This is a genomic window from Leifsonia sp. EB41, from assembly GCF_041262565.1.
In the GTDB taxonomy this organism is placed as follows: Bacteria; Actinomycetota; Actinomycetes; order Actinomycetales; family Microbacteriaceae; genus Leifsonia.
The window spans coordinates 2,078,559-2,132,669 of record NZ_JBGCCJ010000001.1; the positions used below are offsets into that span (position 1 = coordinate 2,078,559).

Below are 54,111 nucleotides of genomic sequence, written 5' to 3' on the forward strand. Positions count from 1 at the left end.
CTGCAACGAGGAGGCGAGGGTGTTCGCGTTGTTGGTGTCGCCAGCGTCCACGTCCGCGAACTGGAGTGTGTTGTACGCGCTGAATCCGATCGACCGGAACACGCCGCTCGCCACCAGCAGCAGGAGCAGCACCGGCAGCGGCGCCGCCGGCCCGATGCCGACGAACGCGGCGAGCACCAGCATCCCGAGCAGGTTGGACCAGATCAGCACGGTGCGGAAACCGAACCGGCGGATGAGCGGTGTCGTGAACGGCTTGATCGCCAGGTTCCCGACGAAGATCGCGATGACGGCCAGCCCGGCGAGGGTGGCGCTCCAGCCGTACGCGAGCTGGAACAGCAGCGTGAACAGGAACGGCGCTCCCGTGATGATCATGCGGTAGACGCCGCCGCTGATGTTCCCCGCGCGGAACGAGTGCAGCCGCAGCACGCTCCAGTCGAACAGCGCGTGCTCACGGCCACGTGACCGCGTGATGGCGGCCCAGCCGACCGCGATGGCCACGAGGATGGCCGCGCCGCCGGCGAGCTGCAGCCGGCCGTCCTCCGCGCTCAGCCCCTCCGCTCCGGCCGTCAGCAGCACCAGCGCGAGGGCGACCGCCGCGTAGCCGCGCCCGTCGAACGGGAGGTCGCGCTGCCGTTCCGTGTGCGGCACGAGCACCAGCCCGGCCACGATCGCCGCGATACCGAACGGGAGGTTGATCAGGAAGATCCAGCGCCAGCCGATCGTGTCGGACAGGATGCCGCCGAGCGCCGGCGCGATCACGGGGGCGATGAGCGCGGGCCAGGTCAGGTAGGCGATGGCGTCGAGGAGGTCGACGGGGTCGATGTCACGCAGCACCGCCAGTCTCCCGACCGGCACCATGAGTGCGCCGCCGATGCCCTGCAGCACGCGCGCGACCGTCAGCAGCGTCAGCGACGGCGCGAACGCGCACAGCAGCGACGCGAGCGTGAACACGACGATCGCGGTCAGCAGCACCGGCCGGATCCCGAGCCGGCGGGACAGCCAGCCGGTCGCCGGGATTCCGGCGGCCACCGCGAGCAGGTAGGCGACCATCGCGACGCTCACATCGGCCGGGGCGACGCCGAACTCGCGCGCCATCGTGGGAGCGGCGGTCTGGATGATCGTGCCGTCCAGGTTCTCCATGAAGAACGTGGCGGCCACGAGGAGTGCGAGGCCGCGGCTGAACGACACGGCCGTGCGGGTCACCGGCGCGGGTCCTCGCTCGCGGGCTTCGTCGCGGCCCCGGGCTCCACCGCGCGCCCGCGGTTCCGTCGCCGGACATCCCGGGGCGCCCGGCCGGCGAGGAACGAGCGGCCGGGGTCGACCACGAAGCCCTGGCGGAGGGCCTCCCGCCCGACGAGCATGCGGAAGCCCATCTGGTCGCGGTTGCTCAGCGTGGTCTCGGCGAGGACGGTCCGTCCGCCGAGCACGAGCTCCAGCAGCACGACGAACCGGTCCTCGGCGTGACCCGACGAACTGCGCACGACGCGGCGGTCGTGGATGGGGACCTCGACCACCGACGCGTCGGTGTCGGCGTCCTGCCACGGGTGCACCGTGAACCGCACCCGGTCGCCGGGGAGCTCCTCCAGATCGAAGGCGTGCAGCGCCGAGCTGCGGGCGCCGGTGTCGATCTTGACTTTGGTCCACGGAATGCCGATGCTGGGCAGGCTCGCCCATTCACGCCACCCCACGACGAGGGTGTTTGAATGGAGATCACCGGCCATCCCCCTATCTTTGCAGGATCCATCGATGAAGCTCGCCATCCTCTCCCGCGCTCCGCACGCGTACTCAACCCAGCGGCTGCGTGCGGCCGCGCGCGACCGCGGCCACACCGTGAAGGTGCTCAACACCCTCCGCTTCGCGATCGACCTCTCCGGCCCCGAGCCCGACCTGCAGTACCGCGGGCGGCTGCTGTCCGACTACGACGCCGTCCTGCCGCGCATCGGCAACTCGATCACCTACTACGGCACGGCCGTCGTGCGGCAGTTCGAGCAGATGGACGTCTACACGCCCAACACGGCGAACGGCATCACCAACTCGCGCGACAAGCTGCGGGCCAACCAGATCCTGTCGCGGCACAACATCGGGATGCCGGCGACCACGTTCGTGAACAGCCGCGCCGACGTGCGCATGGCGATCGAGCAGGTCGGCGGCGCGCCCGTCGTCATCAAGCTGCTGGAGGGCACCCAGGGCATCGGCGTCATCCTCGCCCCGGAGGCGAAGATCGCCGAGTCGATCGTGGAGACGCTGCACTCCACCAAGCAGAACGTGCTCATCCAGAGTTTCATCTCGGAGAGCCGCGGCCGCGACATCCGTGCGCTCGTCGTCGGCGACCGCGTGGTCGCGGCCATGCGGCGGGTGGCGAGCGGCGACGAGTTCCGCTCCAACGTGCACCGCGGCGGCACCGTCGAGAAGGTGGAGCTGACCCCGGAGTACGAGGAGGCCGCCGTGCGGTCGGCGCAGATCATGGGACTCCGCGTGGCCGGCGTCGACATGCTCGAAGGGCACGAGGGTCCGCTGGTGATGGAGGTCAACTCCTCGCCCGGCCTGGAGGGCATCGAGCGCGCGACCGGCCTCGACGTCGCGGGCGCGATCATCGACTTCATCTCCAACCAGGTCGCGTTCCCGGAGATCGACGTGCGCCAGCGGCTGACCGTCTCGCGCGGCTACGGCGTGGCCGAGCTGCTCGTGCACGGCGACGCGGACCTGATCGGCAAGACGATCAAGGGGTCCGGGCTGTGGGACCGCGACATCACGGTGCTCACGCTGCACCGCGGCGCCACCGTCATCCCGAACCCGCGCAGCGGCGTGGAGCTGCAGGCGGGCGACCGGCTGCTGTGCTTCGGCAAGCTGGAGGAGATGCGGTCGATGATCCCGGACCGGAGGAAGCGCCGCACCAAGGTGCGCCGGCTGCCGAAGGACCACATGGCGGAGGCTGCGTCGGCGTAGCCGCTAGGCCGAGCCCGCGTCCCACCAGCGCAGCACGCGCAGCGCCCGCAGGGTGATCCAGCGGCTCGGCATCCCCTCGTTGTCGCCGAAGTCGAACCAGGCCGGGCCCTCGTGCCGGTTCTCCAGGTTCCAGAGGCCGTCGGCGTCGGCCTTGCCCCGCAGCAGCTCCACCGCCTCCGCGAGGCGCGGGTCGCGGCGGTCGACGCCGCGGAAGTGCTCCAGGCCGCGCAGGATGTCGTGGAACCAGCGCACCGGGTTGCTCAGCAGCGTCATCCGCGGGTCGGCGACCTCGCCGGTGCTGAGCCGGCGGAACAGGCCGCGCGCCAGGAGGTACTCCTCACCCGTGCGCTGCGCGTCGGCCGACGCCGCGTCGCCCCGGCCGGTCGCGTTCCAGGCGCCGAGGCCCTCCACCGCGCAGATGGTGGAGTGGAACGACGAGACCCGCGCGCCGTACCCGGCCCAGCAGTTCCAGGCTCCGTCCCCGAGCCGGCCGCCGGCCAGCGTGGCGGCGACGTTCGTGCCGTCCTGGCCGAAGTAGGCGGCGAGCGCAAGCACGACGCCGTTGATACAGGGCTCCGTCTCGCCGTCGAAGTAGGGCTCGCCGGCATGATCCCAGCCGACGTGGTCGCGCACGTGGGAGACGGCCTCCAGCGCACGGGGATGCGCGGGGTCGACGCCGAAGTCGGCGAGCTGCTGCAGCGTGAAGTGGGTGGCGGTCCAGGCGTCGAAGAACGGGCGGTCCTCCTGCGCCCATCCTGGCCGGTAGACGCCGCCGTCCCAGCGGCCGTCCGGCTCTTGGGCGTCGAGGAGCCGGGCTCCCCAGCCCTCGGTCGCGACGCGGTCGCGCTCGGCGGCGACGGTCTCGTCGGACGCGCCGGCGAGGTCGCGGAGCACCTGCCAGCGGATGCTCGGGTCGGAGTCGAGGAGCCACTCGATCGTGTCCATGCCCCGCATGCTACTCAGGGTCCACGATGTTCATCGAGGGGGCGCAACACGCCGCGTCGTCGCGCGGGAGGCGGCGTGTTGCGTCCCTTGGATGCTCAGCGGCGGGAGCGCTCGGCCACGAGGACGAGGACGACGATGGCCAGCAGCGCGCCGATGAGCGCGATGCCAGGCAGCTCGCCCGCCCGCAGCGGCAGCATCCACGCCGCGAGGAGGCCGGCCACGAGCGCTCCGGCTGCTCCGATGAGGCGGTACGCCCACGGACCCAGCCGCAGCTCGCGGCGGTACTCCGCGTCGCCGACCAGGTAGACGGCGACGCCGCCGGAGAGCAGCCAGGCCGCGGCCGGCGTGACCGGCGCGAAGGCGTCCTCCAGCGAGAGGTGGAGGCCGGCGGCCACCCCGACGAGACCGAACAGCATCACGAAGTGGGCGACGTAATACGCGGTGAGGGCCAGCGTCGTGCCTCCCCGGGTGGGCATCGCGCCGAGCGACCGCTCCGCGCGCTCGTCGTCGCCCGAGAAGTAGCACCACCAGAGCGCGGCCACCATCGCGACGGTCGCGACCGCACCGAGCACGACCTGTGGGCTGATCCCCGACGCGGACAGTCCCGCGCCGACCGACACGATCGACTCGCCGAACGCGATGATCATCAGGAGGCCGTGACGTTCGACGAAATGCGCTGCACCGATCGCGAACGGGTCGGCCCTGGTGACGAGCCCGGAGACGAGGAAGAGCACGAGGGGGGCCAGAAACAGCGCCCACTCCAGCCAGCCGGTCGCGAAGCCGGACGCGATCAAGAACAGTGCCGCCACGACGTTCAGCGGCCCGACGCGCAGCATCACGCGCACCGAGCCGCGCCCTCCCCGCGCGATGAACAGGCCGGCGTGGATGACCACGACCGTCAGGTAGGCGACCCCGAACAGCACGCCCGACCCGGTGAACACGTCCGGGATGGCGAGCGACAGCACGAGGAACGCGGCCATCGCGGCGATGAGCAGCAGCCGGACGGGCACGGTGTCGGGCACAGCCTGGTTGGTGAGCCACGCGAACGCGTCGTACATCCACCAGACGACGGCGAGGATGGCGGCGGCCCGCAGCACCGAGTCGACGCCGGGATGCTGCACGATGACCGCGGTGAGCTGGCCGATCGTGAACACGAACACCAGGTCGAACAGCAGCTCGATCGTGGACACGCGCGACGCCACCCGCCCTATCCGGCCTCCGGTCACCCCGCTCACAGGGAGAACGTTAGCGGGGGGCGCGGCCTCTAGGCTGGCCCCATGCCCACTCCTTTCGTCGCCGATCCCGCCCGCTACGACTCGATGCCCTACCGCCGCGCCGGACGCAGCGGCCTCCAGCTCCCACCGCTCTCGCTCGGGCTGTGGCAGAACTTCGGCACCGCGCGGTCGTTCGACACCCAGCGCGCGATCGTGCTGCGCGCCTTCGACCTGGGAGTGACGCACTTCGACCTGGCCAACAACTACGGGCCGCCTCCCGGCGCCGCCGAGGAGTTCTTCGGCCGCATCCTCGCCACCGACCTGCGCGCCTACCGCGACGAGATCGTGGTGTCGACCAAGGCCGGCTACCTGATGTGGCCGGGGCCGTACGGCGACTTCGGCTCGCGCAAGTACCTGCTGTCGTCGCTCGACCAGAGCCTGCGGCGGCTGGGGCTGGAGTACGTGGACGTGTTCTACCACCACCGCCCTGACCAGCAGACCCCACTGGACGAGACGATGGGCGCTCTGACGGCGGCCGTCGCCCACGGCAAGGCGCTTTACACCGGCGTCTCGAACTACGACCCGGCGCAGACCACCGCTGCAGCGGCGCTGCTCGCCGACGCCGGGACCCCGCTGCTCCTGCACCAGCCGCGCTACTCCATGTTCGACCGGCACGTGGAGGACGGCGTCCTGGCCGCTGTGGAGGCCGCGGGCGCCGCCGCGATCGTGTTCTCGCCGCTGGCCCAGGGGATGCTGACCGACCGCTACCTGAACGGCGTGCCGGAGGGCTCGCGCGCGGTCACGAGCGTGTTCCTGCACGAGTCGGACCTGACCGAGGACGTGCTGACGAAGGTGCGCGCGCTCAACGACATCGCGGCCGGGCGCGGGCAGAGCCTGGCTCAGCTCGCGCTGCAGTGGGTGCTGCGGAACCCGGTGGTGGTGTCCGCGATCATCGGGGCGAGCAGCGTTGCGCAGCTGGAGCAGAACCTCGGCGCGGTGCACGCGCCGGCGCTGGAGGCCGGCGAGCTGGCCGCGATCGACGCCGCGCTCGCCTGAGCCCCGCCGAGGGGTCGCGACACGCCGCTGTCCGCGACGCGCGGCGGCGTGTCGCGTCCCCTGTGGACGACTAGGCGAGCGTCGGGAGCGTCGCGAGCGCCTCGTCGACGTGGGAGGTCAGCGTCGCATCGGCGGGGCCGGCGATCCACTGGGCGAAGCCGACATGGAACGCGCCCACCGCGGCCTGCCCGGCGAGGCTGGCCGCGGGCTCGGCGACGCCGCGAGCGCGCAGGGCTGCTCCCGATGCGATGGCGAGGGAGGCCAGCTTGAGCAGCTCGCGCTCCTGCAGACTCGGGTTCGCCGCGATGACCGCCGAGCGACGGCGCGGGAAGTCCGCACCGCGGCTGTCGATCAGCGCCGCGGCCGCACGCATCCCGGCGGCGGCCACCGCGAAGGGCGGAGCATCGGAGGGCGCGTCGGCGATGGCGGCGAGCACGGCCTCCTGCATCACGGTGGATCCGGCGAAGAGCACCTCCCGCTTGTCGGCGTAGTGGCGGAAGAAGGTGCGCTCGGTGACGCCCGCGCGCTCGGCGATGTCGGCGACGGTGGTCCCCTCGAAGCCGCGCTCGGCGTACAGCTCGATGGCCGCCCTCTCCAGGCGGCCGCGCGCGTCCGGTGTCCAGCGTCCCACGGGACGAGTGTAGCCGGTTCCCGGGCGGGTGATGACAGTTGCTGACATCGGTGCTATCGTGATGTCAGTCACTGACGACAGTCACTGACATCACCGACACTCGCAACGATCCCATGACTCGGGAGGTCATCCCCATGCGCGTCTTCGTCACTGGAGCATCCGGCTGGATCGGCTCCGCCGTCGTCCCCGAACTCCTCGCCGCCGGTCACGAGGTGACCGGCCTCGCCCGCTCCGAGGCATCCGCCGAGCGCATCCGCGCCACCGGCGCGACCGCCGTCGCCGGCTCGCTCGACGACCTGGAGAGCATCCGCTCCGGCGCTGCGGCGTCCGACGCGGTCATCCACCTCGGCTTCAAGCACGACTTCTCCGACTACGCCGGCGCCGGCCGCACCGAGCGCGCCGTGGTCGCCACGATCGGCGACGAGCTCGCCGGCTCCGACCGGCCGTTCCTGTTCGCGTCGGGCATCGTGGCGCGCCCAGGCGAGGTGCTGACGGAAGATGTTCCCTCGCCGTATGTCGGCCCCGACGCCCCGCGCGGCGGCGGCGAGGCGTTCGCGTTCGAGTACGCCGACCGCGGCGTGCGGCCGGTCGCGCTGCGGTTCTCGCCGACCGTCCACGGCCGCGGCGACCACGGCTTCAGCGCCGAGCTGGTCCGCATCGCCCGCGAGAAGGGCGTCGCGGGTTACGTGGGCGACGGCTCCAACCGCTGGCCGGCCGTGCACCGGCTCGACGCCGGGCGGCTGGTCCGGCTCGCGCTGGAGCAGGCCACCCCGGCGGCACGCGTGCACGCGGTCGGCGAGGAGGGCATCCAAGCCCGCGACATCGCGACCGCCATCGGCGAGGGGCTCGGCCTGCCCGTGGAGTCCATCGCGCCGGAGGACGTGGACGCGCACTTCGGCTGGATCGGCCGGTTCTTCGGGATGGACATCCCGGCCTCCAGCGCGATCACCCGCGAGCGCTACGGCTGGACGCCGACCGGCCCGACCCTCCTCGAGGACCTCGCCTCCGGCTCCTACTTCGAGGCCGTCGCCGCCCGCTGAGCGGCGGGCGCGGGAAGCAGCCCCAGCACGGCGGCGGCGAGGAAGCATACCGCGCCGCCGACCGTGCCCACCCCCGTCCAGAACGCGCTGAGGAGGGCGTCGGTCCCCGGCAGCTCGAACGCGCCGACGGCGGCGAAGCCGAAAAGCACGGAGCCGAGCAGGTTGAGCACGGCGCCGGCGCCGTCCCGCCGCGACCCGCGTTGCCGGGCGACCGCCACCACGGCGATCAGGCTGGAGACCAGAAAACAGATCGACCCGTAGGCGTCCGGCCGCCAGCCCGTGCCCCCGGCCGAGCCTGCGGGGACCGCCGCGGCGAGCGCGATCGTCGTGCTCACGTTGAAGAACAGCGTCCCGACGAACTGAATGACGGACGAGCTGCGGTTCGGGACGCCGAGGGCCAGTCCCGCGCCAAGCGTGAAGAACACCGAGCCGACCACGAACACCACGTTCGTGACGATCGCGCCGAGCGCGTCCGCGACCGACGGCAACGCGGCGAACGCGAAGCACACCGAGCCGACCGCGAAGGAGGCGTCGGAGAGCAGGAGTCTCCTCCGCTCCCCGCCGCCTCCTCCGTCGCTCACGCCGGCTCGCTAGTGTGCGAAGTGCGTCCGCGTGCGCGCGGACTCCGTCGCCTTCGCCGCCGGGTGCGTCGCGCCGGCCTTCTCCGCCTGCTCCCCCAGCTCGGCGACCACCGCGCGGATGTCGTTCACGAGGTCCTCGGCGAGGTCGGCGTTGAAGCCGTCGCGCACCACGATCCGCAGCACGGCGACGTCGGTCGCGTCGTCCGGCATCGTGTAGGCGGGCACCTGCCAGCCCCGCGCGCGGAGCTCGTGCGACACCTGGAAGACCGTGAACGGCGTGCCGTCCTTCAGCGCGAACGAGATGACCGGGATGGCGGAGCCGTCCGTGATGACCTCGATCGCCGGGTCTTCGGCGAGGCCCTTCGAGATGAGCAGCGCGGTGTCGCGCAGCGCCTCCATGATCGCGGTGAACCCGGCGCGGCCGAGCCGCACGAAGTTGTAGTACTGGCCGACGATCTGGTTGCCGGGGCGGGAGAAGTTCAGCGTGAACGTGGGCATGTCGCCGCCGAGGTAGTTCACCCGGAACACCAGGTCGTCCGGCAGCCACTCCGCCGAGCGCCACACCACGAACCCGATCCCCGGATAGGTGAGACCGTACTTGTGCCCGCTGACGTTGATCGACACCACTCGTGGGAGGCGGAAGTCCCACTCCAGGTGGGGGTGCAGGAACGGGACGACGAAACCTCCGCTCGCCGCGTCCACATGCACCGGCACGTCGGGTCCGCCCGAGGCGGCGAGAGCGTCGAGTGCGTCGCAGATCGCGGCGATGGGCTCCAGCTCACCGGTGTAGGTCGTGCCGAGGATGCCGACGACGCCGATCGTGTTCTCGTCGACCGCCGCGGTGACCTGCTCCGGCGTGATGACGTAACGCCCCTTGGCGACGGGGAGGTAGCGCGGCTCCACCTCGAAGTAACGGCAGAACTTCTCCCAGACGACCTGCACGTTCGAGCCGAGGACCAGGTTGGGCACGCCTCCCGGGTCGGAGCCTCCGGAGACGCCCGCCCGCTTGGCCCGCCAGCGCCACTTGAGCGCCAGGCCCCCGAGCATGACGGCCTCGCTCGACCCGATCGTCGCGGCCCCGGTCGGCTCACCCGGCTCGGCGTGGAACAGGTGCGAGACGATGGACACGCAGCGGCGCTCCATCGCCGCGGTCGCCGGGTACTCGTCCTTGTCGATCATGTTCTTGTCGAACGCCTCGGCCATCAGGATCTCGGCCTCCGGGTCCATCCACGTCGTGACGAAGGTGGCGAGGTTGAGACGCGAGCTGCCGTCGAGGAGCAGCTCGTCGTGGATCAGCCGGTATGTGCTGGCCGGGTCGGTGGCGTCGTCCGGCAAGAGGTCCGGAGGGCTCTTCCGCGACAGGCGGCCGGTGTAGGCGGGGGCGAGCCCGGTGTCACCGCTCGCCGTTTGGATGTCTGACTCGAGCCGCGCCATGCGCCGCCCCTCTCTGCCTCGGCTCCGCCACGGGTCGGCGGCGCCTGCCTATCGGCAGCGGATCAGTTCGACTTGTCGAGCTTTCCGATCTCGTTGCCGCTGATGTCGTAGACGACCAGGGTGCTGCCCTTCGCCGTCCCGCTCGACGCCTTCGCCAGCCACTCGTCGACCCCCTGGCACGCCATCAGGGTGCTGGCGATCGGTCCGAAGGTGATGGTGTCGCCGTCGACGGAGCCCTTGCCGGTCAGGCGGTTGCAGCCGTCCGAGCCGGAGAAGGCGCCGTCGTTCTCGATCGTGAGGTTCGGCTGCGACGCGGCCGTCGAGCCCCAGGTGCCGACGAGCGCCGCGCCGCTCGGGGTGCCGGCGCAGCCGGCGAGGAGGGCGAGAGCAGCCGCGGCGACGAAGCCGCCGCCGAGGCGCCGAGCCGACGCCTGGCGGATCGTTCGCGTCATGTCGTCCTGCCCCTCTGCGGTCCGCCGGGTGCTGCGGACCGCGTCACGAGGCCGAGGATAGCGGCGCGCGACGAGCGCGCACCAGGGTCGTAGCCCGGGATTTCATCCGCTCGTGAGCTCGTCCACGAGCGCCAGCACGGCCGGGCTGCCGAGGATGCGGAAGTGGCCGCCGACCGGCATCCGGAGGTTGCGCGCGCCCGGCAGCGCACAGCCTCCCGGGATGTGCGGGTCGTACCAGCCCCAGATCGACACGACCCGGCCGACGTCCGCGCCGTCGCCCGCCAACTGCACCAGCTCGGGCTGGCCGGGTCGCAGCGCGCGCACGGCGGGGATCGGGACGAACGCCGCGAGCGGCGAGCCGGAGAACGGCGTGGCGATGGCGACCACGCGGCGGATGCGCGCCGACGCGTCCGGCCTCCCAAGCAGCAGGCGGGCGACGAGTCCGCCCTTGCTGTGCGCGACGATCGTCACTCCGCTCAGGTGCTGCTCGCGCAGGTACTGCTCCACCAGGTCGGCGGCCTCCGCGAGCGACATCCCCATGTGGCCGAGGGACGCGACGACGTGCACGGGATGGCCGGCGGCGTGGAGGCGGCGCGCCAGCGGGTGCAGGAAGCGCCAGGTCTCGTAGATGCCGGGCAGCAGCACGATGGGCTCACCCTCTCCGGCCTCGTCGACGAGCGCCTCGGGAGGGTCGTGGTCGAAATTCGCCCGGAGCTGGTGCCGCAGCACGTACTCGTAGTCGGCGAGGAGCACGCCGGCCCGGCGGACGAAGAGCAGCGCGGCGCGGACCGGGCCGGGGCGCGCGTTCTCTTCCACACGGTCAGCATCGCGCCGTCAGACCGCTCTTGCCAACCTCCACCTCTTGCCAACCTCCGGTGCCGGGTGGATAGTTTGCGGCATGGGCGATGTGATCGCATTCATCCTGTGCTTGGCGCTCTTCCTGGTGGGGCTCTTCCTGCTGGGCTTCGCCGTCACGCTCCCCGCCTGGCAGGGGCTGGTGTTCTTCGGCGGGATCGTCTGCGTCGCGCTCTCGTTCGGCATCCCGGTGCACCTGCTGGGGCACTCCGAGCTGTAGCTCCCGCCCTTCGACTACATGTCGGGAGGCGTGCGGACCCCGGCGTCGGCGCGGAAGCCGGCCGTGGCCTCCTCGTAGGTGGTGTGCTTGCGGGCGGGGTGCGACTCGGCGGGCGGCGGGACATCAGCGCGGCTCAGCGCGTGGAGCACGAGCTGCTCGACCAGTTCGGCGGCGGTCGTCTCCCGATGGCGGGCGATGCGGACCAGGGCGGCGAACTCGCGCTCGCCGAGGCGGATCGTCAAGGGGATTCCTGCAGGCGCACGGCCGGGGCCATGAGCGGACGCGGGCTCAGCGACATCTGTAGCGTGAGAATCCTTCATGAATCGATGGTCTCATGTGCGCGCTCTCTTTTGAAGAACCCAAAACCACGAACGATACGCGCAATTCGGATTTCGTCCAGTGGGACCGGCGTTCTGCCGGGATCCGGCCGCCGCCGGCCGCTGTCATCACCAGACCACGTCGTCGGGTGCCATGCTCGCGCGGCGCGGCGGGCGTCCCTGGCGGTACGCCCCGCGTTTCGAGGCCGCGACGGAGCCGATCACCCCCGTTCGGGGCTATCGCCGTGACGGTCTGGTGAACAGCACGTGAAGCACCCTTCGGAGACGCACAGGCGGCTCCTAGGCTCGCTGCTGTCCACTCCCTGGAGGCAACCCGGCTATGACGAAGCGCGCCCGTCTCACGGCGCTCTTCGGCGTACTGGCCGCCTTGGTCGTGGTCGCCGTCGTGGTCTCGGTCGCCGCGCGGCCGGCCGCCGTGCGCGCAGCGTCGTCCTTGGAGGTCGAGGTCACCGCGGGGACGGACGACTGCGGTCACGGCTGGGCCGACGACGGCCGCACGCTGGGCGGCACGGTCGCCTTCGACGTCTCCAACACGACCATCGCCGGTATCGAGGTGTACCTCCAGGCGGTCGACTCGAAGAAGGTCTACCTCGACCTGGAGAGCATCGGCGCCGGCGCGCACGCCCACGCCCGCGTCGCGATCGGCTCGGGACGGTACCGGTTCGTCTGCCTCCCCGCGGACGGCGACCCGGCGAACGGGCCGACGGTGCGGGTCGGTCCTGCTCCGCCGGGGACGGCTCTCACTCCAGGCATGGTCCCGGTGACCCGCGCCGACCTCATCCCGCCGGCCAAGGCGTACGGCGCCTGGGTCGCCTCGCGCCTGCCGGCCCTGCGCCAGCAGGTCGCCGCCGTCGCGGCCGACGCCGAGGAGGGCGACTTACCGGCGGCGAAACGCGACTGGCTGACCGCCCACGTCACCTATGAGACGCTCGGCGCCGCCTACGGCGCGTTCGGCGCGGCCGGCGACGCGATCGACGGACTCCCCGGCCACGGGCTGACCGGCTTCCACGCCGTCGAGTCGCCCCTGTTCTCCGGCGGCGCGGCCGGGGCCGTCGTCGGGCCGGCGCAGCAGCTCGTGTCCGACGTGGACACGCTCCTCGCGCAGTTCCCGAAGGCGCAGATCGACCCGGGCGACATGGGGCTGCGTGCGCACGAGATCGTGGAGGACGCGATCCGCGACGTGCTCGCCGGCGCGGCCGACGCCGGGTCGGGCACCGAGCTGGCCACCATCGACGCCAACCTGAGCGGCGCGGCCCGGGCGCTGGCGCCGCTGCACGACATCCTCGCGGCGCGCTATCCGCAGCTCGCTGCGACGCAGCAGTCGATCGCCGCCACGCAGCAGCTCGTGGAGGGCTTCCGCGGCGCCGACGGGACCTGGACCCGGCTGTCGGCGCTGACCACGGCCCAGCGCGAGCACGTCGACGCCGCGCTGAGCGAGACGGCCGAGCGGCTGGCGCCGGTCGCGGCGATCTGCGACCCGAGGAGGGAACCGTGACGGCACTGGGTCGGAGGGGCTTCCTCACTGCGGGCGCTGGCGTGGCGGCAGGGGCTGCCGTGACGGGAGGTGTCGGCGCGGTGCTGGCGCCGGACGCGGCGAGCGCGCACCCGGCCGCCGCGGTCCCGGCCGCCCGCGCAGCGGTCCCGTTCCACGGCGAGCACCAGCAGGGCATCCTCACGCCGGTGCAGCGCTCGGCCGCGTTCGTCGCGCTCGACGTGACCGCGGCCTCCCGCGCCGAGCTCGCCGACCTGCTCAAGACGATCACCGAGCGCGCCCGCTTCCTGACCACAGGAGGCACGCCTCCCGACCCGGGGCTGACCGCGCCGCCGCGCGACTCCGGCGTCCTCGGCCCCACGGTCGTGCCGGACGGGCTCACCGTCACGCTCTCGGCGGGGGCCTCCCTGTTCGACGGCCGTTACGGCCTGGCCTCCGTGAAGCCCGCGCGGCTGCGGACGATGGACGCGTTCCCCGACGACTCCCTCCGCCGCGAGGTCTGCGACGGCGACCTCTTGCTGCAGGTCTGCGCCGACGACCGGGACGCGGTCACCCACGCGGTCCGCGAGATCGCCAGGGCGACCCGCGGCGGGATGGGCGTGCGCTGGCGGCAGGACGGCTTCGTCTCCCCGCCGCGGCCCAGCGGCACGCCGCGCAACCTGATGGGTTTCAAGGACGGCACCGGCAACCCGGACGTGCACGACGCCGCACTGATGAAGCAGCTCGTGTGGGCGCAGGGGACGGGAGGCGAGCCCTCCTGGACCACCGGCGGCAGCTACCACGTCGTCCGCGTCATCCGGATGCTGGTCGAGTTCTGGGACCGGGTGAACCTGCACGAGCAGGAGAACATGATCGGCCGCCGCCGCGACACCGGGGCGCCGCTCACCGCCTCCGCCGAGTTCGACGACCCGCACTACGAGAACGACCCGACCGGCGACGTCATCCAGCTCGACGCCCACATCCGGCTCGCCAACCCGCGCACGAAGGCGAGCGCAGGCCAGCGGATGCTGCGCCGCGCGTACAACTACGACGGCGGCGTCGACGCCAACGGGACGCTCGACATGGGGCTCGTCTTCGTCGCCTTCAACCAGGACCTCGACCGGCAGTTCGTGGCCGTGCAGAAACGGCTCGCCGGTGAGCCGCTGACGGACTACATCCAGCCGTTCGGCGGCGGCTACTACTTCGCGCTCCCCGGAGCCCGCGACTCCTCCGACTGGCTCGGGCGCAGCATGCTCGCGTGAGCCGGAGGCATCAGGTAACACCCACCGACAGAAGGAAGCAGAAATCGTGTCCAGACTCTCTCGTCTGCGCCGCCACCCGGTCGCCTCGGCCGGCCTGGCGCTGCTCGGCGCGGCGACCCTCGTAGGGGCAGGCGTCCTCGCCATCGCCCCCGCGTCGGCGTTCCCGGCCCATGGGACCCCCGACCACTCCAACCAGACCCAGACCCCGATCAAGCACCTCGTCGTGATCTTCGACGAGAACATCTCCTTCGACCACTACTTCGGCACCTACCCGAAGGCGGCCAACACCGACGGCACGACGTTCACCGCCGCCGCCGGAACCCCCGCGGTGAACACCCTCGCCAGCAGCGGGACGCTCACCAGCAACCCGAACCTCTACGCCCCGCAGCGGCTCACCCCGGCGCAGGCCCTCACCTGCGACCAGAACCACGGCTACGCCGCCGAGCAGGCCGCAGTGGACAACGGCAAGATGGACATGTTCGTCCAGAAGACCGAGACCGACACCTGCACCGGCGCGTTCGGCCAGCCGGGCCTGGTCATGGACTACTACGACGGCAACACCGTCACCGGGCTGTGGAACTACGCGCAGAACTACTCGATGAGCGACAACATGTGGGACACCACGTTCGGCCCGTCGACCCCCGGCGCGCTCAACCTGATCTCGGGCCAGACCCACGGCGGCACCGCCTACGACCCGAAGACCGGGGCGGTCCTCCCGGCCTCCACGTCGGTCCAGTCGAAGAACGCCGCGGGCGTCGGCACGGTGATCGGCGACCCCGACCCCGTGTACGACGACTGCTCGGACGCCGACCACACCTCCACCTCGGCGCTGGTCGGCATGGCCGGCAAGAACGTCGGTGACCTCCTCAACGCCCGCGGCGTGAGCTGGGGCTGGTTCCAGGGCGGCTTCACGCCGACCACCGCGTGGAACGGCCAGGCCGGCAGCTACGCCAAGTGCGACGCGACCACCGCGAACATCGGCGGCGCGACGCCGAAGGACTACTCGCCGCACCACAACCCCTTCTCGTACTACAAGTCCACGTCGAACCCGCACCACCTCCCGCCGACGTCGACCCAGGCCATCGGTCACACCGACCAGGCCAACCACCAGTACGACCTGACCTCGTTCGACAAGGCCGTGGCGGCGAACAACCTCCCTGCCGTCTCGTTCCTCAAGGCCCCGGAGGCCCAGGACGGTCACGCCGCCTACTCCGACCCGCTGGACGAGCAGAAGTTCCTCGTCAACGAGATCAACGCCCTCCAGAAGTCGAAGGACTGGAAGAGCACCGCGGTCGTCGTCACCTACGACGACTCGGACGGCTGGTACGACCACGTCGCGCCGACCGTGGCCAACGGCTCGAACGACGCAGCCGTCGACTCGGCGGTCTGCACCAACCAGACGAAGATCGCCGGTGGCTACGCGGACCGCTGCGGCCCGAGCCAGCGCCTGCCGTTCCTCGTCGTCTCGCCGTGGGCCGCTCAGAACAAGGTCGACCACACCGCGATCGAGCAGACCAGCCCGCTGAAGTTCATCGAGGACAACTGGGGCACGAGCCGGATCGGCGACGCGTCCTTCGACGCCCGCGCCGGCTCGCTGAACGGGCTGTTCGACTGGAAGCACCCGCAGCAGCGCGAGGTGCTGCTCGACCCGGCCTCCGGCGCTGTCACACAGGTCGTGCCCACGCACGGCCGCAGCGGTGACGCGGACGACCAGGGGCAGAACGACAACAGCCAGCACTGACCCCCTCGGGGGTGGGACGCCGGGTGCGCAGGTCGCTGCGCACCCGGCGTTTCTCCTGTGTCAGGCGAAGTGGGACGCGACGAACGCGAGCTGGGCGGGCGCTTCGCGCCGCCAGTAGTCGAGGTCGTGGCCTCCCGGGGTGAAGCCGCCGGCCGGCCGCGGGTGGAGGCCGGCGACGTAGTCCTGGACGTTCGGGCAGAAGCCGTCGCCGGTGCCGCACTCGACGCGCAGCGGGATGCCGGCGAGCGTCGCCTCGTGGCCGAAGGGCGTGTTCGCGGCGAAGTCGGCTGCTCCGTCGAAGGCGCCGTGAGCGGCCTCCTTCGCGGTGTGCCAGATCGCGGGGCTCTCCGCGACCGCCGACGCGACCCGCGCGGCGCCCATCAGGCCCGCGAGGTGGAGGGCGCCGTAACCGCCCATCGACCAGCCGAGGAACGCGACCTTCGTCGTGTCCAGACCGGCCTTCGCCAGGAGCGGGATGAACTCGTCGGTCAGCATCGCGGCCGCGTCCTCCCCGGTGGCGCGGCGATGCCAGTAGGTGTTGCCGCCGTCCGCCGACGCGATGGCGAACGGCCGCGCGCCGTGTTGCACCGCCTGGGCGAGGAAGCGGTCGAGTCCGAGTCCCGAGCCGAACGCCGAGCCGTGGTCGCCGCCGAAACCGGGCAGTGCGATCAGGACCGGGAGGGCGTCGCCCGGCTTCGACCCCGGCGGGTAGCTCACGGTCCAGCCGACGGTCGCGCCGAGCCGCGCGGCGGAGACGAAACGAACCGCTGACGGCCAGGCCTGGAGCGACCGCGGGGATGCGGCCGGGCGTGCCGTTGAGGCCCAGCAGCCGGTGCAGTTCCGAGCGGCCGGGCAGGAGCCGCTCCTCCACGGCGAACGCCGCGCCTCCGCCGAGGACGCCGAGGGCGGCGACACCGATCCCGGCCCCGATCAGGGTGCGACGCGCGACGCTCATGCGCTCACCCTAACGGCGCTTGACCCTCACACCGTGTCAGGCTGGATCGTGGCCTCCAACATGTACACCATCGGAGAATTCGCCGCGATCGGGCGGGTGAGCGTCCGGATGCTGCGGCACTACGACGCCATCGGCCTGCTGCCGCCGGCGCGCGTGGACGAGCACAGCGGCTACCGCTCGTACTCGGACGCGCAGCTGGCGAGCCTGCTGCTGATCGTCGAGCTGCGCCAGCTCGGGATCGGCCTCGACGCGATCGCCGCCGTGCTCGCGTCCGACGACCCGCGGCCCGCCCTCACGGCGGCGCTGCGGCAGCGCCGGGCCGAGCTGGCGGCGGGCATCGCCGACGACCGCAACCGGCTCGACCGCCTGGAGCGGCGCCTCCGCCTACTGGAAGGAACAGAGATCATGACGACTCCCGTCGAATACCGCCCGCTGGAACCCGCCACCGTCTACGCCGTCAGCGGCACCGCGCCCGGGATGGGCCCGGAGCTGGTCGGCCCGATGGTCGGGCCGCTCATCGGCTCGCTCGACCAGGCGCTGGAGGCCGCGGGACGCCCGCTGCTGGCGCCGTCCGTGTTCTGGTACGAGGCCAGGGACGACGAGCGGCTGGAGGTCCACATCTCGTACCCGGCCGAGACCCCGCCGCGACCCGGCGACGGCTACGAGGTGGTCGACCTCCCTGCGGTCCCGCTCGCGGCGACGCTGCTGCACCGCGGCGACATGACCGGCATCGGCGACTCGTGGATGGCCCTGATGGAGCGCCTCGCGGCCGACGGCTACCACGTCACCGGCCCCACCCGCGAGGTCTACCTCGAGGCCACCGGCCACACCCCCGGCCCCGACTGGCTCACCGAACTCCAGGCCCCCGTAGCCCCCACCTCCTGAACGAACGCCGAGGCGGCGCAAACTCGCCCCGAATCCGCCGAGACGGCACACAATTCGCCGCCTCGATGGTGCGGGACCAGCCACCGAGGCGGCGCAAAGTCGCCGGAAAAGCGCCGAGGCGGCGGAGAATGCGCCGTCTCGGGGAGGTGGGACCCGGCCGCCGACGCCGATGACATGCCGGCGGCCGGGGGTCTGGGGGCTAGAGGCCGCGGGCGAGGCGGTAGTAGGCGGCGTTCCAGTCGAGCTCTCGGGAGAAGGCTCGGAGAGTGGTGTCCTCGTCGATGATGAGCAGCTCGGTTCGGGCCATGCGGGCGAAGTCCTCGAACGCCTGGATGCCGACCGCGGTGCTCATCACGGTGTGGTGCGCGGCGCCGGCCTCCAGCCAGGCGGTCGCGGACGTGGTGAAGTCCGGGGCGGGCTTCCACACGGCGCGGCCGACCGGGAGCTTCGGCAGCGGGGCGGTCGGCTCCACGACCTCCACGACGTTCGCCACGAGCCGGAAGCGGTCGCGCATGTCCGACAGCGCCACGACCACGGCCGGACCCGGGTCGGCCGTGAAGACCAGGCGCACCGGGTCGTCCTTGCCGCCGATGCCGAGCGGGTGGACCTCCAGGGTCGGCTTCGCGCTGCTGAGCGACGGTGAGACCTCCAGCATGTGCGCGCCGAGAATGCGCTCGTCGCCGGGCGTCAGGTCGTAGGTGTAGTCCTCCATGAGGGACGCGCCGCCGGGGAGTCCTGCGCCCATGACGTTCGCGGCGCGGACCAGGATGGCCGTCTTCCAATCGCCCTCGGCGCCGAAGCCGTAGCCCTCCGCCATGAGGCGCTGCACGGCGAGGCCCGGGAGCTGCTTCAGCGCACCGAGGTCCTCGAAACTGGTGGTGAAGGCGCCGAAGCCGCCCTCCTCCAGGAAGGAGCGCAGCCCGACCTCGATCGCCGCGCCGTCGCGCAGCGACTGGTGACGCTCGCCCCCGCTGCGCAGCTCGGGAGCCACGTCGTACAGGTCCTCGTACTCGGCGACCAGCGCGTCCACAGAAGCGTCGGAGGCGGCGGCGACCGCGTCGGCCAGCTCGTTCACGCCCCAGGTGTTGACCTGGACGCCGAACCGCAGCTCGGCCTCGGTCTTGTCGCCCTCCGTCACCGCCACGAAGCGCATGTTGTCGCCGAAGCGGGCGAGCTTCAGGGATCGGGTGGCCGCGTGGCCGGCGGCGGCGCGCGTCCAGGTGCCGATGCGCTGCGTGACGGCCGGGTCGCTGACGTGACCGACGACGGTGGTGCGCGGCACCCCGAGTCGGGTCTGGATGTAGCCGAACTCCCGGTCGCCGTGCGCGGCCTGGTTGAGGTTCATGAAGTCGAAGTCGATCTCGCCCCACGGCAGCTCGACGTTCGCCTGGGTGTGGAAGTGCAGCAGCGGCTTCTGGAGGGCGTCCAGGCCGGCGATCCACATCTTGGCGGGGCTGAAGGTGTGCATCCACGCGACAAGACCGATCACGGCGTCGTCGGCGTTTGCCTCCAGGACGATGCGGCGGATGGCGTCGGCGTCGGTCAGCACCGGCTTCCAGACCACGCGCACCGGGACGTCGGCCGAGGCGCCGAGCCGGTCGCTGATCCCGCGGGACTGCTCGGCGACCTGCGCGAGCGTCTCCGGTCCGTAGAGGTGCTGGCTGCCGGTGAGGAACCAGACCTCGTAGTGGTCGAGGGAGGTCGTGAGCTTCGGCATCAGGCGAGGGATCCTTCCGGGTTCTGTCCGTAGACGTTCTGGTAGCGGTCGAAGAGACTGTCGATGGCGTCCTGCGGGAGGGGGACGAGCGGGCCGCCCTGCCGTGCGATATGCACGGTGCGGGCGACGTCCTCGGTCATGACCGCGGCCTTGACGGCGTCGCGTGCGTCGCGGCCGATCGTGAAGACACCGTGGTTCTGCATGAGCACGGCGCGGCTGCGGTGCCCGTCGAGCGTGGCGACGATGCCGCGGCCGATGGAGTCGTCGCCGATGATCGCGAACGGCCCGACCGGGATCTCCCCGCCGAACTCGTCGGCCATCGCGGTGATGACGCACGGGATCGCCTCGGCACGTGCGGCCCATGCGGTGGCGTAGGTGGAGTGGGTGTGCACGACGCCGCCGACCCCGGGCATGCTCCGGTAGACGTAGGCGTGCGCGGCGGTGTCGGAGGAGGGGGACCGGTCACATCCGGCCGAGCCGGGGACGACCTCGCCGTCGAGGGTGCAGAGGATCATGTTCTCCGGCGTGAGGTCGTCGTAGTCGACGCCGCTCGGCTTGATGACGAAGAGGTCCTCGCCGGGGACGCGGCCGGAGACGTTCCCGCCGGTCCAGACGACGAGGCCGTAGCGGACCAGTTCGGCGTGGAGGGCGGCGACCTGCTCGCGGGTGCGGCGGGTGGCGGGGGACTCCGCGGTGGTCATCGGGTGGCTCCCTTCAGGGCAATGGACGCGACCGCGGCGCGCTCGGCGGCCAGGCCGTCGTGGTACCGGGCCAGGTACGCGGCGAAGCCGGCCACGTCGTCCGCGTCCGGCTCCACGGTCTCGACGGTGAAGCCTCCGAACACGTCGCGATCGAGATACACATCGAGTGGCGTGCCGGAGCCGGCTGCGCGGAGGTACGCGGCGAGCACGGCGGCGCCCCACGCCCCGCCCTCCGACGCGGTGTCGGCCACGGACACCGGAGCGTCCAGCGCCCCGGCCAGGAAGCGCTGCGCGACGCCGGCGGTGCGGAACATCCCGCCGTGCGCGAACATCCGGTCGAGGGCCGCGCCCTCCGCGTGCAGCACGCGCATCCCGAGGGCGAGCGTCCCGAAGACGCCGTAGAGCTGGGCGCGGGCGAAGTTGGCGAGGGTGAGGCGGCTGTCGGGCGTGCGGACGACCAGCGGGCGCCCCTCGTCCAGGCCGGTGATCGGCTCGCCGGCCAGGTAGTTGTAGGCGAGGAGGCCTCCCGCATCGGGCTCGCCGTCGAGGGCCTCGCGGAACAGCGTCTCGAAGACCGCGTCGGAGGCGACCGGCACGCCGGCGGCCTCCGCGAACCTCCCGAACAGCCCGGCCCACGCCGACAGCTCGCTCGCGCCGTTGTTGCAGTGCACCATCGCGACGGCGTCGCCGGCGGGCGTCGTGACCAGGTCGAGCTCGTGGTGCGCCTCGGCGAGCGGGCGCTCCAGGACGACCATCGCGAAGATGCTCGTGCCCGCGCTGACGTTGCCGGTGCGCGGGGCGACCGAGGCGGTGGCGACCATCCCGGTGCCGGCGTCGCCCTCCGGCGGGCACAGCGGGATGCCGGGCTGGAGCTCGCCTGACGGGTCGAGGAGGAGCGCGCCCGCCGGTGTGAGATCCCCGGCGGGTCCCCCGGCGACGAGGACCTCGGGAAGGAGGTCGAGCAGGGCAGGAAGCGTCGCCCTGTCCCGCACGAGGCCGTCGTAGCGGGCGACCAGCTCGGCGTCGTAGGTCTTCGTCGCCGAGTCGATCGGGAACATCCCCGACGCGTCCCCGACCCCGAGCACGCGGCGGCCGGTGAGGCGCTCGTGCACGTGGCCGGCGAGCGTGGTGATCGAGTGCAGGCGCGCAAGATGGGGCTCGGCGTCCAGGACGGCCTGGTGGAGGTGCGCGATCGACCAGCGCAGCGGGATGTTGACGGCGAACAGAGCGCTGAGCTCGGCGCTCGCCTGGCCGGTCGTCGTGTTGCGCCAGGTGCGGAACGGCGCCAGCAGTTCCCCCGCGGCGTCGAAGGCGAGGTAGCCGTGCATCATCGCGGAGACGCCGATGGCGCCGAAGGTCTGCGGCCGGACGCCGTGGCGCGCCTCCGCGTCGGCGACGAGCGCGGCGTACGCGGCCTGGAGGCCGGACCAGACGGCGTCGAGCGGGTAGGTCCAGACGCGGTCGGCGAACGCGTTCTCCCAGTCGTGGGAGCCGACGGCCAGGACGGTCGCGGGGTCGTCGGCGTCGACCAGGCAGGCCTTGATCCGGGTGGAGCCGAGCTCGATGCCGAGGGCGGTGCGTCCGGCGACGAGGGCGTCGCGCTGGGTGTTCATGGTTCTCTCACTCCGTTGTGACCGGTCACATCTAATGGAACGAGTGTAGACGATCCTCCGCGGGACGTGTCAAGCCGAGTCGCGGACCACCAGCACCGGCGCCACCGGAGCGTCGAACGCCAGCTCGCGTCCCTCGATCAGCGCCACCAGGCGCGCGACCCCGCGGCGGCCGAGCTCGGCGAAGTCCTGCCGCACGGTCGTCAGCGGCGGCGCGAAGTACGCGGCCTCGGGGATGTCGTCGAAGCCGACGACCGCGAGGTCCTCCGGCACCCGGCGTCCCCGTTCGCGCGCCGCGTGCAGCAGCCCGAGCGCCATCTGGTCGTTCGACGAGAACACGGCGGTCAGCTCGGGGTCGTCGAGGAGCTCCGCGCCGATCGCCGCACCCGACGCGGCCGTCCAGTCGCCATCCCGTGAGACCACAGGGTCCCGCCCGGCATCGCCCAGCTCGGCCAGGTAGCCGTCGCGGCGCGCCCGCGCCTCCGACCAGTCGCCGGGGCCGCTCAGGTGCGCGATCCGAGTGTGGCCGCGCGCGAGCAGGTGGCGGGTGGCCAGGCGGGCGCCCTCCACCTGGTCGACGAACACACCGTCGTCGCCCGCGATCCCCGCTCCGTGCAGAGTGACGGACGGGACCGCCAGCGAGAGCGCAGTCATGGCCTCCTGCACGGCCCGCTGCGGGGCGATGACGATGACGCCCTCCACCGACTGCGCACCGAGATGGTCGACGGCCGCGCCGAGGTCCACCGGGTCGATGGAGGCCGCGTGGGCAACGGTCACGAAGTATCCCGCGTCGCGCGCCGCCTGCTCGACGGCGTCGATGCTGGAGGCCGGCCCGAACAGCGAGGACGCCGACGACGCCAGCACCCCGATGGTGCGCGAGCGCGCGGTGGTGAGCATGCGCGCGGCGCGGTTCGGGCGGAAGTTGAGATCGGCCATCGCCGTGAGCACCCGCTCACGCGTCTCCGGTCGGATACTCGGGTGGTCGTTGAGCACGCGTGACACGGTCTGCCGCGAGACACCCGCCGCGGCCGCGACCTCCCGCACGCCCGGCGCGCGCCCGCTCTCACTCACATCCACACCCTACTGGCCGCCGCTCGCACCCGCCGCCACTCCGCCGAGGGGCACGTTGTGGCCCTTATGCCGGCGTTTTAGGGGCGTTCACGTGCCCCTCGGCGGCGTCAGTCGATGAGGTCGAGGCCGGCGAGGCGCTCGAGGACCGCGTGCCCGGCCGGCGGGCACCGATCGGCGTCGGCGGTCGTCACCCAGTGCACCGCGTCCACCTCGCCGGAGGGCGCCGGCTCGGCGTCCGTCTCGGCGCGGAACACGCGCATGTGCACCTGCCGGCCGTCCGGCTCCCCGTGGGCCTGCGTCCGCACCTCGAACAGCTCGGTCAGCGCGTCGACGTCGAGCGCGAGCGCGACCTCCTCCTCGGCCTCCCGCGCCGCCGCCTCGGCCGCGGTCTCGCCCGGGTCCACCTTGCCGCCCGGCATGTAGTAGACGTCGCGCCCGCGGGAGGTCACCATCAGCACGCGCCGGTCGCGCACCACCGCGACGGCCGACACCAGCAGCGGAGCCAGCGTCATGACTCGACCAGCATCTTGAGCCGGCGGAGTCCCTTCTCGAAGTCGGGGCCGACCAGCTTGTCCAGGTTGAAGAACCGGCTGAAGAACGTCCGCGCGCTCTCCATCCGCCAGATCACGCGCGTGCGGTCGCCCTCCTGCGTGAGCAGGAAGCGCACATGGCTGCTCGACTTGAACGGTCGCGTGAAGTCGAGCGCGACGCCGACGCCGTCCGGCTGCACGGACTCGATCCGCATCTTCCCCGCCCCGGCCTTGCGGTTGCCGCTCCACTCGTAGGTCGAGCCGACCGCGCCTGGCTCGCCGGTGTACTCGCGCTTCAGCGCGGGATCCATGCCCTCCCACGGCGACCAGTCCACCCAGCGCGGCAGCTCCGCGATGTGGGGCAGCAGTGCCTCGGGCGTGGTCTGGATGGTGTCGGTGCGTTCCACGACGATGGTTCCGGCCATGCGCACACCTTAGCGGCATGGCATGATCGGGCTGTGACCGGGCGAACGATGCTCCTCGACAGCGCATCCCTCTACTTCCGCGGCTTCTACGGCGTCCCCGACACGGTGCGCGCACCGGACGGGACTCCCGTGAACGCGATCCGCGGCTTCCTCGACATCATCGCGAAGCTGGTGACCGACTACGGACCTGAGTCGCTGGTGGCCTGCTGGGACGACGACTGGCGGCCGCGCTGGCGGGTCGACCTCATCCCGAGCTACAAGGCGCACCGCGTGGCGCAGGAGGTCCCCGGCGGCGTCGACGTGGAGGAGGTGCCGGCCGAGCTCGTGGTGCAGGTGCCGGTGATCCGGGAAGTGCTGGCCGCCCTCGGCATCGCGATCGTCGGCGCGGCCCAGCACGAGGCGGACGACGTGATCGGCACGCTCGCCACGGTCACGCCGGGGCCGGTGGATGTCGTGACCGGCGACCGCGACCTGTTCCAGCTCGTCGACGACGGCCGGGACGTGCGGGTGGTCTACACGGCGCGCGGGATGAGCAACCTCGAGGTGCTGACGGACGCGACGATCGTGGCCAAGTACGGCATCCACGCGAACCAGTACGCGGACTTCGCGGTCATGCGCGGCGACTCCTCGGACGGACTGCCCGGCGTCGCCGGCGTCGGCGAGAAGACGGCGGGCGCGCTGCTCGCCGAGTACGGCGACCTGAGCGGGATCGAGGCGGCCGCCGCCGACCCGGCGAGCGCGATGAAGCCGGCGCTGCGGACCAAGTTCGCCGCCGCCGTCGACTACCTCTCCGTCGCGCCGACCGTCGTGGAGGTCGTCCGCGACCTCCCGCTCGGCGACGTCGACGCCCGCCTGCGCGCCCCGGGCGACGAGCAGCGCGCGGCCCTCGAGTCCCTCGGCGAGCGCTGGGCCCTCGGCGGCTCCCTCGACCGCTGCCTCGCCGCGCTCACCGCCGCCGCCTCCGCGTAGCCCCACCCCCTCCTCCAAGAGCGCCGAGGGGCACTTTGTTGTCACTTTTCGCGTGCAGAAGTGACAACAACGTGCCCTTCGGCGGAAGGGTGGGCGGGGTCAGGAGGCGTCGGGGTCGAAGCGCCAGAGCTCGCGCTGGGCGAGCAGCGCCAGCTCGCGGAGCACGTCGAGGTCGCTGTCCGACTCGCCCGGCTGCCGGGGCGAGCGGCCGAAGACGCACATCGCGCCGATGCGGGTGCCGTCCGGCGCCTCCACCGGGTACCCGGCGTAGAAGCGGAGGTGGGCGGGACCGGTGACGAGCTCGCTCGCCGCGAACCGCGGGTCGTGCTCGGCGTCGGACACGACCATCCCGTCCGGCGACTGGAGGGTGTGCAGGCACGCGGACTGCTCGATGGGGATCTCGCGCGGCGACGCCCCGACAGCCGCGATCGGCCACTCCGTGCGGTCGTCGAGCACGGTGAACATCGCGATCTCGGTGCCCAGCGTTCGCTGCGCGGTGCCGACCAGCCCCTCCAGCCGGCCGTCCTGCTTGTGCTCGCCGAGCCGCAGCCTGGTGATCGCCGCCATCCGGTCCTCCGCGGTGGAGGTGTGATGCCCGGCCTCGACGGGATGGCCGATCAGGGCCGGGGCGAGCTCGTCGGTGATCCAGCGCGCCCAGAAGAGGTAGTCCGCCGGGCTCCTGTGCCGCCCGCCCTCGGGCTTGGGCGACTCGGGCAGCGGGAGGAAGATCGCGCCCGTGTCGGCACAGGCCTTCTCCGCCACGCGGTTCAGCCGCTCGGCATGCTGCCGCACGAAGTCGCGGAAGTCGTCGTCGAACGGCGGCAGCGACCGGATCGGCTGCGCGCCGAGCCAGGCGACCAGCCCCGCGCCGCTGCCGCGCACCTCCCGCAGCAGCCCGGCGACGTGGGCGCCCCACCGCCGCGGCTCGACCATGCGGACCGTGTCCGCGACGGTGGCGCTCAGGATGACGAGGTCGTACCTGCCGGCGCCCGCGGCACGGACCATGCGGGCCAGTTTGTGCACGCCCGCGGTCTCGTGCGTCACGACATCCACGACGACGCCGCGTCCGGTGGTCGCCGCGATCGCCCGCGCGAGCGCGCCGGGCAGTGCGAGTTCGTGGCTGCCGACGCCCCAGCCGGAGACCGGGCCGGAGCCGGCCAGCAGCACGCGGAGGCTCTGCCGGCCGGCGACGAAAGCCTGCGGGGAATCGGTCGGGCGCACCAGCGTCTGCCGGACTCCGCCGACGCGCAGGAGCCTCAGCCTCGCCGCGAGCCGCCGCGTGGCGCCGAGCCGGACGTCTTCCACTTGGATGACGGTATCCCGCCCGCGCGCTCCGCGGCACCCACGGCTCGCCGGACGCCCGCGAGACGTCGGATTATCCGCCCACTCGGCGGTTTCGAGCGGACTTTGCGCCCACTCGGCGGTTTACGGGAGGGTGTGGCCGGCGAGGCGGAAGAGGCGGTACCACTCCTCGCGGGTCAGCGGCAGGTCGGAGCCGGCGGCGGCCTCCTGCACCCGGCCCGGGTTGGTGGTGCCGAGGACGACCTGCATGTTCGCGGGGTGCCGGGTGATCCACGCGGTAGCGACACCGGTCGGCGTGACGCCGTACTTCGCGGCGAGCTCGCCGAGCGCGTCGTTCAGCTCCGCGTACTCCTCGGTGTCGCCGAGGAAGACGCCGTCGAAGAAGCCCTTCTGGAACGGCGACCACGCCTGCAGCGTGATGTCGTTCAGCCGGGCGTAGTCGAGGATGCCGAGGTCGCGGACGACGGACTGGTCCAGCCCGCCCATGTTGGCGGCGACCCCCTGCGCGATGATCGGCGAGTGCGTGATGCTGAGCTGGAGCTGGTTCACCTTCAGCGGCTGCTTCACCCAGCGACGCAGCAGCTCGATCTGGCCGGGCGTGTGGTTGGACACGCCGAACGCGCGCACCTTGCCCGCGGCCTCCAGCTGGTCGAACGCCGCCGCGACCTCCTCCGGCTCCACCAGGGTGTCCGGTCGGTGCAGCAGCAGCAGGTCGAGGTAGTCGGTGCGCAGCGCGGCGAGCGACTCGTCCACGGTGGTGAGGATGTGCTCCCCCGAGAAGTCGAAGTAACCCTGGCGGATGCCGACCTTCGACTGGATGACGACCTGGTCGCGCTCCGCTGCGGGGATGGCGCCCGCCTCGCCGAACCGGGTCTCGCAGCCGTGGCGCTCACCGCCGTAGATGTCGGCGTGGTCGAACACGGTGACGCCCGCGTCCCTGGCGGTGCCGACGAGGGTGCGGATCTCCTCGTCGGAGAGCGGGCTGATCCGCATGAGGCCGAGGATGATGTTGGAAGCGGGCACAGCGATGTTCGGAAGACTCAGGGTTTTCATGATTCCATCTAACCCCCCGTCAACCCCCTGGCCAGATTCGCTCGACAGACTTACGGTCAAGAGTGCGGGGAGTCGGGGCTCCGCCGCGAGCGGAGGAGGGGACCGATGACGATGACGCCAGCGGCGAGGACGGCGGTCGAGGGGTTCCGGCAGGAGACACGGCTCGAATCACCACAATCCAGCGGTCCCGGTTACATCGTGCACGCGCTCGGACGCGACTTCCATGTCAGCGACGAGATGGCGCGCATCTTCCTCAACCAGGTGGAGCGGGTCGCGGACTCCGACGCGTCCGCCCTGGTGATCCTGCGGCACGCACAGGGCGTCGAGCTGCTGATGATCACGGATGCGAGCTCGTTCTCGATCCGCCCGAGGACGTCGGCCGACCGGAGCGTCGCGCGGGCGGCCTATCCTCGGATGCGTGGATGAGCTGAGCGAGCAGGACTCCCGCGACCGGGAGGCCGTCGCCGGCATCCGCGACGCGCTCGCGGAGGCCGTGCTGCGCTTGACCGAGGCGGGCGCCAGGGACGAGGCGCTCGCGGTCCTGGTGCCGCGGCGCCGCACGTTCGGCATCCCGCGCGAGCCGGTGCTGCGACCGGAGGGGCGGGTCTGGCGGCTGGGCGTGCTCCTGCTCGGCCGCGACGGAACCTTGTTCGCGACCGGCCGGCTCGTCCGGGCGACACCGCCAGGACGGACCCAGTACGTGTCGGTGTCGGCGGAGACCCGGCGGGCGTACCGCGCAGCGGCCGAGCGCGGGCATTTCCGCGACGGCGAGACGGTGGACTTCGATGCACCGGAGATCCAGCTGACGGTGGAGGCGCTACGGGGCGCCACGGGTCCGCTGCTGCTGCGGGACGGCGAGGCGCTCGTGCGGTGGAGCGCGTCGTCGGAGCAGACCGTCGGCTTCCCCGCCTACCTGGCGGAGCGCGTCGACCTGCTGGCGCACCCGCCTCAGGGGGCCTGAGGCGGCCCGAGTTCCTGAGGCGGGTGCGCGCTCACGCCTCGGTCGGCGTCGTGTCCGCCTTCTTGCCGGTGACCTCGTCGAGCTTGTCCGACGCCTTGCCCACGGCTTCGGTGACCTTGTCGCTGAGGTCGGAGGCGGCCTGGCCCGCGAAGTCGCGGACGCCGTCCTTCACCTGCTGCACCTGGTCCGAGCCGGAGAAGCCCTGCCACTTGTTCCGCATGTTCTCGTACGCGCCACGGCCCGCGCGGGTACCGATCACGAACCCGACGGCGACGCCTGCCACAAAGATGATGACCTTCATGGGCTGCACCGTACGCGCGCCGCGACGACGGCACCAGGAGCAGAATGGGCCGGGTGACGGAACCGATGCGGGACGCCGACGACCCCGTGGCACGCTTCGAGCGCGCGGCTGCCGTGTGGTCGGAGCGGGCCGCCGCCGTGCCCGTCCCCGTGCCGCCGGAGCTCTCCGGTGCGCTCCTCGTGGAGGGCGCGAGCGACCGTGCAGCCTGCCGGGAGGCCTCCCGGCTGCTCGGGGTCGACCCGGCCGCCGCGGGGGTGGCGATCCTGCCGATGGGCGGCGCGATGAGCGTGCGCCGGTTCGTCGGGATGCTGCGCCCGGCGCACCTGAAGCTGCACGGACTGTGCGACGCCGGCGAGGCGGGCTTCTTCGAGCGCGCCGGGCTGGACGCGGCCTCCGTGTCGGTGTGCCGGCCGGACCTGGAGGGCGAGCTGCTGCGGGCGCTCGGCGCCGAGCGGGCGGAGGCCGCGCTCGCGCGCGAGGGCGACCTGGGACTGTTCCGCACCTTCCAGCGGCAGCCGGCGCAGCGCGAGCGGCCGGTGCTCGCCCAGCTGCACCGGTTCCTGGGCACGACCTCCGGCCGCAAGGAGCAGTACGGGCGCGTCCTCACCGAGGAGCTGGGACCGTCGGAGCTGCCCACGCCGCTGCGGGAGGCCGTCGAGAGCGTGCTGCGCCCCTAGGCTGGTGCGCATGCCCGCCACCTCCCCCGAGCTGCTCGACCGTCTCGCCCTGCTGTTCGCCGCGCGCGACCGCGAGAACATGGCGCCGACGATCGATGCGTTCCTTGCCGTGCTCGCCGAGCATCCCGACGACCCGCACGTCCTGTACGAGGTCGGCGGCTCCTACGACACCGCGGGCGAGGAGGAGACGGCGGCCGGCTACTACGAGCGCGCGCTCGAGGTGGGGCTGGAGGACGACACCCGCCGCAAGTGCCTGCTGCAGTACGGGAGCACCCTGCGCAACCTGGGGCGCTTCGACGAGTCGCTGGCGGTGCTCGCCCGGGCGCGGGACGCCTTCCCGGAGTCCGAGTCGGTGCGGGTCTGGCACGCGCTCTCGCTGCACGCCGCCGGGCGCAGCGACGCCGCGGTCGCCGAGCTCATGGAGCTCGCGGCCGACCGCATCCGCACCCCCGACCTCCTGCGCTACGAGGCCGGTCTGCGCGGCAACGCCGAGTACCTGCACGAGCTCGACGAATCGCGCCTCTGACATTCGTCACGAATCGCGGCTCTGAGCGCGCCAAACGCGACATTCGGCACGAATCGCGAGTCAGACATTCGTGACGAATCGCGGCTCTGAGCGCGCCGAACGCGACATTCGGCACGAATCGCGAGTGGGTCAGGCCAGGAATGCCGCGATGACCAGCAGCACCGGCACCGCGAAGAGCGTGGTCAGCAGCACGATGTCGCGCGCCACCGGCATCCCGCGCTCGTAGCGGGCGGCGAAGTTGTAGACGTTCTGCGCGGTCGGGAGGGCGGCGAGTGCGACCGCCGCGAACAGCGCGTGACCCTCGAGGCCGAACGCGAACCGCGCCACGGCGAACGCGACCAGCGGCATCCCGACCGACTTGAGGAGCACCGCGGTCGCGATCTCGACCCGCCCGTGCCCCGCCTGGAGCGGCCGCGACCCGTGCAGCGACATCCCGAACGCCATCAGCACGAGCGGCACCGCGGCGCCGCCGAGCAGCTCGAACGGCTGGTAGACCGCGGCCGGGATCGGGATGTGCAGCACGTCCACGAGGATGCCGAGCAGGGAGGCGATGATCATCGGGTTGCGCACCGGCTGCGTCAGGATCGACCACAGCGACACCGTCCCGCGGCTGGTGATATCCAGCACCGTGAGCGCGATCGGCGCGAACACGATGAGCTGCAGCAGCAGCACCGGCGCCACGTACGACGCGCTGCCGAGCACGTAGACCGCGACCGGGAGGCCGATGTTGTTCGCGTTGACGTAGCCAGAGCCGAGCGTCCCGATCGTCGTCTCCGCGGCCGACCGCCGGAAGAACAGCCGCGACAGCAGCAGGAAGAGGCCCGCCGCGGCGATGGCGGCGATGGCGGCGACGACGAGCTGGGTCGAGAACACGACCTTCAGGTCGGCGTGCGCGAGCGTGACGAAGAGGAGCGCCGGGTTCGTGACGAAGAACGCGATCCGGTTGAGCACGTACGGCGCGGTGGGGCCGCCGACCCGGAACCGTCCGGCGAGGTAGCCGACCAGGATGACGAACGCGATGATCCCGAACCCGGTCAGCACTCCAGCCATCGCGTCGGCGTCTCCTCTCGTCTCCCCTGGACGATGGTGTCAGGAAGTTCGCGAAACGCCCGCATCCGCGCGCCGCCGCGCCACCACCAGCACCCCGATCCCCGTGCCGATCAGCGCCCCGAGGGTGTTCGCGATCACGTCGTTCACGGTGCCGAACCTGGCCGGCAGGAGGAAGTGCTGGGTGAGCTCGATCGCGACGCTGCAGAGCAGGCCGGCGAGCGGGGCCACCCACCACCGGCGGAGGCCGACGATCAGCACGATGAGCAGAGCGGGCGGCACGAAGAACGCCACGTTGGCCGTGAACTCGATCACGTCGTAGGCGTCGAGCGGCCGGATCCCGACGACCTCCCCTGCGCCGAGGAGGCGGAACAGCAGCGGATCGAACGGGCGGTCGACGGGCGTCGGCCAGAGCCCGACTGCGGCGACGAACGCGGTGTAGGCCAGGAGCGCGGCAGTCGCGCGGCGGCGGGTGCGGCGGGCGGGCATCTGCTCAGCGTAGGCGCTGAGCATCGGGAAATCCTGTGTGTCAGACCTCAGGTTCCACCCTGGTCAGCTCCGCCGCACCCGCCCGCCGCGTGCCACCCGCACCGCCACCGCCACCATGACCACGAGGATCCCCGCGGCGAGCGCCGTGACCGCCACCACCGCGCTCGGGAGGCCTCCCACCACGCGCGAGACGGCGATCCACACGAGTCCCCACGCCGACGCGAGCGCGGGCGCCAGCCGGCCGCGGTCCCACACCGCGAGCGCGCAGGCCACCACGGCGAGCGCCGTGAGGACCACCATCGCCCAGACCTCCGGCGTCATCCCGAACCCGGTGAAGCCGGCCGCCTGCAGCCACGCCGCCACGTCCGCGGCCGTCGCCACCATCACCCAGCCGAGGGAGAGGCCGACAGTACCGTCGAGGAGGACGGCGTCGGCGGTCGTCCCGCCCGGCTCGTGCCGCAGCCGCGCGAACGCGACGACGAGGACGACGAGCAGGAGGACGATGAGCGGAACGCTCAGCGCGAGCAGCCCCGCCTGCACCGCCAGGATCCAGGCGGCGTTGAGCAGGAGCGAGGCGATCATCCAGTAGCCCACGGCGCGCTGCCGGCGGCGGGCGGCCTGCGAGGGCAGCGCCTGCCAGATCGCGTAGCCGGCCAGTCCCAGGTAGATCACGGACCAGATGGCGAACGCCGGGCCGGCCGGCGCGAGGAGCGTGGCGTCGGGGCCGAGGGCGCCGCCCGCCACGCGCGGGATGGGGCGGCCTCCCGCGAGCCCGGCTCCGTACACCGCGCCGCACAGCGCGACGACGGTCGCGGCGATCACTCCGCTCTGCCGGATGCGGTCGAAGACGGTCGGGTGGGTCACACCGAGCGGCAGCCTTCGGGTAAGGCTGGTCATGGGGTGGAATCTAGACCGAAAACAGGAAAAGCGGTATCCCTTGCGCTGCCGCGGGCTCTAGGGCGTCGGAGGCCGCCGGGAGGCGATCACGACCGTCCCGTCGAGGTCGTCGTCGGTCACCACGCGCGCCGCGAGCCCCTCCGCCTCGAACAGGCCCGCGGTGCGCGCCGCCTGTTCGCCGCTGGTCTCGATGACGATCGCGCCTCCCGGCGCCAGCCAGGCGGGGCCCTCGGCGGCGATCCGGCGGTGGAGGTCGAGGCCGTCCGCCCCGCCGTCCAGCGCCACCGCCGGCTCATAGAGACGCGCCTCCGGCGGCATCAGCCCGATGGCGTCCGTCGGGACGTACGGCGCGTTCACGGCGATCACGGCGAGCGCTCCGTGCAACTCGGGCGGCAGCGGGGCGAACAGGTCGCCCTCGAACACGCGGGCCGGGTCGAGGTTCGCCCGGGCCGCGCGCACGGCGGCCGGCTCGACGTCCGCTGCGTACACCAGCGCCTCGGGCACCCGCGCGGCGATGACGGCGCCGATCGCGCCCGCCCCGCAGCACAGGTCGAGCACCGCGTCGCCCGGCCGGGTCAGCGCCGCCGCCTCCCGCGCGAGCAGCTCGGTGCGGCGGCGCGGGACGAACACACCCGCGTCCACGTGGATGCGCAGCCCGCCGAACTCGGCGAACCCCAGAAGCGGCTCCAGCGGCTCGCCCGCCACGCGGCGGGCGACCAGGGCCTCCAGTTCGCCCGGCGACGACGCCGACTCGAGCAGCAGCGCGGCCTCCTCCTCGGCGAAGACGCAGCCCGCGGCGCGCAGCCGGCGGACGATGTCATCCTCATCGATCGCACTCACCGGGCCATGCTAGCGGGGCACAGTCAACCCCCTTGCCGGAACCTTGACCGCTTGCCGTTCCGCACGTATGGATGGGTCATGAAGAGGATTCACTACGCGAGCGGCTCGGTGCTCACCGGCGACGCGATCGCGGACGTGCTGGTGAAGTACGCGGCGGCGCTGGCGACCAACACGGCCGCCGCCGAAGTGCACGCGCCGGCGATCCTCGAGACCGGCGAGGTGGGCGAGATCGTGATGCTGCTCGGGCCGGCCAGCCAGATCATGGCGGAGTCGGAGCACTTCGAGGGGCCCGAGCTGCTCGACGACGACTTCGTCAACGGGCTCGACGACCGGGTCGCCGCCCTCGGCCCACGCAGGGCGACCTTCGTCCGGCTCGGCACGGAGAGCATGGACGACCTCGACGTCGACATGCTGTGAGCTCCCGATCCGACGAAACGACCGGGGGCGAGCGCCTCTCGATACAGTTCTGCACTGGTAGAAAGGGGATGGGCGCGTACTATCTGGCGGGTAAGGCAACTTCGGGGAGTAGGGCATGCAGGTGTTCCACGTCTACATCGATGAACTGAGGTTCACGTTCGTCGACCGCGAGCCTGTCGAAGAGTTGAAGCGGCAGGTGATCCAGGCGAGCCGCAACGACGGCGACTTCGTGGCCATCACCCAGTCGAGCCGTCCGCCGAGCGAGATCTTCGTGACCAGCCAGACCCGCGTGCGCATCGAGACGGCCAGCATCCCCCGCGAGCCGGCCACGGCCAGCGACCACGAAGAGGACGACTCGTTCTGGTTCGACTTCGACTCGCTGACCTGACGGCCGCTGGGCCACGCACGACGCGACCGCTTGTCGGGCCGAATGCGCGGCACGCGTGCGGACTGTAGCCCGAATTCCGGTATTCCAGTATCGTCGCGAGCATGACCATTCCTGAGGACGAGAACAAGCCGCAGCCTCCCGAGGGCGGCAACACTGCCGGCGCCGTCCCGCCGGTCCCCGAGCCCACCGAGCCGGCCGCGCCTGCGGCCCCCGCATCCGACGCGCCTCCCGTACCGCCGGTGACGCCGCCGAGCGCCGCGCCCGCCGGTGGATTCCCGCCCGCGCCCCCCGCGCCGCAAGCCGGAGCCGTCCCGCCGCCGCCCGGCGCCTTCCCGTCGTACGCGGCCGTTCCCCCGCCGCCCGTCGCCACGCCGACCCGCATCCCGACGACCGTCAACACCGCGTTCTGGCTCTACATCGCGAGCGCTGTGCTCAGCGTGATCGGCGGCATCGTCACCATCGCGTCGGCGAGCAGCAACCGAGCGGCGATCATCCGCCAGCTGCAGACCCAGAACCTGCACGGCCAGAACATCGACACGCTGGCCACCGCGGCGATCGGCGTCGCCATCGGCCTGTCGATCATCACGCTGATCTTCTGGGCCATCGTGTTCGTGCTGTTCGCCTTCTTCATGCGGCGCGGCGCCAACTGGGCGCGGATCGTCCTCACGATCCTGACCGTGGTGTCCCTGCTGAACATCCTCCCGGGCTTCCCGTTCGGCCTCATCCAGGTGATCGCGTCCATCGTCGCCGTCATCCTGATCTGGCTTCGGCCGTCCTCCGCATGGTTCGCGGCGATCAAGGCGTCGAAGGCGCCGCGCGCGTAGTCCCCGACCGTCGAAGGGGTCCGCGGCCATCCGGTCGCGGACCCCTTCGCGTTTCTCACCCCCTGGCGCCGGCCGACCCGCGGCGTACCGTGCGGACCGAACGATGAGAGGAGCCGCATCATGCCGGGACGGGAGAACTCGCTGAAGGACCAGGAGCTCTACGAGAAGCTGCGCGACGAGGGCAACTCGAAGGAGAAGTCCGCTCGCATCTCCAACGCCGCCGCCGCCCGCGGCCGGAAGTCGGTCGGCCGTAAAGGCGGCGAGTCCGGCTCCTACGACGACTGGACGGTGCCGGAGCTGAAGAAGCGCGCGAAGGAGCTCGGCCTCACCGGCTACTCGACGAAGACCAAATCCGAGCTGGTGAAGGAGCTGCGCGACCACTGACCCATCGTCGCGCGTACACTCGCGCCATGAACCTGCGCGACGTGGCCGCAGACCTGTACGGGGTCGAGCCCGCGGAGTTCGTCGCCGCGCGGGCTTCGGCCGCCGCGGGAGCCGACCCCGAGCTCGCGAAGAGCATCAAGGCGCTGCGGAAGCCGACGGCGTCCGCCGCAGCGGTCAACGCGCTGACCCGCCGCGACCCCGAACTGGTCGACCGGATCCTCCAGCTCGGCGACCGGATGCGGGACGCATTCGCCGCGCGCGACCGGGACGCCATCCGCGACCTGACCCGGGAGGAGCGACAGCGGCTGCTGCAGCGGGCCCTCCGCGACCTCGGGACGAGCGCGGCGGTCGGCCGCGAAGTCGAGGAGACCCTCCAGGCCGCCGTCGTGGACCCGGTCGCGGCCGCCGCGGTGCGCAGTGGGATGCTGGTCCGCGCACTCGAGTCGACCGGGGTGGAGTCGGTGGATGTGGCCGACGCGGTCGCGCTGCCGTTGGATGAGGGGTCGCTGACCGCCGCGGTGGAGCGGACCGCCGGCCCGCTGGTGGCACCCGGGCCCGCGAAGGCCTGCAAGGCGGCCCCGCCGCACGAGGACAGCGAGCCCGCACCCGACGCCGGCACCGAGTCCGCCAGCGAACGCCGCGAGCGCGAGCGCACGATCCGCGCGGCCGAGCGCGCTCTCGAACGCGCGCGGGCCGACGCCGAGTCGCTCGACGACGAACTGGACGCGGAGGTCGAGCGCCGCTCCGACCTCCAGGCCGAGCGCGACGCGCTCGAACGCCGCCTCCAGCGCACCGAGGCCGAGCTCAGCGAGTCGAAGGCCGCCGAGCGCGCGCTCCGGCGGCGCATCCCGGAGCTGCAGCGTGCGGTGCGGGACGCCGAACGCGCCCTCGACGAGGCGCGCGGCGACTGAGTTCTCCGGTCAGCCCGGAAGGTGCTGTTCGGCCTCGTCCTCGGCCATCACGACCATGCCGCCGGTGCGCTGCGAGGTGTGCATGAGCGCCTCCAGCCAGTGCGCGTTGATCGCGGGAGGCCGGCTGCCGGCGAACTGGAAGGCAAGCGGGATCTCGCGGCTGATCCAGAGCGACACACGCCCCGAACCCTGGTCGACGGGGACGTCCCAGTTGAGGAGGAAGCTCTCGTGGCGGCGCAGCTTGGCGACGACCGCGAGCTTGACGTGGCTCAAGACCCGATCGTCGAGGTCATATTCCTGACCTGCGCCGTAGAGCAGTTTTCCCATAGCTGCAATAGTGCCTTAGATCGAGCGCGAACTGCGTGGCGAATAAAGGGGATTGACACACCCCCGATATCCCGTTACTGGCGGGTAAGCGACCTCCGGAACGGCGCCGCCAGCGCGTGCGCGAGCCCGCGACCCCGGACCGCGAACAGCACGACGGCCAGCAGCGCGTAGCCGGCCGAGACGATCCAGCGCGCCTCCGTCGACGGGAACACGAAGGTGGCCGCGAACAGCGTGAACAGGGCGACCGCCCACCGCCAGTCGAACCGCAGAGACAGCAGCATGGCGACCCCGAGGAGGGTCTGCGTCGCCGTGAGCACGAACTCCTCGGTCTGCCGTCCGTCGAGCGGAAGCGCCCAGCCTCCGCCGCCGATCGCGTGCGCCAGCGGGAGGGTGCCGACGAGCGCCGTCCACTGGTTGACCTTGCTGGCGAGCAGGATGCCGAGACCGGCCGCCGCCCGGCCGCGCACCACGAAGAGCACCGCGATCACGAACTCCGGCGCCTCGGAGGCGAGCGGGGCGAGCCACTGCACGAGCAGGAAGTCGTCGATCCCGAGCGCGCGGCCTCCGGAGATCAGGCTGTGCGCGAACGGCTCGGCGAGCGCCAGGATGACGAGGGCGGCGACCACGAAGATCGCGACGACGGTCGCCCGCCGCGCGCGCGTCGGCAGCGCACCCAGGTCGCGGGCGACGCCCACCAGCTCGGGCTCCTCGGTCTCGGTGTGAGCCACGCGGACCAGGTAGTAGACGAACAGTGCCAGGAGGACGACGCCGAGCGCGACGTCGATCCGGCCGGTCAGCGGGATGATCAGCGTCAGCGCGGACGCGATCAGGAGCAGGCCGAGTTCGGTGCGGTTCTCCCGCGGCAGGGCGATGGCGAACGGCCTGCGCCGCACGTCCGGGTCGGGCGAGCGGCGGCCGCGCAGCGCGCGGAGCGCGAGGAACGCGACCAGCAGGAGGAACGGCCAGCCGAACCCGAGCAGCAGCCGGTTGGAGCCCGTCATGTTGGCGGCCGCATACGGGGCCAGCGACGGGTCCGACCCGGCGGAGAACGCGAAGTAGAGGTCGATCGCGTACTCGGGCAGGATCGCGACGACCGCGAGGAGGCCGACAGCGAGGCCGCCGGAGATGTCCAGCTCGGCGGCCTCCCCGGCCCAGGCGAGCGCGAACGCCGCCGCGACGATGGCGAGGCCGAAGGAGAGCATCCCGACGAGCGGCGGGAGGTCGACGCCGGTCAGGCGCAACGCGACGCCCTGGGCCGCGATGGCGGCCGCGATGCCGAGCGGGAGGAGCAGTCGCATCCCGGGGCGGCGCGGCGGGGCGACCGCGGGGGCAGCGGCGGGTCTGACAGTGGGGGCGGGTCCGGGCATCGGACGGTCCTCTCGCTCGCGCGGCGACCGGGCGCGCGAGGAGACCGGCCACCGCTGACGGGTGGCCGAAGGTCTCGCTCGCCCCGCGGGCGCTGCCCGCGGGGTGGCACGCCGGGCCGGGCTTCGTGGCCGGCCAGTATGTCGACGTGCCGCGGGGAGCTACTCCCCTTCGACCCGTCCAGCCTGTCAGCGCGCGCAGTCGAGCGTGGCCCCGGCGGGCGGATTGCCAGCGTTTCGCGCGCCCTAACTCGGCGGCTCGGGCGGCCTGGCAGCTATGTCAGCGGCGCGTCGAGGAAGGCCAGCAGATACGGGAGGAAGGCGCGCAGCGCACGGTCGTCGCCCGCCGCCGCCAGCACCTCCCCCAGGTAGTCGCCGTGCGTGCCCGGCACGATCAGCAGCCGGGCGTCGGGCAGCAGGGCCGCGACCTCCACGAAGTGGCCGGCGCGGACGACGTCGCGGTCGGCACCCACGACCAGCGTCGGAGCGGTGACCGAGCCCACGAGTTCGTCCGGGAAGTCCGCGAAGCCGAGCATCAGCGCGCGGTCGAGCTCGAACATCCGCCTGGCGTGCTCCGGGTCGCGGCTCACTGCCGCGTCGGCCTCCGCGTAGACGGCGGGAAGGTCCTCGAAGCGGCCCGCCTCCAGCCCCTCCCAGAAGCCGTCGACCATCGCGTCGCGCCGCAGCGGGGCGGAGGCCAGCACCAGCTTGCGCACCAGCGCAGGGTGCCGCGCGGCGAGTTGGAACGCGACCTGACCGCCGTTGCTGAAGCCGAGCACGTCGACCGGGCCGACGCGCAGGTCCGCGAGCACGGCGGCGACATCGTCGGCCGACTCCTCGAAGGACGGCTCGCGGTCGCCCGCCGGCGTACGGCCGTGTCCCTGCAGCTCGACCGCGAGCACCGAGCGGCTGCGCTCCAGCAGCGGGAGCAGCATCCCCCAGTTCGACTCGATCGTGGAGCCGCCGCCGTGGATCAGCAGCAGCGGCGGGTGCGGCGAGTCCTCGTCGCCGTGCCATTCGCGATGCAGGGGGATGCGCGTCACAGTGCCAGACGCTACCGCCCCGCACGCCCCGCGCACTACTTCTGTTGACAATCCGGCAAAAGACGTGCGGCGGACGAGGAGAAGTGATTAGGCTGGTCGGGTTCGCGCGCATCGAATACCAGGCAAGGAGGCCTTCACAGGCATGTCCAATCCACTCGCTGTCGCTGCGCTCGGCTTCTGGCACGTCCACGGCAAGGATTACGCCCGCGACGCCCAGGAGCATCCCGGCACCACGCTCGTCGCCATCTGGGACGACGACCCCGAACGCGGCCGGGAGGCCGCCGAGAGGTTCGGCGTCGAGTTCGTCGCCGACCTCGACGAGCTGCTCGCCCGTGACGCCCTCGACGGCGTCACGGTCACCACCTCCACCGACCAGCACGTCGACGTCATCTCGCGCGCCATCGCCGCGGGCAAGCACGTCTTCACCGAGAAGGTGCTCGCCCCGACCGTCGCGGACGCGGACGCGCTGGTCGCAGCCGGCGACGCCGCGGGCGTCTCGCTCGTGGTCTCGCTGCCGCGCCTCCACCACGGCTACACCGCCGCGATCGAGGAGGTCCTGGACGCGGGCGCACTCGGCGAGCTGGCCTACAGCCGGGTGCGCCTCGCGCACGACGGCTGGATCGCCGGCTGGCTCCCCGACCGGTTCGGGAACCCGGCGGAGGCCTACGGCGGCGCCCTGACCGACCTCGGCTGCCACCCGATCTACCTGACCCGCCTCTTCCACCGGAGCGAGCCGCAGCGGATCACCGCGACGTACGCGAACCTCACCGGCCGGGAGGTCGACGACAACGCCGTGGTCACGGCCGAGTTCGACGGCGGGCGCATCGGCGTGATCGAGGCGAGCCTCGTGCAGACCCCCGGCGACTTCACCATCGAGCTGCGCGGCACTCAGGGCGCGCTCTCGTACGGCGGGGCAGCGGGCGGGCTCTACCTGAACACCGGCGACGGCTGGCAGGAACTGCCCGTGCCGGACGACGGCGCAGGCGCGTTCGACGAGTGGGTGCGGCGCATCCACGACGGCAGCAGGGCCGACGCGAACCTCGACCACGCGCTCGCGCTCACCCGCGTCGTGGTCGCCGCGAACGCCTCCGCCGCCGAGGGACGCCCCGTCGCGCCGTTCCCGACGCTCACGCGCTAACGCGCTAACGCGCCATCCCGCCAAACCGTCATTCGCCGAGGGGCACGTTAACGCCCCTAACCGGCACCTTTTGGGGCGTTTACGTGCCCCTCGATCACTTGGAGTTTCTCTATGTCCAGCACCACCGTTCGTATCGGGCTCATCGGCGCCGGCGGCATCGCCGGCGCGCACGTGGAGGGCTACCTCCGCAACCCCGACGTCATCACCTTCGCGGCCGTGGCCGACCCGGTGCGCGAGAGCGCGGAGAACCGCGCGGCGGCGTCCGGCGCGGCCGTCTACGCCGACTACCGCGTCATGCTCGCCGAGGCCGACATCGACGCCGTCGACATCTGCCTCCCGCACCACCTGCACAAGGACGCGATCGTCGCCGCCGCGCGCGCCGGCAAGCACATCCTGTGCGAGAAGCCGCTCTGCCTGACCCCGGAAGAGGCTGCAGAGGTCACCGCCGCGGTCGAGGAGGCCGGCGTCACCCTGATGTGCGCGCACAACCAGCTCTTCCTGCCGGCCGTCTCGCGGGCGAAGGAGCTGATCGAGTCCGGCGCGATCGGGCGCGTCTACGAGGTGCGCACGACGGACTCGTTCTTCAACGACTTCGACCCGGCGAACATGGGCTGGCGCGCGCACGCGTCGACCTCGGGCGGCGGCGAGCTGATCGACACCGGTTACCACCCCACCTACCTGCTGCTGCACCTGGCCGGCGGCGCCCCGGTGGAGGTCACGGCGATGCTGGCCACGCACCGCCTGTCGTTCATGGAGGGCGAGGACTCCGCGACCGTGCTGGTCCGCTTCGACAACGGCGTGATCGGCACCGTCGTCACGAGCTGGGCGTACGAGGCGGCGCCGGGCACCGAGAAGTTCTCGGCGGTCGGCGAGCTCGGCAGCCTGACCTCCGACGGCACGACGCTCACGGTGAAGCGCCGCGGCGACGCCGAGCCGACCGTGGTCGAGCTGGAGCCGGTGCACGAGTTCGGCGAGGAGCTGGGCCACTTCGCCCGCAGCATCCTCGACGGCACACGCCCCCTGCACACGCAGAAGGAGGGCATCGAGGTGCTCGGCATCATCCTCGGCGCCTACGAGTCCGTGCGCACCCGCACCGTCGCCACCATCCCCGCCCTCTCCCCCGCCCGCTGACCCACTTCCACTGTCGAAGGGCACGTAAACGCCCCAAAACCACGGTTTTAGGGGCGTTAACGTGCCCTTCGGCGTGGCCGCGGACCTGCCACCAACGAGGCCGTCTCCACAGCAAATCCATAGCTGATTGACACTCAATCTATTTCATTTCAACAGCTTGAAAACTGTTCCCAAATCGCGTCTGTTGGGGTTAAAGTGACGCATGAGCACTCCGAGGATGGGGCGCACTACTGGTGGTCCCGAACATCCGCGACACGATGACTTCGTCGCGGTGCCCTACTTGCGTCAAGGGCAGCTCATCTCCTTGATCCGCTGGAGCCAGGTCAACGGCGAATGGCGGTACACCACCATGCTCGCCCAGTACCTCCATCGCGACGAGGAGAGCTGGTACCTCGTGATCAACGGCCAGCGCGCCAAGATCAGCCGAGCGGAGTGGGCCATCTTCAACTGATTCCGCGGGATGGCGCGGTGTACTGTCCGTCGAATGAACGATCAGGACGGCGAGGACGGCCGCCGACGCGGTGTCACGCCCGAGCACCGCTGGCCCGCCGTGATCGGCACCCTCGTCGCGCTCGTCGCCTACGCCTTCCTCCCGAGCGTCGTCCCGCCCCTCGCCCGCTGGGCCGTCGTGGGCGTCTGCGTGCTGATGTTGGTCGCGCTCATCATCTACAACCCGCACCGGCTGGCCCGCGAGTCGACGTGGTCGCGGCGGGCGGAGATCGGGCTGGCCGTGCTGATCCTCGCCGCCAACCAGATCGCCTTCGTGGAGACGGTCCTTCGGCTGCTCGCCAAGCACGGCAACGGGCAGGAGATCCTGCTCGCCTCGCTGCAGGTGTGGGTCACCAACGTGATCGCGTTCGCGCTCGTCTACTGGACGATGGACCGCGGCGGCCCGGTCGCGCGGGTCACGCTCCCGCGCAAGAAGCTGCCGCTGGCCGACTTCCGCTTCCCGCAGGACGAGGACAAGGATGACGTGATCGAGGTCTCGCGCGGTTCGAGCCAGGTCATGGACTGGGTGCCGAACTACGTCGACTACTTCTACTTCTCGCTGTCGAACTCGATGGCGTTCAGCCCGACCGACACGATGCCGCTCACCCACCGGGCCAAGCTGCTGATGTCACTGGAGTCGTTCGCGGGGTTCGTGCTGCTCGCGCTGGTGATCGCGCGGGCGGTGTCGTTGATCGGGTGAGCCGACGCCCGCTCAGTCCGGCAGCTCCCGCAGCGCGCTCGTGCGCTCCCCCGGCTGGTCGCCCGTGTTCACGGTGCCCTTCGGCTCGAACATCAGGACCAGCGCCTCCTCCTCCGCGAACGGGCAGTGCTCGGCGCCCTTCGGGACCACGAACACGTCGTGCGGTCCCAGCTCCACCTCGCGGTCACGGAGCTGGATGACGAGCCGCCCGGAGATCACGAGGAACAGCTCGTCGGTGTCCGGGTGCGAATGCCAGATGAACGAACCCTGCAGCCGGGCGACCTTCACGTCGTAGTCGTTCACGCTGGTCAGCCGGTGCGGCTGCCAGGGCTCGGGGACGAGTGCGAACGCCGCGTCGATGTTGTGGACGTCGGGAGTGCTCATGCGGCCCAGCGTAGGCAGCGCATCTTGCCAAGGACAGCCCCTGGGGCGTTGGATGCTCTCACAAGGAGCGTCCACCGACGGAAGGATGACCATGTCCGCCAGCGAACTGGAGATGTCGAGCGTCCGGTACCCGTATCGGGAGCGCATCTTCCACGTGGAGAAGAAGGCGCCGGGCGAGTGGGTCGTGCTCGACGAGTCGCACGCCGAGCTGGGGCGGCTGGTCCGGGTGTCGGCGGAGGGCGAGGAGCACGAGCCGGTGTTCGGCGCGATCCCCGTGGGCTATCTGGAGACGCTGCACGAGGGGTCGGACTGGAAGTTCCTGGTGGCCGCACTCATCAACGAGGCGCTCGACGAGCCGCCCACGCCGTCGGTCGTCCACCCGGGCGAGGCCTGACGCTCGGGTCGGACACCGACCGGGGCGCGCGGATGCCCCGAATATCTCCCCTTGGGGGCGTTCGCGGAGAGGCGGCGGCTACGATACCCGCAATGAACGCAGCGCTGCGCACGACGCTCGGCTGGGTGGCCGCGGTGCTGCTCAACCTCGGCGCTGTGCTCTTCGTGGTGGGCCTGATCGTGCCCCGCTCCGGCGACGCGTCGATCCTGGAGGTCGGGATCGGGATGCTCGTGGTCGGCGCGATCGTCGGCGCGGTGTGGCTGTACGCGAGCCGGCGGCCGAAGCGCTGAGGCGCAGAGATCCTGAGACGCCGAGACACCGAGACGCAGTGCAGCCCCGCCCGGGATGACGGAGCGGGGCTGCAGTCTCTGGGCGCGGTCGCACGACCACGCGGCCGGTCACTCGTCCGGCGACTCAGGATCGCCGACGAGGTCGGGGTTGGACGGCTGCTCGGCCGGGTCGAAGTCCGCGGGTGGCGGCTCGGCGCCGTCGTCGTCGTCGCCGTGATCAGCGTCCGGGTTCGGGAGTCCGCTCGTGTCGCTCATGCGGCCCACGAAACGCCGAACCCCCCTGCGTCCGCAAGGGGGTTCAGCGTCGCCGAAAGGGGCGTACCCTACCGGTTCGCCGCGGCCACGAGCTGGTCGAGCTGCTCGGCGGTGACCGGGCTGCCCGGGAACGAAGCCGCTCGGACCAGCGGGATGGACTCCGCCATCCGGCGCAGGCCCGGGTCGTTGAGCATGGCGCCCATCCCCTGAGCCTCCGCGCTCTGGGCAAGCGCCGCGCTCAGGATGGGGCCGCCGACCGGGTGGCTGAGCCACTCGCCGAGCGTCGAGTCGACGGTGAGCGGCGCCGCGCGCCCGTCGCCGGCGAGCGTCACGACGGCCGAGCCGCGCAGGTCGCGGGACGACGCCCCGACCTCCACGACGTAGTCACCGCCCTCCACGGTCCAGCCGCCGAGCTCGGTGTCGAAGTAGGCGAGGTCCTCGGCGGCCAGGTCGATCACCGCCGTCGCGGTGGCGCCGGCGGCCACGGCGAGGCTGGCGAAGCCCTTCAGCTCGCGCACCGGGCGCTGCACACGGGAGGCCGGCACGGACACGTAGACCTGGACGACCTCCCGGCCGTCGCGGTCGCCGGTGTTGGTGACGTCCACCGTCACACGGATGCCCTCGGCCGTCGCGGTCGCCGTGGGCGCCCCGAACGCGAACGTCGTGTACGAGAGGCCGTGGCCGAACGGGAAGGCGACCGCCGCGTCGCGCGCGTCGACGTCGCGGTAGCCCACGAAGAGACCCTCGCCGTAGCGGACGTGGCCCTTCTCGCCGGGGAAGTTGAGGTACGAGGCGGTGTCCTCCAGGCGCACCGGAATGGTCTCCGCCAGCCGGCCGGACGGGTTGACGACGCCGAACAGCACGTCCGCGACCGCGCCGCCGCCGGCCTGGCCGAGCAGCCAGCCTTCCACGATCGCGGGCACACGATCCGCCCAGCCGGAGACGCGCACGACGCCGCCGTTGGAGAGCACGACAGTGACCCGCGGGTTGGCGGCGATCACGGCCTCCAGCAGCGCGGTCTGCGCGGCCGGCAGTTCAAGGTGCTCGCGGTCGAAGCCCTCCGACTCGTCCTCGCCGGGGAGGCCGAGGAAGACCACGACGTCGTCGGCGCCGGACGCGACCCCGACGGCCTCCGCCGTCAGCGCCACCTCGTCGGCGTCCGCGCCGAGCGCGTAACCCGGGGCGAACACGACGGTCGCGTCTCCGGCGAGCGCGTGCAGCTCGTCGAGCGCGTTGTCGAGGCGGGTCGGGACGATCTGGGAGGAGCCGGCGCCCTGGTAGCGCGGCGTCCGCGCGAACTCGCCGACGACCGCGATCGTGCGGCCGGCGTCGGTCGCGAGCGGGAGGACGCCCTCGTTCTTGAGCAGCACGATGGTGCGCCCGGCGACCTCCCTGGCGAGGGCGTGGTGCGCCTCCGCGTCGTAGGTCGCGCCCGCGTCGGCCCCGGCGAGCGCCTTGCCGACCAGGTCGATCACGCGGTCGGCGGCGGTGTCGAGCACGGACTCCGCCAGCGAGCCGTCGCGCACGGCGGCGACGAGCTGGGCGTCGGTGACGCCGCCGGTGGACGGCATCTCCAGGTCGAGCCCGGCCACGAGCGCGCTCACCCGGTCGTTGACCGCGCCCCAGTCGGAGACGACGAGCCCCTCGAAGCCCCACTCGTCGCGGAGGACCGAGGTGAGCAGCCACGGGTCCTCGCTCGCGTAGACGCCGTTGATCCGGTTGTAGGAGCACATCACCGTCCACGGCTGGGCGTGCGTCACGACGTGCTGGAAGCCGCGCAGGTAGATCTCGCGCAGCGGGCGCTCGTCCACGTCGGCGCTCACGCGCAGGCGGTCGGTCTCCTGGTTGTTGGCGGCGAAGTGCTTGAGCGAGGCACCGACGCCCTGCGACTGGAGGCCGCGGACCAGGGCGGCGCCGAGGCGGCCGGAGACGATCGGGTCCTCGGAGAGGTACTCGAAGTTGCGCCCGCACAGCGGCGAGCGCTTGATGTTGATGCCCGGCCCGAGCAGCACGCCGACGCCCTCGGCCTTGGCCTCCTCGCCGAGCGCCGCGCCGACCCGCTCCAGCAGCTCGGCGTCCCAGGAGGAGCCGAGCGCCACCGCAGGCGGGAAGCAGGTGGCGGGGACGCTGTCCCCGATGCCGAGGTGGTCGCCGCCCTGCGCCTGCTTGCGCACGCCGTGCGGGCCGTCGGTCAGGTAGATGGAGGGGATGCCGGCGCGGTCGACGCCCTCGGTCTCCCAGAAGCTGCGACCGCTCGTGAGCGACGCCTTCTCCTCGACGGTGAGTTCGGATGCTCGGGCAAGGCTGTCGACCATGATTCTCCTTCGGATGCGGTCGTGGGTGGCAATACCTTACACCACTCGGTTTTAAGGAAGGACATTCGTGCCGAATGTACGTTCTGGGCGCGCGTAAGGCGACATTCGGCACGAATGTACGCCGCGTCAGAGTCGCCGTATGAGGTCGCGGAGGGCGGTCATGTACTGGGTGGAGGCCTGGTAGCCGGGGTGGGTCGCCACTTTCACGAGGTAGAGCGGTGGGCCGAACTCGTCCGCGCCGCGGTCGATTTCGTTGTCCTTGAAGGACGCGTCGGGGAAGCCGAGGTAGTCGGTGCGGCGCCACAGATTCACCCAAGCCACCGAGCCGTCCGGCTGGGTCAGCAGCTCGCGCAGCGTGGGCTTGTCGCGTTCGGCGGGGTCGCGGCCTCCTGAGCCCTCGGCGTTGTGGTCCTCCACGACCTGCCTCAGCCAGGGGTCGGCCTTCCACAGCGACGGCGCGCGGCTCGGGAGGGTGCCGAGCGCGGCAGGGCCGAACAGCTCGGGGAAGAAGCGGCCGAAGTAGGCGCGGAGCTGCGTGCCGTAGGTGAGCAGGGCGACGTTCTTGAGGCCGTCGGTGGTGTCGGCGCCGAGGGTGAAGATCGTGGAGACGGCGAGGACTGCGCCGAGGCTGTGCGCGCTGACGACGACCTTGCGGCGCTGGCGCGTCGTCAGCGCCCGCAGCTCGTCGCGGGCGCGCTCCTCGGCGGTGCGGCGGTCCCCCACCGTCCCCGCGCCCGGGGCGATGTCGGCCTCCAGCCACGCGACCATCCGGTCGCGCAGCTCCGGGATGACGCGCTCGGCGTAGCAGGGCGGCCCGAACGGGTGGCCGGCGCGCGGGAGGAAGCACATCAGGTCCCACATCACGCCGATCGGGCGTTCCTTCGTCGTCAGCGCGTTCTCCGCGATCGTCACGACGGCGGCGACCGAGATCACGCCGAGCGCCGGGAGGGCGAGGTCCAGCAGGGCGGGACGCAGCGGTTGCGGAAGGGCGATCGCGACGCCGACGCCGAGCGCGAGCAGCGCGGCGAGGAGGCCGAGCACCGGCTCCCCGCGGTGGAACAGGGCGGCCGACCGGCGGGCGTTCAGCATCCGGAAGTCCAGCTTCCCCGCCGACTTCACCTGCGGCACCCGCCCGTCGCGGTAGCTGCGCAGCGGCTCGCGGATCGCCCGGCCTCCGACGGTCTCCGGCGTCGTCAGGCGCGGCGTCGTGCGCATCCGCAGCACGGCGACGACGAGCACGAAGAGCACGAGCGCGACGGCGAGCACCGGCACCGTCCCGCCGAAGTTGCGGTACGCGACCGGCGTCGTCAGGCCGCCGGGGGTGAGCGGGCAGATCGGGGTCGGACCGCCGGTGGAGGCGAGCGCGCACTGCGTCCCGAGCACGAGGAGGGTCGACAGCAGCATGGCGCCGCCGAGCGAGAGCAGCATGATCACGCCGGGGCCGGTCCCGCGCCAGCCCTGGTAGGCGAAGCTGCGGCGGCGGCCCATCGGCCAGAAGATCACCAGCGCGGCGAGCAGCACCGCGGCGAGGGCGGCGAGCAGGTACGCGGCCATGGTGAGCGGCGCGAGGCGCAGATCCTTCGGAGTGGACACGACCGCGACCAGCAGGGAGACGCCGCCGACCGCCACCACGATCACGGACAGCCAGCGCGGCACCCCGCGGCGCCAGCCGAGGGCCGAGAGGGCGATGGCGAGCAGCACGCCGAGGATGATGGAGGGCGCGATCACCAGGCCCAGGAACGAGGGCGCGTGCTCCACGGTCGGCCCGGCGGGCACCGCCACCGCCACGGCGACCGCGGCGTAGACCACGATCGCGGCCAGCAGCATCCACCCGGCCACGGCCTCCCTGCGCCGCAGCGTCAACCGGATGAGCGTGTGCCGGCGGGCGTTCCGGAGGTCGGGCTGGACCCCCGCCATCCCCCGCTCGGCGCGGCCGTGCACGGTGGTGTCCACATTGCGCACGACAAGGGCGATGACCAGGACCAGTCCGGCCGCGCCGAGAACCGCGCCGAGGGTCAGCCACCACCGCGACAGGAGCGGAGTGGTCGCCGGGTCCAGGCACTCCGGCGGGACGTCGACACCGGCGGGCGCGCACGTCCAGAACACGCCGTCCCAGCCGACCAGCAGCGCCATCAGGAAGAACGCAGCCGCTGTGTGCAGCAGTTCGCTCGGCGCCTTCACCCGGGTGATCCCCCAGAACCCGTCCGTCGCGAGCGGGCGGCGCGGGGCGGCGGCCTGACCCTCCGTCACACCGCTGAGGTCGCTGGCGGCACGGATCTTGGCGGCGGTGCCGAAGATCCCGGCCTCGTACCGGGTGCGCGCCTGGTGAGAGACGAAGAACAGCAGCAGCACGCCCGCGATCGGGACGAGAGAGAGCAAGGCGACCCGGATGCCGCGGTGGTCGAGCCCGGGCGAGGTGAAGAACGCGGTCACCCAGCCGGGCAGCGCCGGGCACAGCGACGGGCGCGCCAGGCACTGCGTCCCGATCAGGTCCAGGCTCACCGAGGCCAGCGCGCACACGTACAGGAGGGTGAGGCCGAGCGCGAACACCCTCAGCGACGCAGCACCGCGGCCGGCCTGCCATTCGCCGGTGCGCGGCTGGTCGGGGATGCGGCGCGTCCAGTAGGCGGTGTTGCACAGCCCGAACGGCAGGATGAGCAGCCAGGCGAGCTGCACGAAGAACTGGCCGATCGCCACGAGCGCGCCGCCGCCGTAGCGGGCCAGCATCCCCCACGAGTAGCCCTCGCGGCGGATCACGGTCGGAGGCGTCGCCGGATCGGACGGATCGGACGGGTCGACGGTCGGGACGTAGAAGCCGCCGTTCTCGTCGGCCTGGTCCGGGCGCACGTCACCTGGCGCGACGCCGAGCATCTCCGCCGGCGGCGTGTTCTTGATCCCGTGGATCCTCAGCTCCAGGACGGTCGGCCCGCGCGTGGCGAAGACCGACGGCGACCGCGCCATGCCCGCAGGGTACCGGGGGGCGGACAGGTGCGTCTACAGGGAGTGCGCGCCTGTGCAGGACTCTGGTCGCGCGGGCCGCGAAAGCGTAATCTCCTCGCTATGAGCAACCCTGAAGAGCCCACCGGCGACGCCCGCGAGAACCTCGAGGGCAGCTACACCGAGTCCGACGACGAAGGACCGCACGAGCGCACGGTCCACGGTCAGTATACGGAGACCGAGGAGAACCCCGGCCCTGAGCCCGAGGTCGAGGGCTCGTACACCGACGTCGACGAGCCGGCCGACGCACCCGAGGGCGAGTACACCGACGGCGACTACCGCGAGCCCTGAGCCCGCGCCCCGAATCCGACCGTCGAGGGGCACGTTGTTGTCACTTTTAGCGCCCAAAAGTGACAACAACGTGCCCCTCGCGGGTCAGGCGTAGCGCTTGCGGGCCTTCTCGGCCTGCTTCTTGGCGTTCTTGCGCGCCTTCTTGACGTCCGGGTTGTTCCAGAACGCGGTCACCGACTCGACGATCTGGTCGTAGCGCTCCCGGCCGGCCCGTGAGCCCAGGAGGTAGGCCACCGCGATGAGGAGGAGCACGAAAAAGGTCTTGGGTCGCATGCCGCGACGATAGCCCCCGGCCACGCCCGTGGGAAGGGTCGTCCGGTCAGGCGCCCGCGTGCTCGCGCGAGCGCGTCAGCCTGCTCAGGAGGATGTGGAGCGGTCGCGAGAGGAACAGCAGCAGCAGCCACAGCATCCCGACGCCCGGGAAGAGCACCGCCAGCACCCCGGAGACGACCAACAGGATGATGAAGGTCCAGCCGCGCAGGGGATCGGACTGGGCGGCGCCCTCCTCCGACAGCATCCCCGGCGTGCGCACGATGAGGAGCTCCATGAGCTGCATGGCCAGGGTCGTCAGCAGCAGATTGCCGATGTAGAGCGCGTAGACGTCCGGCTTCTCGTTCGGGCTGTCGGAGAGGACGTTCGCGGTGAACGGCATGAACACGATGCACGCCAGCCACAGCATGTTGAGCCACAGCAGCGCGGGCGTGTAGCTCTCGATCCAGCCGAAGACCTGGTGGTGCACCATCCAGAGCCGCGCGATGACGACGAAGGAGATCACGAAGGCCAGGAGCTGCCAGAAGTTGTGCTGGAAGTACGGACCGATGCCTTCCCTCGCGACCTCCGGCCCCGCATCGACCAGCGGGAGGATGAGCAGGGTGATCGCGATGGCCACGACGGCGTCGGAGAAGTTGACCAACCGGTCGAATCCCCGCTGTGTCCGCACCACCGCCATACGCACATACTGCCTGACGGTCGCCCGTTCATGCGAGACTGCGGGGATGCCGCACCTCAACACCGGACCGGGCGAGTACGACCTCACGGCGAGCGCGCTGATCTTCCGCGAGCTCGACGGACGCACCTGCCTGCTCGTGCACCGTCACCGCAAGCGCGGCATCCTGATGCAGCCGGGCGGGCACGTCGAGCGCGCGGAGGACCCGTGGGCCGCGGTCGCGCACGAGCTGCGCGAGGAGTCCGGCTTCGACCTGGAGCAGCTCCTGCTGCTCCAGCCGGCGCACCGGATCGAGCGCGCCGAGGGCATCGCCGTGCTCCCGACGCCGCTCGTCGTGGACGTGCACCCGATCACCGACGACCACGCGCACACCGACATCGTGTACGCGTTCGTCGCGACCACCGACCCGGCCGGGGCGCCCGGCGAGGACGAGTCGCAGGAGCTGCACTGGCTGCCGGTGGACTCCCTGGCCGGTCCGGATGCACCGGCCGACCTGGCACCGGGACTGGCGGAGGTCGCGCTCTACGCGATCGACGCGATGAGGTCGTCGATGCTGGTGACGGTCACGCCGCCGCGGGCGAACACCTTCGCGGTGAGCACCTGGTGGACCTCGGGATCGGAGTCCCAGCAGCCGTCCTCCAGCACGACCAGCCGGTAGTCGCGGTCGGACGCATCGCGCACGGTCGAGAGGACGACGCCGCTCGTCGCGACGCCCGCGAGCACGAGGGTGTCGATGCCGCGCGCGTCGAGCTGCTCCTTCAGGTCGGTGGTGCTGAACGCGCCGACGCGCTTCTTGCGCACGACGATCTCGCCGTCGGCGGGAGCGATGCGCGGATCGATCTGCGTCTCGGGGCGGCTCGCGTCGAGACGCTCGGCCGCGCCGGCGAACCGGGAGCGCGGCGGGATGGCGGCGGCCTCCTCCGCGGTGAGGGCGACGCGGACATAGCCGACGGTGACACCGGCGGCGCGGGCGGCCTCCCTGGCGCGCGTCAGCCCGGCGAGGAACGCGTCGGCATCGGGCATGCGGGAGAGGATGCCCGGCTGGAGGTCCATGAGCAGGAGCGCGGTCGTGGCGGGGTTCAAGGCGAGATCGTTCACATGGATAAACTACCTCGCTACTTCGCCCGCGCCTTGTTGTTGCGCGAGTCGTGCGTCAGCTCGATCAGCCCGAGCTGCTCCAGTAGCGGCGGCAGGTACATCCCGAACCGGCCGCGGTAGCCCTTGCGGAGTCCGTACCAGCCGCCGACCGGGTTCACCGGGTCGCGGCCCCAGGCCTCGATCGTGCCGGCGACCACCGGCTTGTTCTCGTCCGCGGCGCCCAACGGCACCCAGTCGCCCTGCGCGCGCAACCACGTCGCGAGGTCGTCGATCGCGCTCGCGTGGTAGCTCAGCCGGGTCGAGCCGACCTGGCAGACCAGTGCGGGCGGGTCGGCCGCGTCGTCGCGGTACATCGTGTACTCCGAAGTGCCCGGCGCCGTGGTCAGCCGCCACGGATCGTCCTTCGTGCCTGCGCTCATGGTTCCTCCTAGTGTCTCTGCGAGAAGTCTGGACCCGCTCAGTCGCAGGCCACCAGTACCGCGTCGCTCACGTCGCTGAGGTGGCGGAGGGCGCGGCGACGCTCGTCGGCGGTGTTGGTCAGGTAGGCGAGCACGACGTCCCGCGCCGGGTCGGCCCAGACGTTGCAGATGCTGCTGCCGTTGTGGCCGAACGTGCGCGGGTCCGCTCGGGAGCCGGTCGGGCGCGCCAGGCCGATCGGGCCGCCGAGCTGGAAGCCGTACGCCCAGCGCACCGGGTGGCCCATGATCCGGTCGGGCTCGCCGTCGCTGGAGACGGCACGAGCCGCGGCGATCGTCTCGGGGCGGAGCACGCCCTCGCCGCCCGCCAGCAGCAGGTGGTAGAACTCCGCCAGCTCGCGGCCGTTGGTGCTGACCGCCGCGGCCGGCACCGGCACCGCGCGGGTGCGCGGCCGGTTGAAGAGGAGGGTCCTCGCCCGCTCGGGAGCGCTCAGGGCGCGGAGCGGGACGGCCCGGCCGGCCGCCGCCTCCGGGAGGCCGAGCGTCGTCTCGGTCAGCCCGGCCGGGCGCAGGAGGTTCTCGGCGATGAAGCGCTCGGCCGGCATCCCGCTGACACGGCGCACCAGCTCGCCGAGGATGAAGCCGAAGCTCAGCACGTGGTAGCCCACGACTTCACCCGCAGCCCAGCGCGGGCGCGCGTCCTCCGCCGCCGCCACGGACCGCCGCGGGTCGGTCATGCGCACGGTGTCGCCCAGCAGCGTGCCGGTCGAGTACGGCACGCCTGCGCGGTGCGAGAGGACGTGCCGGATGGTGATGTCCGACTTCCCGCCGCGCGCGTACGCGGGCCAGTGCGCAGCCACCGGGTCGTCCAGCCGCAGCATCCCCCGCTCGGCGAGCAGATGCACGGCGAGGGCCACGAAGGGTTTGCTCACCGAGAACGTGTAGAACAGAGCGTCGCGATCGCACCCGACCCGGCGGTCGAGGACGACCTCCCCGCTGTGGACGACGGTGAGCCATGACGCGCCCCCGCGACTGTCCACGAGGTCGAGGACGCGGCGGAAGTCGGGCATGACCGCATCATCGCGTGCCTTCCTGGAGGGTGCAAGGAGTGGGTTTTCGGTGCTGCCCGAACACTTGCATTCGCTTTCTGCCTACTGTATACAGAATACAGATCAATTCAGCACCACCCCACAGCAGAGACTCTCAAGGAACGAGGTACTCATGTCTCGCGTCGACTCAAAGGTGAGAAGGGCGCTGGCCATCACGGCGGCCGCCGCATTGGCTCTCGGACTCGCCGCCTGCTCCGGCAACGGCGGATCCGGCACCAAGACCGTCGTCTGGTCCACCTGGGGAACCCCCGAGGAACTCACCCGGTACAAGGAATTCGACACCCAGTTCATGAAGCAGCACCCCGACATCAAGGTCGTGCTGCAGCCGGTCGCCGACTACGGCGACTACCACACCAAGCTGCTCGCCGAGCTCGCATCCGGCACGGCTCCTGACGTCTTCTACATCGGAGACGACAAGATCGGGCAGTTCGTCAACTCCAAGGCGCTGCTGCCGCTGAACGCGCTGATGAACTCCTCGGCCAGCAAGACCAAGCCCGCCGACTTCGCGCAGGGCCTGTTCGGCGCCACCAAGAAGGGCGACGAGCTCTACGCGGCGCCCAACGACTCCAACCCGGACGCCCTCTGGTACGACAAGGCGGCCCTGAAGAAGGCCGGCGTCACCGAGGACCCGGCGAAGCTCGCGGCCGAGGGCAAGTGGACCACCGCGGCCTTCCTCGACATGAACGAGAAGCTGCACAAGGCCGGACTGACCGGCTCCATGTTCTGGAACTACTGGTCCACCCACTACGGCTGGATCTCCTCCCAGGGCGGCACGGCCTTCGACTCCAGCGGGAAGTTCGTCGCCAACACCGACCCGACCAGCGTCAAGGCGATGGACGTACTGGCCAAGAACTTCCAGAACGGCACCTTCGTCGTCGCCGACACCCTTCCGACGGGCGCCGGCGCGGACAGCGTGTTCGTCACCCATAAGGCCGGCTTCTTCGTCCAGGGCCGCTACACGATCGGCACCGTGAAGGCCGCGGGCGACCCGGAGAACTACGACGTCGCGCCCTGGCCGACGCCATCCGGCAAGGCCGCTCCCACCGGCGTCGCGGTCAGCTACCTCGCGATCAACGCCAAGACGAAGAACCAGGACGCCGCGTTCACGTTCTGGACGAACTTCCTGTCTGCGGAGGGCCAGACCTTCCGTCTGAAGGGCGGCGGCAACGCGGTCCCGTCCATCAAGGGCGCCGACTCGGTCGTCCTGGACGGCTACCCGGCACACGCGCAGACCATGATCGACATGCGGGACATCGGGTTCGAGGACCCGACCACCGAGGCCTCCGTGCCCGGGCTCTCCAGCGACATCAGCGACAAGATGCTGGCGCTGTACCAGGGCAAGGAGTCCACGCAGGCCA

62 protein-coding genes and 1 pseudogene (2 of these 63 running past the window's edge) are annotated in these 54,111 nt (G+C 71.8%); 27 read left to right on the forward strand and 36 right to left on the reverse strand.

The features are described from left to right. Both ABH923_RS10175 and ABH923_RS10180 read right to left on the reverse strand, forming a co-directional pair. Positions 1-1,203, reverse strand: the 5' portion of a protein-coding gene (locus ABH923_RS10175) for an MFS transporter (RefSeq protein WP_370055248.1). Its footprint begins 201 nt before the window's first position; only the first 1,203 of its 1,404 coding nucleotides appear in the window; its start codon is at positions 1,201-1,203; its stop codon lies beyond the left edge, outside the window. Then, complete coding sequence (locus tag ABH923_RS10180; RefSeq protein WP_370055249.1) at positions 1,200-1,721, reverse strand: ATP-dependent zinc protease; 522 nt, start codon at positions 1,719-1,721, stop codon at positions 1,200-1,202. The genes ABH923_RS10175 and ABH923_RS10180 overlap by 4 nt, the downstream gene beginning before the upstream one ends. 25 nt (positions 1,722-1,746) lie before the next feature. On the opposite strand from ABH923_RS10180, the gene rimK reads away from it, so the two are divergent. Further along, positions 1,747-2,946 (forward strand): 30S ribosomal protein S6--L-glutamate ligase, encoded by a 1,200-nt coding sequence (rimK, locus tag ABH923_RS10185; protein ID WP_370055250.1) that lies wholly within the window; start codon positions 1,747-1,749, stop codon positions 2,944-2,946. A gap of 3 nt (positions 2,947-2,949) precedes the next feature. On the opposite strand, the gene ABH923_RS10190 is transcribed toward rimK, so the two are convergent. Further along, positions 2,950-3,891, reverse strand: coding sequence for a hypothetical protein (locus ABH923_RS10190; RefSeq protein WP_370055251.1), 942 nt, complete (start codon positions 3,889-3,891; stop codon positions 2,950-2,952). A gap of 95 nt (positions 3,892-3,986) precedes the next feature. Then, the gene (locus ABH923_RS10195; protein ID WP_370055253.1) at positions 3,987-5,081 is read right to left on the reverse strand and encodes a low temperature requirement protein A; all 1,095 of its coding nucleotides are present in this window, start codon (positions 5,079-5,081) and stop codon (positions 3,987-3,989) included. An 87-nt stretch (positions 5,082-5,168) separates the two neighbouring features. Here ABH923_RS10195 and ABH923_RS10200 point away from each other — a divergent pair, with 87 nt between their 5' ends. Next, entirely contained in the window at positions 5,169-6,161 is a 993-nt protein-coding gene (locus ABH923_RS10200; RefSeq protein WP_370055254.1) for an aldo/keto reductase, read from the forward strand. Between the two features lie 70 nt (positions 6,162-6,231). On the opposite strand, the gene ABH923_RS10205 is transcribed toward ABH923_RS10200, so the two are convergent. Beyond that, positions 6,232-6,792, reverse strand: a complete 561-nt coding sequence (locus ABH923_RS10205; protein ID WP_370055255.1) for a TetR family transcriptional regulator — start codon at positions 6,790-6,792, stop codon at positions 6,232-6,234. Between the two features lie 113 nt (positions 6,793-6,905). Here ABH923_RS10205 and ABH923_RS10210 point away from each other — a divergent pair, with 113 nt between their 5' ends. Further along, positions 6,906-7,832: an SDR family oxidoreductase gene (locus ABH923_RS10210; protein ID WP_370055256.1), complete on the forward strand. Its 927-nt coding sequence runs from the start codon at positions 6,906-6,908 to the stop codon at positions 7,830-7,832. Here ABH923_RS10210 and ABH923_RS10215 read toward each other — a convergent pair. The 4 genes from ABH923_RS10215 to ABH923_RS10230 all read right to left on the reverse strand — a co-directional run bounded on the left by ABH923_RS10215 (position 7,805) and on the right by ABH923_RS10230 (position 11,115). After that, positions 7,805-8,413, reverse strand: coding sequence for a hypothetical protein (locus tag ABH923_RS10215; protein WP_370055257.1), 609 nt, complete (start codon positions 8,411-8,413; stop codon positions 7,805-7,807). The genes ABH923_RS10210 and ABH923_RS10215 overlap by 28 nt on opposite strands. Positions 8,414-8,422: 9 nt before the next feature. Beyond that, positions 8,423-9,847, reverse strand: coding sequence for a glutamate decarboxylase (locus ABH923_RS10220; protein ID WP_370055259.1), 1,425 nt, complete (start codon positions 9,845-9,847; stop codon positions 8,423-8,425). Positions 9,848-9,909: 62 nt separating this feature from the next. Beyond that, positions 9,910-10,299, reverse strand: coding sequence for an META domain-containing protein (locus tag ABH923_RS10225; RefSeq protein ID WP_370055260.1), 390 nt, complete (start codon positions 10,297-10,299; stop codon positions 9,910-9,912). A gap of 102 nt (positions 10,300-10,401) precedes the next feature. Further along, positions 10,402-11,115 (reverse strand): esterase/lipase family protein, encoded by a 714-nt coding sequence (locus ABH923_RS10230; protein WP_370055261.1) that lies wholly within the window; start codon positions 11,113-11,115, stop codon positions 10,402-10,404. Positions 11,116-11,197: 82 nt separating this feature from the next. On the opposite strand from ABH923_RS10230, the gene ABH923_RS10235 reads away from it, so the two are divergent. After that, positions 11,198-11,374 (forward strand): hypothetical protein, encoded by a 177-nt coding sequence (locus tag ABH923_RS10235; RefSeq protein ID WP_370055262.1) that lies wholly within the window; start codon positions 11,198-11,200, stop codon positions 11,372-11,374. A gap of 14 nt (positions 11,375-11,388) precedes the next feature. Here ABH923_RS10235 and ABH923_RS10240 read toward each other — a convergent pair whose 3' ends face one another. Beyond that, a complete protein-coding gene (locus tag ABH923_RS10240; protein WP_370055263.1) occupies positions 11,389-11,616 on the reverse strand; it encodes a hypothetical protein in 228 nt (75 codons plus the stop codon). A 415-nt stretch (positions 11,617-12,031) separates the two neighbouring features. On the opposite strand from ABH923_RS10240, the gene ABH923_RS10245 reads away from it, so the two are divergent. Genes ABH923_RS10245 through ABH923_RS10255 form a run of 3 tightly spaced genes read left to right on the forward strand, consistent with a single transcriptional unit; the run spans position 12,032 to position 16,186 of the window. Next, positions 12,032-13,207, forward strand: coding sequence for an imelysin family protein (locus tag ABH923_RS10245; protein WP_370055264.1), 1,176 nt, complete (start codon positions 12,032-12,034; stop codon positions 13,205-13,207). After that, positions 13,204-14,445 (forward strand): iron uptake transporter deferrochelatase/peroxidase subunit, encoded by a 1,242-nt coding sequence (gene efeB, locus ABH923_RS10250; protein WP_370055265.1) that lies wholly within the window; start codon positions 13,204-13,206, stop codon positions 14,443-14,445. The genes ABH923_RS10245 and efeB overlap by 4 nt, the downstream gene beginning before the upstream one ends. A 46-nt stretch (positions 14,446-14,491) precedes the next feature. After that, positions 14,492-16,186, forward strand: a complete 1,695-nt coding sequence (locus ABH923_RS10255) for a phospholipase C (RefSeq protein ID WP_370055266.1) — start codon at positions 14,492-14,494, stop codon at positions 16,184-16,186. Positions 16,187-16,246: 60 nt separating this feature from the next. On the opposite strand, the gene ABH923_RS10260 is transcribed toward ABH923_RS10255, so the two are convergent. After that, a complete protein-coding gene (locus tag ABH923_RS10260) occupies positions 16,247-17,101 on the reverse strand; it encodes an alpha/beta hydrolase (RefSeq protein ID WP_370055267.1) in 855 nt (284 codons plus the stop codon). 73 nt (positions 17,102-17,174) lie between these two features. Between ABH923_RS10260 and ABH923_RS10265 the strand changes: the two genes are divergently transcribed. Continuing rightward, positions 17,175-18,026 carry a MerR family transcriptional regulator gene (locus ABH923_RS10265; RefSeq protein WP_370055268.1) on the forward strand — a complete coding sequence of 284 codons (852 nt, stop codon included), beginning with the start codon at positions 17,175-17,177 and terminating at the stop codon, positions 18,024-18,026. 199 nt (positions 18,027-18,225) lie between these two features. On the opposite strand, the gene araA is transcribed toward ABH923_RS10265, so the two are convergent. The 6 genes from araA to ABH923_RS10295 all read right to left on the reverse strand — a co-directional run bounded on the left by araA (position 18,226) and on the right by ABH923_RS10295 (position 24,080). Beyond that, entirely contained in the window at positions 18,226-19,743 is a 1,518-nt protein-coding gene (gene araA, locus ABH923_RS10270) for an L-arabinose isomerase (RefSeq protein WP_370055269.1), read from the reverse strand. Next, positions 19,743-20,444, reverse strand: coding sequence for an L-ribulose-5-phosphate 4-epimerase (locus tag ABH923_RS10275; protein WP_370055270.1), 702 nt, complete (start codon positions 20,442-20,444; stop codon positions 19,743-19,745). Before ABH923_RS10275 ends, araA begins: the two co-directional genes overlap by 1 nt. Continuing rightward, a complete protein-coding gene (locus tag ABH923_RS10280) occupies positions 20,441-22,057 on the reverse strand; it encodes a xylulokinase (RefSeq protein ID WP_370055271.1) in 1,617 nt (538 codons plus the stop codon). Before ABH923_RS10280 ends, ABH923_RS10275 begins: the two co-directional genes overlap by 4 nt. A 69-nt stretch (positions 22,058-22,126) precedes the next feature. Next, the gene (locus tag ABH923_RS10285; RefSeq protein ID WP_370055272.1) at positions 22,127-23,125 is read right to left on the reverse strand and encodes a LacI family DNA-binding transcriptional regulator; all 999 of its coding nucleotides are present in this window, start codon (positions 23,123-23,125) and stop codon (positions 22,127-22,129) included. Between the two features lie 107 nt (positions 23,126-23,232). Beyond that, positions 23,233-23,637, reverse strand: coding sequence for an NUDIX domain-containing protein (locus ABH923_RS10290; RefSeq protein ID WP_370055273.1), 405 nt, complete (start codon positions 23,635-23,637; stop codon positions 23,233-23,235). Continuing rightward, positions 23,634-24,080, reverse strand: coding sequence for an SRPBCC family protein (locus ABH923_RS10295; protein ID WP_370055274.1), 447 nt, complete (start codon positions 24,078-24,080; stop codon positions 23,634-23,636). The genes ABH923_RS10290 and ABH923_RS10295 overlap by 4 nt, the downstream gene beginning before the upstream one ends. Before the next feature lie 48 nt (positions 24,081-24,128). On the opposite strand from ABH923_RS10295, the gene ABH923_RS10300 reads away from it, so the two are divergent. Continuing rightward, positions 24,129-25,049 (forward strand): 5'-3' exonuclease H3TH domain-containing protein, encoded by a 921-nt coding sequence (locus ABH923_RS10300; RefSeq protein WP_370057338.1) that lies wholly within the window; start codon positions 24,129-24,131, stop codon positions 25,047-25,049. Positions 25,050-25,148: 99 nt separating this feature from the next. Here the strand turns inward: ABH923_RS10300 and ABH923_RS10305 are convergent, their stop codons facing one another. Further along, a complete protein-coding gene (locus tag ABH923_RS10305) occupies positions 25,149-26,354 on the reverse strand; it encodes a GDSL-type esterase/lipase family protein (protein ID WP_370055275.1) in 1,206 nt (401 codons plus the stop codon). A gap of 120 nt (positions 26,355-26,474) precedes the next feature. Then, positions 26,475-27,404 carry an aldo/keto reductase family oxidoreductase gene (locus tag ABH923_RS10310; RefSeq protein WP_370055276.1) on the reverse strand — a complete coding sequence of 310 codons (930 nt, stop codon included), beginning with the start codon at positions 27,402-27,404 and terminating at the stop codon, positions 26,475-26,477. A gap of 105 nt (positions 27,405-27,509) precedes the next feature. On the opposite strand from ABH923_RS10310, the gene ABH923_RS10315 reads away from it, so the two are divergent. Both ABH923_RS10315 and ABH923_RS10320 read left to right on the forward strand, forming a co-directional pair. After that, a complete protein-coding gene (locus tag ABH923_RS10315) occupies positions 27,510-27,830 on the forward strand; it encodes a TetR family transcriptional regulator (RefSeq protein ID WP_370055277.1) in 321 nt (106 codons plus the stop codon). Further along, on the forward strand, positions 27,823-28,365 hold the full coding sequence (locus tag ABH923_RS10320; RefSeq protein ID WP_370055279.1) for a hypothetical protein: 543 nt from the start codon (positions 27,823-27,825) through the stop codon (positions 28,363-28,365). Before ABH923_RS10315 ends, ABH923_RS10320 begins: the two co-directional genes overlap by 8 nt. 31 nt (positions 28,366-28,396) lie before the next feature. Here ABH923_RS10320 and ABH923_RS10325 read toward each other — a convergent pair whose 3' ends face one another. After that, positions 28,397-28,666 carry a hypothetical protein gene (locus tag ABH923_RS10325; protein ID WP_370055280.1) on the reverse strand — a complete coding sequence of 90 codons (270 nt, stop codon included), beginning with the start codon at positions 28,664-28,666 and terminating at the stop codon, positions 28,397-28,399. Positions 28,667-28,719: 53 nt separating this feature from the next. On the opposite strand from ABH923_RS10325, the gene ABH923_RS10330 reads away from it, so the two are divergent. After that, positions 28,720-29,343 (forward strand): TOPRIM nucleotidyl transferase/hydrolase domain-containing protein, encoded by a 624-nt coding sequence (locus tag ABH923_RS10330; RefSeq protein WP_370055281.1) that lies wholly within the window; start codon positions 28,720-28,722, stop codon positions 29,341-29,343. Positions 29,344-29,353: 10 nt separating this feature from the next. After that, positions 29,354-29,869 (forward strand): tetratricopeptide repeat protein, encoded by a 516-nt coding sequence (locus ABH923_RS10335; protein ID WP_370055282.1) that lies wholly within the window; start codon positions 29,354-29,356, stop codon positions 29,867-29,869. 129 nt (positions 29,870-29,998) lie between these two features. On the opposite strand, the gene ABH923_RS10340 is transcribed toward ABH923_RS10335, so the two are convergent. From ABH923_RS10340 to ABH923_RS10355, 4 genes are read right to left on the reverse strand one after another with little or no spacing between them, the layout of a single operon-like run. Beyond that, entirely contained in the window at positions 29,999-30,919 is a 921-nt protein-coding gene (locus ABH923_RS10340; RefSeq protein ID WP_370055283.1) for an AEC family transporter, read from the reverse strand. 39 nt (positions 30,920-30,958) lie between these two features. After that, complete coding sequence (locus tag ABH923_RS10345) at positions 30,959-31,429, reverse strand: VanZ family protein (RefSeq protein ID WP_370055284.1); 471 nt, start codon at positions 31,427-31,429, stop codon at positions 30,959-30,961. A gap of 39 nt (positions 31,430-31,468) precedes the next feature. Then, complete coding sequence (locus tag ABH923_RS10350) at positions 31,469-32,302, reverse strand: tryptophan-rich sensory protein (RefSeq protein ID WP_370055286.1); 834 nt, start codon at positions 32,300-32,302, stop codon at positions 31,469-31,471. A gap of 57 nt (positions 32,303-32,359) precedes the next feature. After that, complete coding sequence (locus ABH923_RS10355; RefSeq protein ID WP_370055287.1) at positions 32,360-33,142, reverse strand: putative protein N(5)-glutamine methyltransferase; 783 nt, start codon at positions 33,140-33,142, stop codon at positions 32,360-32,362. A gap of 78 nt (positions 33,143-33,220) precedes the next feature. On the opposite strand from ABH923_RS10355, the gene ABH923_RS10360 reads away from it, so the two are divergent. From ABH923_RS10360 to ABH923_RS10380, 5 genes are all read left to right on the forward strand, one after another. Then, on the forward strand, positions 33,221-33,559 hold the full coding sequence (locus tag ABH923_RS10360; RefSeq protein ID WP_370055288.1) for a hypothetical protein: 339 nt from the start codon (positions 33,221-33,223) through the stop codon (positions 33,557-33,559). A gap of 115 nt (positions 33,560-33,674) precedes the next feature. Next, on the forward strand, positions 33,675-33,947 hold the full coding sequence (locus ABH923_RS10365; RefSeq protein WP_370055289.1) for a hypothetical protein: 273 nt from the start codon (positions 33,675-33,677) through the stop codon (positions 33,945-33,947). A gap of 101 nt (positions 33,948-34,048) precedes the next feature. Then, complete coding sequence (locus ABH923_RS10370) at positions 34,049-34,771, forward strand: hypothetical protein (RefSeq protein WP_370055290.1); 723 nt, start codon at positions 34,049-34,051, stop codon at positions 34,769-34,771. A 120-nt stretch (positions 34,772-34,891) separates the two neighbouring features. Next, the gene (locus tag ABH923_RS10375; protein ID WP_370055291.1) at positions 34,892-35,155 is read left to right on the forward strand and encodes a Rho termination factor N-terminal domain-containing protein; all 264 of its coding nucleotides are present in this window, start codon (positions 34,892-34,894) and stop codon (positions 35,153-35,155) included. Positions 35,156-35,181: 26 nt separating this feature from the next. Beyond that, positions 35,182-36,066, forward strand: a complete 885-nt coding sequence (locus tag ABH923_RS10380; protein ID WP_370055292.1) for a hypothetical protein — start codon at positions 35,182-35,184, stop codon at positions 36,064-36,066. A 9-nt stretch (positions 36,067-36,075) separates the two neighbouring features. On the opposite strand, the gene ABH923_RS10385 is transcribed toward ABH923_RS10380, so the two are convergent. The 3 genes from ABH923_RS10385 to ABH923_RS10395 form a co-directional block, all read right to left on the reverse strand. Beyond that, complete coding sequence (locus ABH923_RS10385) at positions 36,076-36,393, reverse strand: hypothetical protein (RefSeq protein WP_370055293.1); 318 nt, start codon at positions 36,391-36,393, stop codon at positions 36,076-36,078. Positions 36,394-36,467: 74 nt separating this feature from the next. Then, the gene (locus ABH923_RS10390; protein ID WP_370055294.1) at positions 36,468-37,760 is read right to left on the reverse strand and encodes a sodium:proton exchanger; all 1,293 of its coding nucleotides are present in this window, start codon (positions 37,758-37,760) and stop codon (positions 36,468-36,470) included. Between the two features lie 272 nt (positions 37,761-38,032). Then, positions 38,033-38,800: an alpha/beta fold hydrolase gene (locus tag ABH923_RS10395; RefSeq protein ID WP_370055295.1), complete on the reverse strand. Its 768-nt coding sequence runs from the start codon at positions 38,798-38,800 to the stop codon at positions 38,033-38,035. 142 nt (positions 38,801-38,942) lie between these two features. Between ABH923_RS10395 and ABH923_RS10400 the strand changes: the two genes are divergently transcribed. The 4 genes from ABH923_RS10400 to ABH923_RS10415 all read left to right on the forward strand — a co-directional run bounded on the left by ABH923_RS10400 (position 38,943) and on the right by ABH923_RS10415 (position 42,258). Then, a complete protein-coding gene (locus tag ABH923_RS10400) occupies positions 38,943-39,938 on the forward strand; it encodes a Gfo/Idh/MocA family protein (RefSeq protein WP_370055296.1) in 996 nt (331 codons plus the stop codon). A gap of 111 nt (positions 39,939-40,049) precedes the next feature. Continuing rightward, positions 40,050-41,069 (forward strand): Gfo/Idh/MocA family protein, encoded by a 1,020-nt coding sequence (locus ABH923_RS10405; protein ID WP_370055297.1) that lies wholly within the window; start codon positions 40,050-40,052, stop codon positions 41,067-41,069. A 271-nt stretch (positions 41,070-41,340) separates the two neighbouring features. Continuing rightward, on the forward strand, positions 41,341-41,520 hold the full coding sequence (locus tag ABH923_RS10410; protein WP_370055298.1) for a hypothetical protein: 180 nt from the start codon (positions 41,341-41,343) through the stop codon (positions 41,518-41,520). A gap of 33 nt (positions 41,521-41,553) precedes the next feature. Then, positions 41,554-42,258 (forward strand): hypothetical protein, encoded by a 705-nt coding sequence (locus tag ABH923_RS10415; RefSeq protein ID WP_370055299.1) that lies wholly within the window; start codon positions 41,554-41,556, stop codon positions 42,256-42,258. A gap of 12 nt (positions 42,259-42,270) precedes the next feature. Here the strand turns inward: ABH923_RS10415 and ABH923_RS10420 are convergent, their stop codons facing one another. Beyond that, the gene (locus ABH923_RS10420; protein WP_370055300.1) at positions 42,271-42,642 is read right to left on the reverse strand and encodes a cupin domain-containing protein; all 372 of its coding nucleotides are present in this window, start codon (positions 42,640-42,642) and stop codon (positions 42,271-42,273) included. Between the two features lie 91 nt (positions 42,643-42,733). Here ABH923_RS10420 and ABH923_RS10425 point away from each other — a divergent pair, with 91 nt between their 5' ends. Both ABH923_RS10425 and ABH923_RS10430 read left to right on the forward strand, forming a co-directional pair. Then, complete coding sequence (locus ABH923_RS10425) at positions 42,734-43,036, forward strand: hypothetical protein (protein ID WP_370055301.1); 303 nt, start codon at positions 42,734-42,736, stop codon at positions 43,034-43,036. A gap of 92 nt (positions 43,037-43,128) precedes the next feature. Then, a complete protein-coding gene (locus tag ABH923_RS10430) occupies positions 43,129-43,326 on the forward strand; it encodes a hypothetical protein (RefSeq protein WP_370055302.1) in 198 nt (65 codons plus the stop codon). A gap of 108 nt (positions 43,327-43,434) precedes the next feature. On the opposite strand, the gene ABH923_RS10435 is transcribed toward ABH923_RS10430, so the two are convergent. From ABH923_RS10435 to ABH923_RS10445, 3 genes are all read right to left on the reverse strand, one after another. Further along, the gene (locus tag ABH923_RS10435) at positions 43,435-43,581 is read right to left on the reverse strand and encodes a hypothetical protein (protein ID WP_370055303.1); all 147 of its coding nucleotides are present in this window, start codon (positions 43,579-43,581) and stop codon (positions 43,435-43,437) included. 68 nt (positions 43,582-43,649) lie between these two features. After that, positions 43,650-45,896, reverse strand: a complete 2,247-nt coding sequence (locus tag ABH923_RS10440) for a glycoside hydrolase family 3 C-terminal domain-containing protein (RefSeq protein ID WP_370055304.1) — start codon at positions 45,894-45,896, stop codon at positions 43,650-43,652. 126 nt (positions 45,897-46,022) lie between these two features. Continuing rightward, positions 46,023-48,857 (reverse strand): hypothetical protein, encoded by a 2,835-nt coding sequence (locus ABH923_RS10445; RefSeq protein WP_370055306.1) that lies wholly within the window; start codon positions 48,855-48,857, stop codon positions 46,023-46,025. A 99-nt stretch (positions 48,858-48,956) separates the two neighbouring features. On the opposite strand from ABH923_RS10445, the gene ABH923_RS10450 reads away from it, so the two are divergent. Continuing rightward, complete coding sequence (locus ABH923_RS10450) at positions 48,957-49,184, forward strand: hypothetical protein (protein WP_370055307.1); 228 nt, start codon at positions 48,957-48,959, stop codon at positions 49,182-49,184. Positions 49,185-49,268: 84 nt separating this feature from the next. Here ABH923_RS10450 and ABH923_RS10455 read toward each other — a convergent pair whose 3' ends face one another. Then, the gene (locus ABH923_RS10455) at positions 49,269-49,457 is read right to left on the reverse strand and encodes a hypothetical protein (protein WP_370055308.1); all 189 of its coding nucleotides are present in this window, start codon (positions 49,455-49,457) and stop codon (positions 49,269-49,271) included. Positions 49,458-49,503: 46 nt separating this feature from the next. Then, positions 49,504-50,133 carry a TMEM175 family protein gene (locus ABH923_RS10460; protein ID WP_370055309.1) on the reverse strand — a complete coding sequence of 210 codons (630 nt, stop codon included), beginning with the start codon at positions 50,131-50,133 and terminating at the stop codon, positions 49,504-49,506. A 46-nt stretch (positions 50,134-50,179) separates the two neighbouring features. On the opposite strand from ABH923_RS10460, the pseudogene ABH923_RS10465 reads away from it, so the two are divergent. Beyond that, positions 50,180-50,611, forward strand: a pseudogene (locus ABH923_RS10465) (NUDIX hydrolase); the annotation flags it as partial. A gap of 41 nt (positions 50,612-50,652) precedes the next feature. On the opposite strand, the gene ABH923_RS10470 reads toward ABH923_RS10465, so the two are convergent. Genes ABH923_RS10470 through ABH923_RS10480 form a run of 3 tightly spaced genes read right to left on the reverse strand, consistent with a single transcriptional unit; the run spans position 50,653 to position 52,714 of the window. Beyond that, positions 50,653-51,228, reverse strand: coding sequence for a cysteine hydrolase family protein (locus ABH923_RS10470; protein ID WP_370055310.1), 576 nt, complete (start codon positions 51,226-51,228; stop codon positions 50,653-50,655). 17 nt (positions 51,229-51,245) lie between these two features. Continuing rightward, the gene (locus ABH923_RS10475; protein WP_370055311.1) at positions 51,246-51,647 is read right to left on the reverse strand and encodes a DUF6855 family protein; all 402 of its coding nucleotides are present in this window, start codon (positions 51,645-51,647) and stop codon (positions 51,246-51,248) included. Positions 51,648-51,685: 38 nt separating this feature from the next. After that, positions 51,686-52,714 (reverse strand): serine hydrolase domain-containing protein, encoded by a 1,029-nt coding sequence (locus ABH923_RS10480; protein WP_370055313.1) that lies wholly within the window; start codon positions 52,712-52,714, stop codon positions 51,686-51,688. Between the two features lie 151 nt (positions 52,715-52,865). Here ABH923_RS10480 and ABH923_RS10485 point away from each other — a divergent pair, with 151 nt between their 5' ends. Then, positions 52,866-54,111: the 5' portion of a sugar ABC transporter substrate-binding protein gene (locus tag ABH923_RS10485; protein ID WP_370055314.1), read on the forward strand. It continues 50 nt past the right edge of the window; only the first 1,246 of its 1,296 coding nucleotides appear in the window; the start codon lies at positions 52,866-52,868; the stop codon falls past the right edge of the window.

Coding starts and splice junctions, on each gene's coding strand:
- ABH923_RS10180 (WP_370055249.1), bottom strand. CDS start 1,721: ATGGCCGGTGATCTCCATTCAAACACCCTCGTCGTGGGGTGGCGTGAA.
- rimK (WP_370055250.1), top strand. CDS start 1,747: ATGAAGCTCGCCATCCTCTCCCGCGCTCCGCACGCGTACTCAACCCAG.
- ABH923_RS10190 (WP_370055251.1), bottom strand. CDS start 3,891: ATGGACACGATCGAGTGGCTCCTCGACTCCGACCCGAGCATCCGCTGG.
- ABH923_RS10200 (WP_370055254.1), top strand. CDS start 5,169: ATGCCCACTCCTTTCGTCGCCGATCCCGCCCGCTACGACTCGATGCCC.
- ABH923_RS10210 (WP_370055256.1), top strand. CDS start 6,906: ATGACTCGGGAGGTCATCCCCATGCGCGTCTTCGTCACTGGAGCATCC.
- ABH923_RS10220 (WP_370055259.1), bottom strand. CDS start 9,847: ATGGCGCGGCTCGAGTCAGACATCCAAACGGCGAGCGGTGACACCGGG.
- ABH923_RS10225 (WP_370055260.1), bottom strand. CDS start 10,299: ATGACGCGAACGATCCGCCAGGCGTCGGCTCGGCGCCTCGGCGGCGGC.
- ABH923_RS10235 (WP_370055262.1), top strand. CDS start 11,198: ATGGGCGATGTGATCGCATTCATCCTGTGCTTGGCGCTCTTCCTGGTG.
- ABH923_RS10245 (WP_370055264.1), top strand. CDS start 12,032: ATGACGAAGCGCGCCCGTCTCACGGCGCTCTTCGGCGTACTGGCCGCC.
- araA (WP_370055269.1), bottom strand. CDS start 19,743: ATGCCGAAGCTCACGACCTCCCTCGACCACTACGAGGTCTGGTTCCTC.
- ABH923_RS10275 (WP_370055270.1), bottom strand. CDS start 20,444: ATGACCACCGCGGAGTCCCCCGCCACCCGCCGCACCCGCGAGCAGGTC.
- ABH923_RS10280 (WP_370055271.1), bottom strand. CDS start 22,057: ATGAACACCCAGCGCGACGCCCTCGTCGCCGGACGCACCGCCCTCGGC.
- ABH923_RS10290 (WP_370055273.1), bottom strand. CDS start 23,637: ATGACGCTGGCTCCGCTGCTGGTGTCGGCCGTCGCGGTGGTGCGCGAC.
- ABH923_RS10295 (WP_370055274.1), bottom strand. CDS start 24,080: ATGGCCGGAACCATCGTCGTGGAACGCACCGACACCATCCAGACCACG.
- ABH923_RS10300 (WP_370057338.1), top strand. CDS start 24,129: ATGCTCCTCGACAGCGCATCCCTCTACTTCCGCGGCTTCTACGGCGTC.
- ABH923_RS10310 (WP_370055276.1), bottom strand. CDS start 27,404: ATGAAAACCCTGAGTCTTCCGAACATCGCTGTGCCCGCTTCCAACATC.
- ABH923_RS10315 (WP_370055277.1), top strand. CDS start 27,510: ATGACGATGACGCCAGCGGCGAGGACGGCGGTCGAGGGGTTCCGGCAG.
- ABH923_RS10325 (WP_370055280.1), bottom strand. CDS start 28,666: ATGAAGGTCATCATCTTTGTGGCAGGCGTCGCCGTCGGGTTCGTGATC.
- ABH923_RS10335 (WP_370055282.1), top strand. CDS start 29,354: ATGCCCGCCACCTCCCCCGAGCTGCTCGACCGTCTCGCCCTGCTGTTC.
- ABH923_RS10340 (WP_370055283.1), bottom strand. CDS start 30,919: ATGGCTGGAGTGCTGACCGGGTTCGGGATCATCGCGTTCGTCATCCTG.
- ABH923_RS10345 (WP_370055284.1), bottom strand. CDS start 31,429: ATGCTCAGCGCCTACGCTGAGCAGATGCCCGCCCGCCGCACCCGCCGC.
- ABH923_RS10350 (WP_370055286.1), bottom strand. CDS start 32,302: ATGACCAGCCTTACCCGAAGGCTGCCGCTCGGTGTGACCCACCCGACC.
- ABH923_RS10360 (WP_370055288.1), top strand. CDS start 33,221: ATGAAGAGGATTCACTACGCGAGCGGCTCGGTGCTCACCGGCGACGCG.
- ABH923_RS10365 (WP_370055289.1), top strand. CDS start 33,675: ATGCAGGTGTTCCACGTCTACATCGATGAACTGAGGTTCACGTTCGTC.
- ABH923_RS10370 (WP_370055290.1), top strand. CDS start 34,049: ATGACCATTCCTGAGGACGAGAACAAGCCGCAGCCTCCCGAGGGCGGC.
- ABH923_RS10375 (WP_370055291.1), top strand. CDS start 34,892: ATGCCGGGACGGGAGAACTCGCTGAAGGACCAGGAGCTCTACGAGAAG.
- ABH923_RS10380 (WP_370055292.1), top strand. CDS start 35,182: ATGAACCTGCGCGACGTGGCCGCAGACCTGTACGGGGTCGAGCCCGCG.
- ABH923_RS10385 (WP_370055293.1), bottom strand. CDS start 36,393: ATGGGAAAACTGCTCTACGGCGCAGGTCAGGAATATGACCTCGACGAT.
- ABH923_RS10390 (WP_370055294.1), bottom strand. CDS start 37,760: ATGCCCGGACCCGCCCCCACTGTCAGACCCGCCGCTGCCCCCGCGGTC.
- ABH923_RS10400 (WP_370055296.1), top strand. CDS start 38,943: ATGTCCAATCCACTCGCTGTCGCTGCGCTCGGCTTCTGGCACGTCCAC.
- ABH923_RS10405 (WP_370055297.1), top strand. CDS start 40,050: ATGTCCAGCACCACCGTTCGTATCGGGCTCATCGGCGCCGGCGGCATC.
- ABH923_RS10415 (WP_370055299.1), top strand. CDS start 41,554: ATGAACGATCAGGACGGCGAGGACGGCCGCCGACGCGGTGTCACGCCC.
- ABH923_RS10420 (WP_370055300.1), bottom strand. CDS start 42,642: ATGAGCACTCCCGACGTCCACAACATCGACGCGGCGTTCGCACTCGTC.
- ABH923_RS10425 (WP_370055301.1), top strand. CDS start 42,734: ATGTCCGCCAGCGAACTGGAGATGTCGAGCGTCCGGTACCCGTATCGG.
- ABH923_RS10430 (WP_370055302.1), top strand. CDS start 43,129: ATGAACGCAGCGCTGCGCACGACGCTCGGCTGGGTGGCCGCGGTGCTG.
- ABH923_RS10435 (WP_370055303.1), bottom strand. CDS start 43,581: ATGAGCGACACGAGCGGACTCCCGAACCCGGACGCTGATCACGGCGAC.
- ABH923_RS10440 (WP_370055304.1), bottom strand. CDS start 45,896: ATGGTCGACAGCCTTGCCCGAGCATCCGAACTCACCGTCGAGGAGAAG.
- ABH923_RS10445 (WP_370055306.1), bottom strand. CDS start 48,857: ATGGCGCGGTCGCCGTCGGTCTTCGCCACGCGCGGGCCGACCGTCCTG.
- ABH923_RS10450 (WP_370055307.1), top strand. CDS start 48,957: ATGAGCAACCCTGAAGAGCCCACCGGCGACGCCCGCGAGAACCTCGAG.
- ABH923_RS10455 (WP_370055308.1), bottom strand. CDS start 49,457: ATGCGACCCAAGACCTTTTTCGTGCTCCTCCTCATCGCGGTGGCCTAC.
- ABH923_RS10460 (WP_370055309.1), bottom strand. CDS start 50,133: ATGGCGGTGGTGCGGACACAGCGGGGATTCGACCGGTTGGTCAACTTC.
- ABH923_RS10475 (WP_370055311.1), bottom strand. CDS start 51,647: ATGAGCGCAGGCACGAAGGACGATCCGTGGCGGCTGACCACGGCGCCG.
- ABH923_RS10480 (WP_370055313.1), bottom strand. CDS start 52,714: ATGCCCGACTTCCGCCGCGTCCTCGACCTCGTGGACAGTCGCGGGGGC.